Annotated in this window: 56 protein-coding genes and 1 pseudogene (1 of these 57 running past the window's edge); 32 read left to right on the top strand and 25 right to left on the bottom strand. The window is 67.9% G+C overall.

Annotation, left to right across the window (positions count from 1 at the left end; genetic code table 11):
• The 3 genes from ACP93_RS14080 to ACP93_RS14070 all read left to right on the top strand — a co-directional run.
• Nucleotides 1–364, top strand: partial view of a metallophosphoesterase family protein gene (locus ACP93_RS14080; protein WP_048491332.1) — the 3' portion only. 104 nt of this gene lie to the left of the window's left edge; only the last 364 of its 468 coding nucleotides appear in the window; its start codon lies beyond the left edge, outside the window; the stop codon is at nt 362–364.
• A gap of 139 nt (nt 365–503) precedes the next feature.
• Nucleotides 504–926, top strand: a complete 423-nt coding sequence (locus ACP93_RS14075; RefSeq protein ID WP_048491301.1) for a hypothetical protein — start codon at nt 504–506, stop codon at nt 924–926.
• A 114-nt stretch (nt 927–1,040) separates the two neighbouring features.
• Nucleotides 1,041–1,571, top strand: a complete 531-nt coding sequence (locus ACP93_RS14070) for a hypothetical protein (protein ID WP_228136049.1) — start codon at nt 1,041–1,043, stop codon at nt 1,569–1,571.
• A 96-nt stretch (nt 1,572–1,667) separates the two neighbouring features.
• On the opposite strand, the gene ACP93_RS14065 is transcribed toward ACP93_RS14070, so the two are convergent.
• The 9 genes from ACP93_RS14065 to aroE all read right to left on the bottom strand — a co-directional run bounded on the left by ACP93_RS14065 (nt 1,668) and on the right by aroE (nt 11,107).
• Nucleotides 1,668–3,239 carry an SDR family NAD(P)-dependent oxidoreductase gene (locus ACP93_RS14065; RefSeq protein ID WP_048491299.1) on the bottom strand — a complete coding sequence of 524 codons (1,572 nt, stop codon included), beginning with the start codon at nt 3,237–3,239 and terminating at the stop codon, nt 1,668–1,670.
• A 233-nt stretch (nt 3,240–3,472) separates the two neighbouring features.
• A complete protein-coding gene (locus tag ACP93_RS14060) occupies nt 3,473–4,039 on the bottom strand; it encodes an ankyrin repeat domain-containing protein (RefSeq protein ID WP_048491298.1) in 567 nt (188 codons plus the stop codon).
• A gap of 65 nt (nt 4,040–4,104) precedes the next feature.
• Nucleotides 4,105–5,628, bottom strand: a complete 1,524-nt coding sequence (gene katB, locus ACP93_RS14055; protein ID WP_048491297.1) for a catalase KatB — start codon at nt 5,626–5,628, stop codon at nt 4,105–4,107.
• Nucleotides 5,629–6,173: 545 nt separating this feature from the next.
• A complete protein-coding gene (locus ACP93_RS14050) occupies nt 6,174–6,671 on the bottom strand; it encodes a hypothetical protein (RefSeq protein WP_228136048.1) in 498 nt (165 codons plus the stop codon).
• Nucleotides 6,672–6,795: 124 nt separating this feature from the next.
• A complete protein-coding gene (dinG, locus tag ACP93_RS14045; protein ID WP_048491295.1) occupies nt 6,796–8,934 on the bottom strand; it encodes an ATP-dependent DNA helicase DinG in 2,139 nt (712 codons plus the stop codon).
• Between the two features lie 67 nt (nt 8,935–9,001).
• Complete coding sequence (locus ACP93_RS14040) at nt 9,002–9,358, bottom strand: hypothetical protein (protein ID WP_082143479.1); 357 nt, start codon at nt 9,356–9,358, stop codon at nt 9,002–9,004.
• Between the two features lie 43 nt (nt 9,359–9,401).
• A complete protein-coding gene (locus tag ACP93_RS14035) occupies nt 9,402–9,746 on the bottom strand; it encodes a hypothetical protein (protein ID WP_048491293.1) in 345 nt (114 codons plus the stop codon).
• A 127-nt stretch (nt 9,747–9,873) separates the two neighbouring features.
• Nucleotides 9,874–10,221, bottom strand: a complete 348-nt coding sequence (locus ACP93_RS14030) for a hypothetical protein (RefSeq protein WP_048491292.1) — start codon at nt 10,219–10,221, stop codon at nt 9,874–9,876.
• A 37-nt stretch (nt 10,222–10,258) separates the two neighbouring features.
• A complete protein-coding gene (aroE, locus tag ACP93_RS14025; RefSeq protein WP_048491291.1) occupies nt 10,259–11,107 on the bottom strand; it encodes a shikimate dehydrogenase in 849 nt (282 codons plus the stop codon).
• A gap of 52 nt (nt 11,108–11,159) precedes the next feature.
• Here aroE and ACP93_RS14020 point away from each other — a divergent pair.
• A pseudogene (locus ACP93_RS14020) lies at nt 11,160–12,048 on the top strand (TolB-like protein).
• A 509-nt stretch (nt 12,049–12,557) separates the two neighbouring features.
• On the opposite strand, the gene ACP93_RS14015 reads toward ACP93_RS14020, so the two are convergent.
• The gene (locus ACP93_RS14015) at nt 12,558–15,065 is read right to left on the bottom strand and encodes a PepSY domain-containing protein (RefSeq protein ID WP_048491290.1); all 2,508 of its coding nucleotides are present in this window, start codon (nt 15,063–15,065) and stop codon (nt 12,558–12,560) included.
• A gap of 198 nt (nt 15,066–15,263) precedes the next feature.
• On the opposite strand from ACP93_RS14015, the gene ACP93_RS14010 reads away from it, so the two are divergent.
• On the top strand, nt 15,264–16,019 hold the full coding sequence (locus ACP93_RS14010; RefSeq protein WP_048491289.1) for a DNA/RNA non-specific endonuclease: 756 nt from the start codon (nt 15,264–15,266) through the stop codon (nt 16,017–16,019).
• Nucleotides 16,020–16,136: 117 nt separating this feature from the next.
• Here ACP93_RS14010 and ACP93_RS14005 read toward each other — a convergent pair whose 3' ends face one another.
• Nucleotides 16,137–17,024: a LysR family transcriptional regulator gene (locus tag ACP93_RS14005; protein WP_048491288.1), complete on the bottom strand. Its 888-nt coding sequence runs from the start codon at nt 17,022–17,024 to the stop codon at nt 16,137–16,139.
• A 91-nt stretch (nt 17,025–17,115) separates the two neighbouring features.
• Here ACP93_RS14005 and ACP93_RS14000 point away from each other — a divergent pair, with 91 nt between their 5' ends.
• Entirely contained in the window at nt 17,116–18,105 is a 990-nt protein-coding gene (locus tag ACP93_RS14000) for an NAD-dependent epimerase/dehydratase family protein (RefSeq protein WP_204243693.1), read from the top strand.
• A gap of 199 nt (nt 18,106–18,304) precedes the next feature.
• On the opposite strand, the gene hemB is transcribed toward ACP93_RS14000, so the two are convergent.
• Both hemB and ACP93_RS13990 read right to left on the bottom strand, forming a co-directional pair.
• A complete protein-coding gene (gene hemB / locus ACP93_RS13995) occupies nt 18,305–19,297 on the bottom strand; it encodes a porphobilinogen synthase (protein ID WP_048491286.1) in 993 nt (330 codons plus the stop codon).
• 206 nt (nt 19,298–19,503) lie between these two features.
• Entirely contained in the window at nt 19,504–19,752 is a 249-nt protein-coding gene (locus ACP93_RS13990) for a hypothetical protein (RefSeq protein ID WP_010340624.1), read from the bottom strand.
• Nucleotides 19,753–20,030: 278 nt separating this feature from the next.
• Between ACP93_RS13990 and ACP93_RS13985 the strand changes: the two genes are divergently transcribed.
• The 3 genes from ACP93_RS13985 to ACP93_RS21210 all read left to right on the top strand — a co-directional run bounded on the left by ACP93_RS13985 (nt 20,031) and on the right by ACP93_RS21210 (nt 21,663).
• The gene (locus ACP93_RS13985; protein WP_048491285.1) at nt 20,031–20,396 is read left to right on the top strand and encodes a hypothetical protein; all 366 of its coding nucleotides are present in this window, start codon (nt 20,031–20,033) and stop codon (nt 20,394–20,396) included.
• Nucleotides 20,397–20,561: 165 nt separating this feature from the next.
• A complete protein-coding gene (locus ACP93_RS13980; RefSeq protein WP_048491284.1) occupies nt 20,562–21,020 on the top strand; it encodes a hypothetical protein in 459 nt (152 codons plus the stop codon).
• A 271-nt stretch (nt 21,021–21,291) separates the two neighbouring features.
• Complete coding sequence (locus tag ACP93_RS21210; protein ID WP_082143478.1) at nt 21,292–21,663, top strand: hypothetical protein; 372 nt, start codon at nt 21,292–21,294, stop codon at nt 21,661–21,663.
• A 61-nt stretch (nt 21,664–21,724) separates the two neighbouring features.
• Here the strand turns inward: ACP93_RS21210 and ACP93_RS13975 are convergent, their stop codons facing one another.
• The 4 genes from ACP93_RS13975 to ACP93_RS13960 all read right to left on the bottom strand — a co-directional run bounded on the left by ACP93_RS13975 (nt 21,725) and on the right by ACP93_RS13960 (nt 27,410).
• Entirely contained in the window at nt 21,725–23,530 is a 1,806-nt protein-coding gene (locus ACP93_RS13975; protein ID WP_048491283.1) for a DUF885 domain-containing protein, read from the bottom strand.
• Nucleotides 23,531–23,787: 257 nt separating this feature from the next.
• Complete coding sequence (locus ACP93_RS13970; RefSeq protein WP_048491282.1) at nt 23,788–24,366, bottom strand: cytochrome c oxidase assembly factor Coa1 family protein; 579 nt, start codon at nt 24,364–24,366, stop codon at nt 23,788–23,790.
• Between the two features lie 52 nt (nt 24,367–24,418).
• On the bottom strand, nt 24,419–26,650 hold the full coding sequence (locus tag ACP93_RS13965) for a S9 family peptidase (RefSeq protein ID WP_048491281.1): 2,232 nt from the start codon (nt 26,648–26,650) through the stop codon (nt 24,419–24,421).
• Nucleotides 26,651–26,720: 70 nt separating this feature from the next.
• The gene (locus ACP93_RS13960) at nt 26,721–27,410 is read right to left on the bottom strand and encodes a glutathione binding-like protein (protein WP_048491280.1); all 690 of its coding nucleotides are present in this window, start codon (nt 27,408–27,410) and stop codon (nt 26,721–26,723) included.
• 112 nt (nt 27,411–27,522) lie between these two features.
• Here ACP93_RS13960 and ACP93_RS13955 point away from each other — a divergent pair, with 112 nt between their 5' ends.
• Complete coding sequence (locus ACP93_RS13955; protein WP_017908501.1) at nt 27,523–28,131, top strand: TIGR00645 family protein; 609 nt, start codon at nt 27,523–27,525, stop codon at nt 28,129–28,131.
• Nucleotides 28,132–28,302: 171 nt separating this feature from the next.
• Nucleotides 28,303–29,307: an energy transducer TonB gene (locus tag ACP93_RS13950; protein ID WP_048491279.1), complete on the top strand. Its 1,005-nt coding sequence runs from the start codon at nt 28,303–28,305 to the stop codon at nt 29,305–29,307.
• A gap of 95 nt (nt 29,308–29,402) precedes the next feature.
• Here ACP93_RS13950 and ACP93_RS13945 read toward each other — a convergent pair whose 3' ends face one another.
• The 7 genes from ACP93_RS13945 to ACP93_RS13915 all read right to left on the bottom strand — a co-directional run bounded on the left by ACP93_RS13945 (nt 29,403) and on the right by ACP93_RS13915 (nt 36,350).
• Nucleotides 29,403–30,341 carry a CPBP family intramembrane glutamic endopeptidase gene (locus tag ACP93_RS13945; protein ID WP_048491278.1) on the bottom strand — a complete coding sequence of 313 codons (939 nt, stop codon included), beginning with the start codon at nt 30,339–30,341 and terminating at the stop codon, nt 29,403–29,405.
• A gap of 144 nt (nt 30,342–30,485) precedes the next feature.
• On the bottom strand, nt 30,486–31,667 hold the full coding sequence (locus ACP93_RS13940; RefSeq protein WP_048491277.1) for an ABC transporter permease: 1,182 nt from the start codon (nt 31,665–31,667) through the stop codon (nt 30,486–30,488).
• On the bottom strand, nt 31,664–32,410 hold the full coding sequence (locus ACP93_RS13935) for an ABC transporter ATP-binding protein (protein WP_017908432.1): 747 nt from the start codon (nt 32,408–32,410) through the stop codon (nt 31,664–31,666). Before ACP93_RS13935 ends, ACP93_RS13940 begins: the two co-directional genes overlap by 4 nt.
• Before the next feature lie 31 nt (nt 32,411–32,441).
• Nucleotides 32,442–33,956, bottom strand: a complete 1,515-nt coding sequence (locus tag ACP93_RS13930) for an alpha/beta hydrolase (RefSeq protein ID WP_048491276.1) — start codon at nt 33,954–33,956, stop codon at nt 32,442–32,444.
• A gap of 90 nt (nt 33,957–34,046) precedes the next feature.
• Nucleotides 34,047–34,247, bottom strand: a complete 201-nt coding sequence (locus ACP93_RS13925; RefSeq protein ID WP_048491275.1) for a helix-turn-helix transcriptional regulator — start codon at nt 34,245–34,247, stop codon at nt 34,047–34,049.
• On the bottom strand, nt 34,244–34,822 hold the full coding sequence (locus tag ACP93_RS13920; RefSeq protein WP_048491274.1) for a hypothetical protein: 579 nt from the start codon (nt 34,820–34,822) through the stop codon (nt 34,244–34,246). The genes ACP93_RS13925 and ACP93_RS13920 overlap by 4 nt, the downstream gene beginning before the upstream one ends.
• Nucleotides 34,823–35,639: 817 nt before the next feature.
• The gene (locus ACP93_RS13915; protein ID WP_048491273.1) at nt 35,640–36,350 is read right to left on the bottom strand and encodes an FAD-binding oxidoreductase; all 711 of its coding nucleotides are present in this window, start codon (nt 36,348–36,350) and stop codon (nt 35,640–35,642) included.
• A 137-nt stretch (nt 36,351–36,487) separates the two neighbouring features.
• Here ACP93_RS13915 and ACP93_RS13910 point away from each other — a divergent pair, with 137 nt between their 5' ends.
• The 20 genes from ACP93_RS13910 (at nt 36,488) to ACP93_RS13815 (ending at nt 53,903) form a co-directional block, all read left to right on the top strand.
• Nucleotides 36,488–37,489, top strand: coding sequence for an ABC transporter ATP-binding protein (locus ACP93_RS13910; protein WP_106407109.1), 1,002 nt, complete (start codon nt 36,488–36,490; stop codon nt 37,487–37,489).
• A gap of 19 nt (nt 37,490–37,508) precedes the next feature.
• The gene (locus tag ACP93_RS13905; RefSeq protein WP_048491271.1) at nt 37,509–38,324 is read left to right on the top strand and encodes an ABC transporter permease; all 816 of its coding nucleotides are present in this window, start codon (nt 37,509–37,511) and stop codon (nt 38,322–38,324) included.
• 132 nt (nt 38,325–38,456) lie between these two features.
• Nucleotides 38,457–38,792: a hypothetical protein gene (locus ACP93_RS13900; RefSeq protein ID WP_131721639.1), complete on the top strand. Its 336-nt coding sequence runs from the start codon at nt 38,457–38,459 to the stop codon at nt 38,790–38,792.
• Between the two features lie 28 nt (nt 38,793–38,820).
• Nucleotides 38,821–39,864, top strand: a complete 1,044-nt coding sequence (locus ACP93_RS13895) for an OmpA family protein (protein ID WP_048491269.1) — start codon at nt 38,821–38,823, stop codon at nt 39,862–39,864.
• A 504-nt stretch (nt 39,865–40,368) separates the two neighbouring features.
• Nucleotides 40,369–40,641: a hypothetical protein gene (locus ACP93_RS13890; protein ID WP_048491268.1), complete on the top strand. Its 273-nt coding sequence runs from the start codon at nt 40,369–40,371 to the stop codon at nt 40,639–40,641.
• 119 nt (nt 40,642–40,760) lie between these two features.
• Nucleotides 40,761–42,293: a pilus assembly protein TadG-related protein gene (locus ACP93_RS13885; protein ID WP_228136047.1), complete on the top strand. Its 1,533-nt coding sequence runs from the start codon at nt 40,761–40,763 to the stop codon at nt 42,291–42,293.
• Nucleotides 42,290–43,084: a hypothetical protein gene (locus ACP93_RS13880; RefSeq protein WP_131721638.1), complete on the top strand. Its 795-nt coding sequence runs from the start codon at nt 42,290–42,292 to the stop codon at nt 43,082–43,084. Before ACP93_RS13885 ends, ACP93_RS13880 begins: the two co-directional genes overlap by 4 nt.
• 13 nt (nt 43,085–43,097) lie before the next feature.
• The gene (locus ACP93_RS13875) at nt 43,098–43,919 is read left to right on the top strand and encodes a TadE/TadG family type IV pilus assembly protein (RefSeq protein WP_048491266.1); all 822 of its coding nucleotides are present in this window, start codon (nt 43,098–43,100) and stop codon (nt 43,917–43,919) included.
• Complete coding sequence (locus tag ACP93_RS13870; RefSeq protein WP_228136046.1) at nt 43,903–44,583, top strand: hypothetical protein; 681 nt, start codon at nt 43,903–43,905, stop codon at nt 44,581–44,583. Before ACP93_RS13875 ends, ACP93_RS13870 begins: the two co-directional genes overlap by 17 nt.
• Before the next feature lie 11 nt (nt 44,584–44,594).
• Nucleotides 44,595–44,780 (top strand): hypothetical protein, encoded by a 186-nt coding sequence (locus tag ACP93_RS13865; protein ID WP_052250845.1) that lies wholly within the window; start codon nt 44,595–44,597, stop codon nt 44,778–44,780.
• Nucleotides 44,777–45,556: a Flp pilus assembly protein CpaB gene (gene cpaB, locus ACP93_RS13860; RefSeq protein WP_048491265.1), complete on the top strand. Its 780-nt coding sequence runs from the start codon at nt 44,777–44,779 to the stop codon at nt 45,554–45,556. The genes ACP93_RS13865 and cpaB overlap by 4 nt, the downstream gene beginning before the upstream one ends.
• Nucleotides 45,557–45,619: 63 nt before the next feature.
• A complete protein-coding gene (locus ACP93_RS13855; RefSeq protein ID WP_228136045.1) occupies nt 45,620–47,047 on the top strand; it encodes a type II and III secretion system protein family protein in 1,428 nt (475 codons plus the stop codon).
• Between the two features lie 25 nt (nt 47,048–47,072).
• Nucleotides 47,073–48,800: a TadA family conjugal transfer-associated ATPase gene (locus ACP93_RS13850; RefSeq protein ID WP_082143476.1), complete on the top strand. Its 1,728-nt coding sequence runs from the start codon at nt 47,073–47,075 to the stop codon at nt 48,798–48,800.
• Entirely contained in the window at nt 48,793–49,644 is an 852-nt protein-coding gene (locus ACP93_RS13845) for a type II secretion system F family protein (RefSeq protein ID WP_048491263.1), read from the top strand. The genes ACP93_RS13850 and ACP93_RS13845 overlap by 8 nt, the downstream gene beginning before the upstream one ends.
• Nucleotides 49,641–50,531: a type II secretion system F family protein gene (locus ACP93_RS13840; RefSeq protein WP_048491262.1), complete on the top strand. Its 891-nt coding sequence runs from the start codon at nt 49,641–49,643 to the stop codon at nt 50,529–50,531. Before ACP93_RS13845 ends, ACP93_RS13840 begins: the two co-directional genes overlap by 4 nt.
• Before the next feature lie 29 nt (nt 50,532–50,560).
• The gene (locus ACP93_RS13835) at nt 50,561–50,923 is read left to right on the top strand and encodes a DUF192 domain-containing protein (protein WP_228136044.1); all 363 of its coding nucleotides are present in this window, start codon (nt 50,561–50,563) and stop codon (nt 50,921–50,923) included.
• Nucleotides 50,920–51,600: a TadE/TadG family type IV pilus assembly protein gene (locus ACP93_RS13830; RefSeq protein WP_048491260.1), complete on the top strand. Its 681-nt coding sequence runs from the start codon at nt 50,920–50,922 to the stop codon at nt 51,598–51,600. Before ACP93_RS13835 ends, ACP93_RS13830 begins: the two co-directional genes overlap by 4 nt.
• Nucleotides 51,590–52,249: a hypothetical protein gene (locus ACP93_RS13825; protein WP_228136043.1), complete on the top strand. Its 660-nt coding sequence runs from the start codon at nt 51,590–51,592 to the stop codon at nt 52,247–52,249. The genes ACP93_RS13830 and ACP93_RS13825 overlap by 11 nt, the downstream gene beginning before the upstream one ends.
• A 31-nt stretch (nt 52,250–52,280) precedes the next feature.
• Nucleotides 52,281–53,225, top strand: a complete 945-nt coding sequence (gene panE / locus ACP93_RS13820; RefSeq protein WP_048491259.1) for a 2-dehydropantoate 2-reductase — start codon at nt 52,281–52,283, stop codon at nt 53,223–53,225.
• 174 nt (nt 53,226–53,399) lie between these two features.
• Nucleotides 53,400–53,903 (top strand): hypothetical protein, encoded by a 504-nt coding sequence (locus ACP93_RS13815; RefSeq protein ID WP_048491258.1) that lies wholly within the window; start codon nt 53,400–53,402, stop codon nt 53,901–53,903.
• Between the two features lie 330 nt (nt 53,904–54,233).
• On the opposite strand, the gene ACP93_RS13810 is transcribed toward ACP93_RS13815, so the two are convergent.
• On the bottom strand, nt 54,234–55,031 hold the full coding sequence (locus tag ACP93_RS13810) for a TatD family hydrolase (RefSeq protein ID WP_048491257.1): 798 nt from the start codon (nt 55,029–55,031) through the stop codon (nt 54,234–54,236).
• Nucleotides 55,032–55,127: 96 nt separating this feature from the next.
• Here ACP93_RS13810 and ACP93_RS13805 point away from each other — a divergent pair.
• Nucleotides 55,128–55,832, top strand: a 705-nt coding sequence (locus ACP93_RS13805; protein ID WP_048491256.1) for a DEAD/DEAH box helicase, incomplete at its 3' end; no start/stop codon positions are given.

The raw sequence follows: 55,832 nt of genomic DNA, 5'->3' as shown, positions 1-55,832 counted from the left end.
TGCCGGCGACATCGGCAAACCGGACGTATTGGACGCGCTGCGGGAACTGGCGCCGCTGCACGCGATCCGCGGCAACATCGATACCGCGCCATGGGCGCAGGCGCTGCCCGACACCCTGGACCTGGACATCGACGGCGTGCGTGTGCACGTGCGCCACGACCTGAAGACCCTGGCGCGCGTCGCCGACGGCGTGGACGTGGTGATCAGCGGCCACTCGCACATGCCGTCGCTGCAGACCCGCGACGGCGTGCTCTACCTCAATCCCGGCAGCGCCGGGCCGCGCCGCTTCCGCCTGCCGATCAGCCTCGGCCATCTGTATCTGACGCCGACCGGTCCGCGCGGCGAATTGCAGACCCTGGGCTAGCGCAGGCGCCCGGTTTCCCCTGCTTGCGGCAGGCAGGCGACGAACGCGTGCGATCTTCGCTACAGTGGCCGCGGGGAGGCGTGCGGCCAGCGGAAGGCGTGGCGACGCCAGGATGCGACGATGCGAAGGGGGAGCAAGCATGCGCAAGGGATGGAACGTGTTCGGCAAGGTCGGCCTCGGCCGCATGACCAAGGACGAGTACCCGGCCAATCTCAACGGCCTGAACATGTTCTTCGGCGCCGTCCTGGGCCTGGTGCTCACCGGCACCGAACGCCTCAATGTCTGGCAGTTCGGCGTGGTCCTGGGGATGCTCGCCAGCCTGGTTACCTCGATCCTGTTCATTTCCAGCAGCCGGCACCGGCTGGCCTACGCGATCTACACGCTGCTGATGGCGCTGGCGCTGCCGAAGATGATCGACGTGATGCTCAAGGGCCACGACCTGCTGCCGGACAAGGTGCAGCCGACGCTGATCGTGTGGACGATGATGACCATCCTGGTGGAGTTCTGGGGCCGCGAACGCGACCAAGGCGAGGCGACGGCCACCTCCGATCCATCGCGTTGAGCGGCGTCGGGCAAGCCTCGAGCGCATCGTCCGATCTTTCCGCTCCGGATGCGCCTTTTACGAACCAACCATGTCGAACCGGCTGCCGGCCGATCGCATCGGATGCCATGTGCCATGAAAGCATGTAGACCCTGGGCCGTTGCGCTTGCGTTGTGTCTGCTGACGAGCGCCTGCGCCACCATCACCGCGCCGCTCTACTCGTATCGGCCACGCCCCGTCCTGGCCCACCCTAGCGATGCCAGCTTCGACTTTCAAGGCAGCTGGGAAGGCGTGCTCGACGGCTTCGACGCGCCGCACTACGTGGATAGCGCAGGCTTTCCCATGCATTTTCGCTTCGTGGTTTCGCGCTGGCACGTGCGCGTCTACAACCTGGTCAGTGGCGCGTGGCAGGAAATGAAGCCGGGCCAGTTCCGCATGCGCAATTCCGGCCCGCATGCGCTCATTTACAGCACCACCTCGGGTCGCGATGAGGATGGCGTCTGGGTCGAGTCGTCGTCGTTCACGCTCGCGCGGACCTCCAGCGACGAGATGATCGTCTACTGGCAGCGCACGGTGAACAATCTCGACGTTCCCCCGACCGATCAGTGGCATCAATTCGCCTGGGGCTACAGCGGCACCATGAAGCGTGCGGCCGCCGGCGACTGACATCCGAAAGCACGACAACGCCGCCGGCATGGCCGCGGCGATCGTCGGAACATGGACGCGGGCGCGCGGGCGCAGCCCGCCCACGCGCGCCGTCTCTCACCAATCCGTCGGCGCGTAGTCCTTGAGGAACTGGCCCCACACGTGCTCGCCGGTGTTGAAGCCGTGGATGATCGGATCGACGATACGCGCGGCGCCGTCGACGATGTCCAGCGGCGGATGGAAGCGCTCTTCCTCCACCTTGCGCGCGGCGATCTCGGCCGGATCCTCGTCGGTGACCCAACCGGTATCCACGCTGTTCATGTGGATGCCGTCGTTCTGGTAATCCGCCGCCGAGGTGCGGGTCATCATGTTCAACGCGGCCTTGGCCATGTTGGTGTGCGGATGCCGGGTGGTCTTGAAGTTGCGGTAGAACTGCCCCTCCATCGCCGACACGTTGACGATGTGCTTGTCGCGCTCGGGCGTGCGCAGCATCAGCGGCTTGAGCCGCGCGTTGAGCACGAACGGCGCGACCGCGTTGACCAGTTGCGTCTCCAGCAGTTCCACCGAGGACACTTCGTCCAGCAGCAGGCGCCAGGAGTTGCGCCCGCGCAGGTCCACCTGCTGCAGGTCCTGGTCCAGGCGCCCTTCCGGGAACAGGTGCTGCTGGGCGAGCAGGTCGTCGGCCAGCAGCGGCACCTGCGACAGCTCCGCGGCGCGCAGCAGGCCGTCGGCACCGCTGCGCGCCTGGCCCGCCCCGGCCGGCAGCGTATTGCCCCCGGCCGGCAGCAGGTCGGGACCGCGCAGGCCTTCGTACTGGCCCACCAGCCGGCGCACGTGCTCGGGCAGGTCGTGCAGCGCGGCGGTCTCGCCGGCCAGCATGTGCGCGTAGAACTGCGGCGGCCGGCGCACGGTCTGGCAGGCGTTGTTGACGATGAAATCCAGGCGTGTGCGGGTCGCCAGCAGTTCGCTGCAGAACGCCTCGACGCTGGGCGTGTGGCGCAGGTCCAGCCCGTACACCTGCAGGCGGTGGCCCCACTCGGCGAAATCCGGCTCCTCCGCGTAGCGCGCTGCCGAGTCGCGCGGGAAACGCGTGGTCACGATCAGCTCGGCACCGGCGCGCAGCAGCTTGAGTCCGGCCTGGTAGCCGATCTTGACCCGGCCGCCGGTGAGCAGCGCCACGCGCCCGCGCAGGTCCGCGGTCTCGGTGCGCTTGAAGTAGTTCAACTCGGCGCAGGGCGGGCACATCTGGTCGTAGAAGTGGTGCAGCTCGGTGTACTTCTGCTTGCACACGTAGCAGTGGCGCAGTTCGGGCGAGTGCGTCGCGGGCGTCTCGGCCACGGTTTGCGCATGCGCCAACGCGGCCGGCGTGTGCGGCGGGAAATAGTTCGGCGTGCTGAACACCGGCTTGCGCCGCAGCGCGCGGATGCCGGTCTGCGCCAGCAGTTCCTCGGCCTTGCGCACCTTCTCCTGGTGGCGCTCGCGCGCCTGCTCCTTGAGCAGCTTGCGCCGCGCCTTGGGCTCGGGGTTGAAGACCTGGGCGACCACCTGCAGCAGGCGCACCCGCTCGGACTCGGGCAGGGTATCGAGCACGCGCCGGTCGGCGGCGATGCTCTCGAGCAGGTCCAGGGCGATGCGCAGGCGCTCGGCCTGGGGCAGGTCGTCGGGCGAAACGGGGGCAGTGGCGTTCAAGACAGATCCGGGATGGGCGACGGCGAGCCGCGGCAGAGCGCCGGCACGATGCCGACAGGGCAGCACGCGGCCCGGATGCGCCACCGCCCGCCGAAGCGGGAACGGCGGCGGCACGGGCCGCGGCAGGCCGGAGGAACCGGCCATCCGCGCATTTTCGCCGATCCGGGGCCTGCGATCCACGCGCCGTGCGATGGCCGGACCCGGCACCCGTCCCGGAGGCGGGCCGGGACCACTCAGCGCACTGGTGCCGTCGCGAACTCGCCGCGCTGCAGCTTAGCCACGTCGTTGCCTTGCGCATCCTTGGCCTGCAGGTCGGCGCCCTTGGCGGCGAGTTCCTTCAGCACCTCGGTGCGCTGGAACAGCGCCGCGTACATCGCCGCGGTCTGCCCGGCGTTGTTGCGCTGGTCCGGCGCGCAATCGGCCTGCATCAGCCGCTTGGCGATGCTCAATTCTCCCTTGAAGATCGCACCCATCAGCGCGGTGTTGCCGCGCTTGTCCTGCGCGCAGGGGTCGGCCCCGGCGCGCAGCAACTGCTCCACCGCTGCCTGCTGGCCGTGGTAGGCGGCCAGGATCAGCGCGGTGTAGCCCTTGTCGTCGCGGGTATCGAGGTCGTAATGGGCGCGGATGAACTCGGCCAGCATGTCCTGGCGGCCCTGCCGCGCGGCATCGAAGAAATAGCTGCGCAATTGCGCCTGCACCGCGGCCGGATCGGGCGCCGCAGGCGCGGCCGGTGCGGCCGGTGCGGCGGCGGCCGTAGCGCTCACGGCGAGGCCGAGAACAAAAAGGACAACACGACGCATGGGGGGTCTCCGCAAGAAAGGTGCGCGGCGCGGCGCTACCGCCGCCGGGCCGCGCGTGGGACGGCTCAATCCTGCAGCTGCGCGGCCAGTTGCTTGACCCGCGCCAGGTCGCCCTTGGCCACCCGCGCCACGCCGCTGCCGTAGGCCGGGTCGGCCTTGTACAGGAACGAGAGCATGAGGTGCTTGCTCTCGTCGTCGGTGCCGGCCAACGATTCGCCGAAGCTCTGGATCAGGTCCTGCTGCTCCTTCTTGCTGTAACTACGGAACAGTTCGCCGGCCTGCTTGAAGTTCTGTTCGCGGGTGATCTTGGCCTGCTGGGTGGTGCCGGACAGCGGCAGCTGGCTGTAGCGCGCGTTCGGATCCTGCGGCCGCGGGCTGAGCCGGCTCGGCTCGTAGTTCACGCCGCTGCTGGTGCTGCCGGCATTCATCGCACCGTCCTGGTTGCCGTTGTTCACCGCCACGCGCGGCCGGTTCACCGGCAGGCTCAGGCCGTTGGTGCCGACGCGGTACAGCTGGGTGTCGGCGTAGGAAAAGATGCGCCCCTGCAGCAGGCGGTCTTCCGACGGTTCGATGCCCGGTACCAGGTTGGCCGGCGCCATCGCCACCCCTTCGGTTTCCTGGAAGAAGTTGTCCACGTTCTTGTTCAGCACCATCTGCCCGATCTTGCGCTCCGGCACGCCCGGCCAGATCTTGGTGGCATCCAGCGGATCGAAGTCGAACTTGGCCAGGTCCTCGGGCGCGAGCACCTGGATGTACAGGTCCCACTTCGGGTAGTCGCCGCGCTTGATCGCGCCGACCAGGTCGTTGGTCAGGTGGCTGTAGTCCTTGCCCTGCACCGCCACCACCTGCTGCGGATCCAGGTTCTTGAGGCCCTGCAGGCTCTTCCAGTGGAACTTCACGTAGTGCACCTGGCCCTGCGCGTTGACCAGCTTGTAGGCATGCACGCCATTGCCGTCCATGAAGCGGTAGCCGGCCGGCGTGCCTTCGTTGGAGTACAGCAGGGTGAGGGTGCGGGTGGCCTCGGGCACGTGCGAGAAGAAATCGAAGCGGCGCGCATCGTCGTCGAGGTTGGTGCGCGGGTCCGGCTTGAACGCATGCACCATGTCCGGGAACTTGATCGCATCGCGGATAAAGAAGGTCGGGAAGTTGTTGCCGACCAGGTCCCAGTTGCCTTCGCTGGTGTAGAACTTGGTGGCAAAGCCGTGCGGATCGCGCAGCGTTTCCGGCGAATGGTTGCCGTGCACCACCGAGGAGAAGCGCACGAACACCGGCGTGGTCGTGCCCGGCGCGAACACCTTGGCCTTGCTCAAGTCGGAGATGTCGGCAGTGGCGGTGAACTCGCCATGTACGCCGGTGCCGCGCGCGTGCACCACGCGCTCGGGGATGCGCTCGCGGTCGAAGCGCTGCAGCTTCTGGATCAGTTGCACGTCCTGCAGCAGGGTCGGGCCGTTGGGCCCGGCGGTCTGCGAGTTCTGGTTGTCGCCCACCGGCGCGCCGTTGTCGCGAGTGAGCGTGGACTGCGCGGCGCTGGCCGACAGGATCAGGGAGGGCGACAACAGGGCAAGCAACAACAAGGATCCAGGGCGCATGGCGTCGGCTCGTGTGAAGGGAGCTGCAGCATGGCGGCAGTGCCGCGCGCAGAACATTCGTTCCTTGCAATCGATGCCATCGACGCAACCAATCGTGCGTACGCACTGTGACCGGGAACATTGGGGGAGCGCGCAATGCGTTGCAGCTGAAGTGCCGGCGCAGCGTCAATCGACGATCGGAGCGGCGCAGATGGCCGCAAAATGTAGACGCGCGCCTGGTTATCGGCGGTAGCGGTGCGTGTTGGAATGCGCGGGCAGCGACAGCCGAGCGCCGCACGCATCGGAAGAGGCGCGCCGAAAAAGCGAAGAGGCAAGGTTGCAGCTTCTGCATGCGCAACGCGTCCGCCGATTGCAATGCCACACCGCAACGCCGCGGCAAGGGACGTTGCCGACCACGCACCGCATGCATCAGGACGCGGCCGACGCTTCGGCACACGATCGAAGTGGCGGCACCTGCGAAGCGCGCCATCCTTGGGCAAGCGCGTCGTGCGCGAGAAGGCCGGTGGAGCAGACAGCCCTCCCGGGCTTTGCCGCGATGAGGGACGCTAGCGCTTCGCGCTCAGCGCGCGGCTGCGATCGGCGAACAGCGTCTGATCGGCGTGACTGTAGGCCTCGCGCTGCACGGCCGCGTCGATGCCGCGCTGGAAGTCGGCGCGGAATCCCGGCTCGGTGATGCGCTGGGCGATCAGGAACACTGCGTGTGCCGTGTCGGCGCCGACCGCCTGCGCATCGGGAAAGCCCTGGCGCCGGATCAGATCGGTCAGGCGCTCCTGGCTTTGCTTCTGTGCCATCCGCACCTCGCGTGCGTACGCGCGCAGCGAGACGGTGTCGTGCTGCAGCCGCTGCGGCGAGTAGTCACGCTTGAGGTCGGCGCGGGCCTGCGCGTCGTCGCTGATCAATTGCAACAGTTGCGTGCGATATGCCGGATTGGCCGGCGCTGCCGCAGCAGCGTCTTCTGTCGGTGCACCGGTCGGCTGCGCCGCGGCGATGCCGGTCAGCACGCACAACGCCGCTCCGAACGCCCAACGTGTGGCGATTCGCATGATGATGTTCCCCCTGTCGCCCGCGATACTAGACCAGCGCGAACGGCCTGTCCGCGCTCATCCGGGTTCGCGGCCATGCGATACCAGCTTGGTGCACGGCGTCACATCGTCATTCCAACAGGCGTCACATCTGCTGGCCGATCACCCGCTTGAACGGCGGCAACGCATCGATGATGCGCTTGCCGTAGCGCTTGGTCAGCAGTCGCGAGTCGAGAATGATCACCCGGCCGTGGTCGTCGCCGGTGCGGATCAGGCGGCCGGCGAACTGGGTCAGGGTGCGCAGCGCGTGCGGCACTGCGATCAGGTTGAAGGCGTTGAGGCCGCGGCTCTCGAACCATTCGCCGAGCGTGGCGGTCTGCGGATCGGTCGGCACGGCGAACGGCACCTGGGTGATGACCACCGTGGTGCAGGCCTCACCGGGCAGGTCCAGGCCCTCGCCGAAGGAGTTGAGGCCGAACAGCACCGAGCCTTCGCCGGCGGCGATGCGGCGCATGTGCTCGCCGATCATCTGCGACTTGGAACCGTCGCCCTGCACCAGCACGCGGTTGCGCTGCGCGATCGGCAGCAGGTCGGCCACCTTGAGCATCTTCCAGCGCGAGGTGAACAGCACGATCGAGCCCTTGCCCCATTCCAGTTCGCGCACCAGGTAGCGCGCCACTTCGCGCGGATGGCCCTCGCGGTCGTCCGGCGCCACCGGGAACGCCGGCACGATCAGCTCGGCCTGGTTGGGCAGGTCGAACGGCGAGGACAGCGACACCATCTCGGCATGCGCGGGCAGGCCGTTGTCGATCGCCAGCGCCTGGAAATCGCCGCCGCCGGTGAGCGTGGCCGAGGTCAGCACCGCCGCGTCCACTTCGCTCCACAGCAGCGAGCGCAGCACCTGCGCGGCCGACACCGGCGAGCAATGGCAGATCAGATCGGCATCGCGCGAGGCGGTGATCCAGCGCGCCATCGGCGGCTGCCCGTCCTGGTCCTCGCGGCGCCAGCCCAGCCACAGCGCGTACTGCTGCTCGACCATCTCCAGGGCCATGCCCAGGTTGCGCTGCAGGCGCTCCTTGGCCGCATCCTCCTGCTTGGACTTGGCCGCCATCTGGTGCGCGGCCTGCACCCAGTTCAGCAGCGCGCCGGTGTCCTGCGCCTGCGCGTCGATCAGCGGCTTCCAGTCCTCGGGCAGGCGGCCGTTGGGCGCGCGCCACATCGGCTCGTCCTGGCCCGGCTCCGGCACCCACACCCGTTCGATCTCGGCGCGGAACGCCTTCAGGCCCTTGGTCACCTGCGCGGCCAGTTCGACCGCCTCGTTGGGCAGCTGATTGCCGATGCGGTCCTTGTCGGCGAGCCGGTAGGCGGCGCCGACCAGGGCCTGCAGGCGGCCGGTGCGCCGCGCCATCTCGTCCAGCGGCAGGTTCGCCGCGCCCTGGTCGATGGCGACGCCGGCGATGTGGTGGCCCTCGTCGAGCACCAGCAGCATGTCCGATGGCGGCGCGATCAGCGGCTGGCCGTTGTCGCTGTCGCCCAGCGACAGCGCCGAAAGCAGCAGCGCGTGATTGGTGACCACGATCTGCGCATCGCGCACCTCGCTGCGCGCCTTCAGCACCGGGCACTGCACCGCGAACGAACAGCGGCGCCCGGCGCAACCGGCGGCATTGGTGGTGATGCGCGCGCGCAGCGATGGCGGCACCGGTTCCGGCGCCGCATCCAGGTCGCCGTTCCAGGTCCTGTCGGCGTAAGCCTTGGCCAGCGCCCGCGCCTGCTCGGCCTCGGCCGGACTCAGCGGACGGTCGTACAACGGCGCCTCGTCCTCGAACATGCTGTCCTGCGCGGCCTCGCCGTGCAGCTCGGCGACGTTGCGCGTGCACAGGTAACGGGTGCGGCCCTTGGCCAGCGCCACCGTGGCCTCCAGCCCGGTGGCCTTGAGGAAGGCCGGGATGTCGCGCTCGACCAGCTGCGACTGCAGCGCCACCGTGCCGGTGCTGATCACCAGCTTCTTCTTGCTGGCCAGGGCGATCGGCACGCCGGCGGTCAGATAGCCCAGGCTCTTGCCGACGCCGGTGGGCGCCTCGGCCACGCCCACGCCGCCGGAGGTGCCCAGCGCGCGCGAGACCACGCCGATCATCTGGCTCTGCGCGCGGCGCACGCGAAAGCCCGGCGTGTTGGCCTGCAGCTTGGTGTAGGCATCGCGGATCGCCAGCTTGACCGGTTCGGTGAGCTGGCGCGGGGGCGAGCCGGACGCGGGCGGCGTCGACGGCGAAGGGGAATCGGTCATCCCCGCATTTTCTCACGTCCCGTCGCAAGGACTGAAACGCGAGAACTGAACGGCGTTGCGCGCCGCGTTACGGCAGCGGCGGCGCGGCCTTGCGCGGTAGCGCCAGCCACAGCGCGCGCAGCAGCAGCCCCAGCCCGACCACGTACAGCGCATCGTCCAGCAGACGCACCAGCGCATAGGCATCCGGATGCAGGGCGCGGAACCGGGGCGTCATCAGGTCCACCCAGCCCAGCACCGCGTTCAACAGCCGCGGCACGATCGCGCCCATTAGCAACACCGTCAGTCCGAACCGTGCCAGGGTGCGGGCGTGGCCCGGTGCCAGCCGTGGGAGCAGCAGCAAGGCGATCAGTGGCAGCAGCAGGCGCGCCAGCAGGCCGAGCGTGCCGGTCAACGCGCTCATGTCCAGTAGCGGGTGCACTCCCATCGCCAACATCCTCTCCTCCCCGGACGACGCACGTCCTTGTTCTTCAGTGCGACGGCGCGCCCCGCGCCGGCAGAGCGAACCACAACGCCAGCACCAGCAACAGCGCGCCCACCGCCGACAGCAACGCGACGATCGCCTGCGACACGACGATCCACAGGTTGGACTCGGTCGCGTCGGCGGCACGCGACATCAGCCACGCCGGCAACAACGACAGGCCCGTCGCCAGTACCACCACCAGCACCAGCAACCCCAATCCCCACAGGGCCAGCGTGCGCGGCCGGCCAGGGCGGCGCGTGGCCAGCAATCCCAACCCGACCGCATACATCACCAGGACCGGCAACTGGAACAGCGCGGCGGCCAACAGCTGGGTCACGAAGACAGCGTCCACGCCGCTCCTCCTCTTGATGGGCAGCGAAAGAGGCGGTCGGCACAGCCCGGAACCGCGCCGTGCGCGCGGCCCTGGCGTAACGGCAATCCTCGCAGCACGATCTCCCTGGACGCGGGTCGCCGCGACGTCATCCGTGCGGTTTTGCCACGCGCGGCGGCATGGCGAAGCGCAGCGCCATCACCACCAGCAGCATGCCCACCGCGACGATCAACCCGACGACGAAGCTCACGATGCCAAGCATGCTCGAGATCGAAGCGTAACTATGGCCTTGGGAAACCAACCACATCGGCACGAACGACAACGCCGTTCCCAGGCCCAAGGCAAACAGCAGCAGCGCCAGCCCGCAGATGCCCAGGGTGCGCGCACGGCCAGGATGGCGCGTGAACAGCAGCGCCAGCCCGACCACATAGACCAGCGCGAGCGGCAACTGCGTGAGCAGTCGCGTCAGCACTTGCAGCATCAACGAATCGTCCATGTCTCTGTACCCTGGTAGATGGTGGGAGCGACGTCTTTCAGTCGGCGCTGACCAGCACTGCGTCGCGCTCGCGCAGCGCGGCATAGACCGGATCGGTGTCCGGACGCACGCCATGCCACGTCTCGAAACTCTCGGCGGCCTGTTCCACCAGCATGCCCAGGCCATCCACGGTGTCGCGGCAGTGCGCCGCACGCGCCCAGGCCAGGAACGCGATCGCGACCTCGCCGTAATTCAGGTCCACGGCCAAGGTCATGCTGTTGATCAGCGACAGCGGCAGGGTGAAGCTGGCGGCCGGGTCGCGGCCGATGGTGGTGGCGTTGACGATCAGTTCGAAATCGCCCAACTCGCGCAGGTCTTCCCAGTAGCGCGAGATCGCCCGCGCCGGCTCGCCCAGCGCATCGACCAGCGCATCGGCGCGTTCCGGCGCCCGGTTGACCACCACCAATTGCTGCACGCCGGCCTCCAGCAGCGCCGGCGCCACGCCCCGCGCAGCGCCGCCGGCGCCCAGCAGCAGCGCGCGGCGGCCGCGCAGGTCCAGGCCGTTGCGGCCGGTCAGGTCGCGCACCAGGCCGGCACCGTCGGTGTTGTCGCCGTGCCACTGGCCGTCGCGGAAGCTGAGGGTGTTGACCGCACCGGCCGACTGCGCGCGGGCGCTGTGCACCACGCTGAGGGCGAACGCGGCTTCCTTCAGCGGCAGGGTCACGTTGGCACCGACGCCACCGGCCGCGGCGAAGGCGGCCAGCGCCGCGGCGAACCCCTCGGCCTGGACGTCGATCGCCTCGTACTGCAGGGCGATGCCGGTCTGCTTGGCGAAGGCGGCGTGGATGCGCGGCGACAGCGAATGGGCGACGGGATGGCCGAACACGGCAAAACGGGAGTTGGGCATGGAGCGCTCGTTGGTTGTTTTAGACTGGCGGCGACATTCCATGGACTCCCACATGCGGACCCCTGTCCTGCCGCTCGCGCTGGCCGCGAGTTTACTCTGCGCGCCGTGTGCGTTCGCGCTTTCCGAGTTCGGCATCGAGGGCATGGGCGTGGTCTCGACCGCCGCGGACGAGACCCGCGCCAGCGTCGCGCCCGACGGCCAGCGCATCGTCTGGGCCAGTCCCGACCGCGCCGGCGGGCCGGGTGGCGGCGACCTGTGGCAGGCGGTGCTGCGCGACGGCCGCTGGCGCGACCCGCAACCGCTGCGGGCACCTGTGAACTCGCCGAGCCTGGACAGCGACCCGTTCTTCAGCGCCGACGGCCGCTGGCTGTACTTCGCCTCCGATCGCCCCGGCGGCCACGGCGGCAGCGACCTGTACCGCGCCGGTACTGGCCGACGGCGGCTACGGCGCGCCACAGAACCTGGGCGCGGCGGTGAATTCGCCAGGCAACGAGCGCGCGCCAGCCCTGTCGCTGGACGGCACCCGGCTGCTGTTCGCCAGCGACGGCCATGGCGGCGCCGGCGGCCTGGACCTGTTCGTGGCGCGGCTGCAGGGCCAGACGTTCGCGGCACCGCAGGCGCTGGCCGCGGTCAACAGCGCCGACGACGAGACCGATGCGGCGTGGCTGGGCGACGGCCGCGCGCTGCTGTTCGCGCGTGCCCATGGCGGCACGAGCAGCCAGGTGCTGCTGGCGCAGTGCGCCGGCGGCCGCTACGCGGATCCGCAGCCGCTGGCCCTGTCGTTCAACAACAGCGACGGCCACACCGCCGGCGCCGTGCTGGATGCGTCCAAACCCGGCGAACTGCTGCTGTCCGGCAGCGCCCGCGCGCCGAAGGCCGGCAAGCGCGACCTGTACCGGATCAAGGCGCCGGTGGCGACGGGCAGCGGCGATTGCCTGTAAGCGATTCGGCGGCGACGCGAAGCACAGTGGCAGTCGCGCAGGGTTGCCGAGGCATGCGGTTGCATGAGCAGGCACGCCATCCTGCAACCGCGACCGGGCGTTTTCGAGAGACCGGCTGCTGGCATGCCGGCACACCCGGCAAACGGACCTCAGAAGACCGCTGTGGGAGGGACTTCAGTCCCGACGCGCGGCACCTGGACGCACCGCCTGTTCGCCTGTCGCGACCCAAGCTCTCCTTCCAGTAGCTTGCTCTACAGCAGTTCAGTGAGACGTGTCGTCGTGCAGGAGCACGTTTCGCCCTTCTTGCAGGAACAGCCGCGACGTGCCTTGCCGGGTACCGGTCGCGGCTGAAGCCGCTCCTACGAAGCACAGCGCATCCGGTTGATCCATGGCCGACGCAGAACGGCTGGAGGCGCCCTGAAGTCACATCTGCGGCCGGCACATGACGTGCAGCGGCGATCGACGCAAGCATGCGGGGCAGCTGATCTCGCCGCTATCCGCGCATCGCCTCAATACACGTCACGCCGATAGCGCCCCTCGGCGCTGAGCGCATCCAGCGCGTCCTCGCCGAGGATCTCGCGCAATGCCGCGTCCACGCCGCGCGCCATGCCCGCGAGGCTGCCACAGACGTACACGGTGGCGCCGCGCGCCACCCAGTCGCGGACCGCGTCGGCGGACTCGCGCAGCCCGTCCTGCACGTATCGCTTGTGCGCCTGGTCGCGCGAGAACAGCAGATCCAGGCGCTGCAGATGGCCGTCGGCCTGCCACGCCTGCAGTTCGTCGCCGAACAGCGCATCGTGCGCGGCGTTGCGTTCGCCGAACAGCAGCCAGTGCCCCTGCGCGCCGGCCTGCTCGGCCTCGCGCAGCAGGCTGCGCAGGCCGGCGATGCCGGTGCCGTTGCCGATCAGCAGCATCGGCGCATCGCCATGCCGGCGGAATCCGGGGTTGGCCCGCACCTGCGCGCGCAGCACCGCACCCAGCGGCGCGTGCCGGCACAGCCAGCCGGCGCCCAGGCCGGGACTGCCGTCGTCGCGCAGGGTCAGGCGCACCACCAGCTGCAGCAGGCCGTCGGCCGGCACCGAGGCGATCGAGTATTCGCGCAGCGGCAGGTTCGGCAGCGCATCCACCCAGGCCTGCAGGTCGTCGCCTGGCGTCGGCGGCGTCAGCGCGCGTGACGCCAGCGCCTGCCACAAGGGTTGCCGCAGGCCATCGGCCTGCACCGTCTGCTCGGCGTCCAGCGCCTGCGCGGCGAGCCAGGCGTGGACCGTCTCGTCGGCGTGGCAGGGCTGCACTTCCAGGATGTCGCCGGCATGCCAGTGCGCCTGCGGTGGCGGCGCCAGGTCGATGCGCCACACCGGCGCGCCGGCGCTGCCGGGATTGAGCAGGATGCGGCCGGCCAGGCGCCAGTCCAGCGGTTCCGGCGCCTGCAACACCGGCGCCGACGCCGCCACGCCGGTGAGCGCGGACAGTTGCCATTGCCACTGCGCCAGCGCCTGCGGATCGGCGTTGTCCACTTCCAGCGGCGGGAACATGGCCTGCGCGCCCTGCGCGTCCAGCCAGTGCTGCAGTTCCCGCGAGAAGCCGCAGTACTGCGGATACTGGCGATCGCCCAGGCCGAGCAGCGCGTAGCGCAGCTCCGGCAGGGCCTGCGCCTGGCGCAGCACGCGCCGGACGAAGCCGCGCGCCGCATCCGGCGGTTCGCCATCGCCGAAGGTGCTGACCACGAACAGCACACGCTGGGCGCCGCGCAGGTGCGCCAGATCCAGTTGCGCCAGCGGGCGCACCTCCACCGCCAGCCCGGCCGCCTGCAATTGCGCGGCGGTCTGCCAGGCCAGGCGCTCGGCCAAGCCGCTCTGGCTGGCGAAGCCCAACAGCCAGGCGCCAGCGGCATCGCCGACCAATCCCGGCAGCGCACGCCGCGCGGCGCGCAAGGCGCGCTTCTTGCGCCGGCGATCCAGGTACAGCATCCAGCCGGTGACGAAGAACAACGACATGCACAGGCTCGCCAGCAGCATCGCCACGCGCCCGGGCAGCCCGAAGAAGCTGCCGCTGTGCAGCGCGAACATGCTGGTCAGCAGGCGCCGGCCCAACGGCTGCGCGCGGTAGTCGAGGCGGCGCAGGATGCGGCCGCTGGCCGGATCGACCTCCACGCTGTCGTAGGCGCGGTCGTGCGCCGGGTCGGGCGGCAGGTAGCGGGCCACGATCGGCTGGCCGCTGCGGCCGGGCAGGCGCAGGTCCAGGTAGGCGCGCTGCGCGGCCGGCACGGTCGCCAGGGCCGCCTGCAGCCGTGCGTAGTCCACTGCCGGTGGCTTGCCGCCGCGCCCGCCCTCCTTCTCCTTGGGCGTGGCATCGCCGCCGAGCACCGCCACCAGCCCCTGCCGGTACCAGTCGTAGGACCAGTACAACCCGGTCGCGGCGATCAGCAGGTACACCAGCAGACACCAGGTGCCGATCACCGAATGCAGGCTCCACAGGAAGCTGCGTCCCTGCCGGTTCCACTCCACCGCCCACCAGGCGCGCCAGCTCCACCAGCGCCGCGGCCAGCGCAGGTAGAGCCCGGACAGACAGAAGAAGATCAGCACGAAGGCGCAAACGCCGGTGACCGCCTTGCCACGCTCGCCCGCGGCCAGGCGCCGGTGCAGGTCTTCGACGAAGGAGAAGAACCCGTCCAGCCGCGGTGCCGGCAATACCGCACCGGTGTAGGGGTCGAAGTACAGGCGGCCGCCGTCGCGGCCGGGCAGGCGCACCACGGACGGCCGTGTGCCGGTGGGATCGATCAGCAACCGGTTGCTGCGATGCGCGCCGTCCAGGTCCAGGCGCCGCGCCAGCTCGGCCAGCGACAGCGGCTGCTCGCCGGCGGTATGGCGCGCGGCGATGGCCGCCAGCGGCGGATTGGCCAGGCGCACGATCTCGTCCTCGAAGGCGAGCGTGGCCCCGCTCAGCCCCATCACCGACAGCACCAGCCCGGCGCTGATGCCGAGCAGCCAGTGCAACTGGAACAACAAGGACTTGATCACGGTGGAGACGCAGGACGGGGCGGTCGCGCATTGTAAATGAGAACGCTTATCGCATGCGATTGATTGGCCGCCGCGCGGCGTCTACCACCAAGCGTGACCAACAGCGCAGTTGCCATTTGCGACACATCCAGCGGTCACCGGACGGACATCGAATCTCGCCAGTTTCTTCACCTCCCCTGACCAGCCGAGGTTCCTGCAATGTCCGTCTCCCTGCGCGGTTGTCTTGCCCTGCTTGCGCTGTTCGCCGCCCAGGCGGCAAGCGCCGCCACCAGCTGTCCCACGCTCTACGCCGGCGGCAAGGCGCCGACGCTCGACGCGTCGATCACCAGCCGCACCACCGAGGTCTGCCATACCGAATACGTGCTGATGGCCTCCGGCGTGACCAAGGGTCCGCTGTACTCGGCCGAGCACATCACCGACCAGCAGGTCGCCGGCGCCGAATCGATCGGCCGCGTCGGCTCCTTCCACGACGAGACCGGCATCCCGGCCGCCGACCGCTCGCATACCTCGGACTACACCAACTCCGGCTTCGACCGCGGCCACATGACCCCGGCCGGCGACGCCTCGACCACCAGCTCGGAGAAGGAAACCTTCTCGATGGCCAACGTGGTCCCACAGGACCACAAGCTCAACACCGGCGAGTGGGCGCGAATCGAGGAGCAGGTGCGCCAGCTGGCCAAGCAGCGCGGCGAGGTCTACGTGGTCACCGGCCCGGCCTTCGACAGCGGCACGCGCAGCAGCATCGGCGCCGACAACGTGCAGATCCCGAACTACGTGTGGAAGGCGGTGTACGAGCCGGGCAACGGCGCGGCCGCTTACATGTGCGTCAACGACAGCACCATCAACTGCGACGTGGTGTCGATCAACGACGTCATCACCATGTCCGGCGTGGATCCGTTCCCGGCGATCAGCGCCAGCATGAAGGCCAATCCGATCGCGCTGACGCTGCCGTAAGCGGGGATTGGGGGTTCGGGATTTGGGATTCGTAGAAGCGTCCTGACTCCCTGCCCGGATTGGGGGCGGCCGGAGGCGCGTGTGCGCCAGCCGGCCGCCATCGCATGCGCGCGCCCGTCAGGCGGTGTGCGCCGTCATCGCCTCGGCCAGCGCCGCGAACACCACGCTGCAGGCGGCACTGCCGCGCACGTCCTGGTGCATCACGATCCAGCTCTCCAGGCCGACGCGCACCTGCTGCGGCAGCACCGGCACCAGCGCCGGCGTGCGCCGCGCCAACGCGACCTGGCAGAAGCCGATGCCGCAGCCGGCGCGCAACAATGCCAGTTGCGCCAAGTCGCTGTCGGCGCGCAACGCGAACGCCTCGCGCCGCCACAGCGGCAGGCCGCTGCGCGCGGCACGCAGGAACGGCGTCTCCGCATCGAAGCCGATCAGCGCGTGCTGCGGCAGTTCCTCCAGCGTCTGCGGCAGGCCGTGCCGGTCCACGTAGTCCTGGTGCGCGAACAGCGCCACCGTCACCGCACCGACGTGACGCGCGACCAGCACGTCCTGGGTGGGCCGGGTCATGCGTACCGCCACGTCGGCTTCGCGGTGCAGCAGGTCCTGTACCCGGTTGCTCAGCACCAGTTCCAGCCGCAGTTGCGGATGCGCGCGGCGCAGGGCCGCGAGCACCGGCGGCAGCACTTCCGCGCCGATCACCTCGCTGGCGGCGATGCGCACCGTGCCGCGCACCGCATCGCCGTGGCGGCCCGCCGCGCGCTGCAGCGACGCGGCCAGGCTGGCCATCGCCTGCGCATGCCCGTGCAAGGCCAGGGCGGCATCGGTGGGCAGCAGGCCGGTCTGCGAGCGCACGAACAGCGGCACCGCCAGCGCCTGTTCCAGCGCCGCCACGTGCCGGCCGACCGTGGGCTGGGTCAGCCCCAGCGCGCGTGCCGCCGCCGACAACGAGCCCTCCTCCAGCACCGCCAGGAAGGACCGATAGAGTTCCCAGCCGATCGTGTTGTCCATACAGAAATGTATAGCCGCCTGGTGGTCTTCGCCAATTTTCTTCTGCGGCACCGATATCGACACTGAGCGCCGACCCCAACGGAGCGCTGTCATGTCCCCATCTTCTTCCACCGCCCTGGTGCTGGGCGCCCGCGGCGGCATCGGCGGCGAACTGGCGCGGCAGTTGCGCGACGCCGGCTGGCAGGTGCGCGCCCTGCAGCGCGGCCTCGCCCACCCCAGCGAGGACCGCGACGGCATCCACTGGCGCCGCGGCGATGCGCTGCTGCGGGCCGACGTGCTGCAGGCGGCGCAGGGCTGCGCGGTGATCGTGCATGCGGTCAATCCGCCGGGCTACCGGCGCTGGCCGGAGCTGGTGCTGCCGATGATCGACAACACCATCGCCGCGGCCATCGCCGGGCGCGCCACCGTGGTCCTGCCGGGCACGGTCTACAACTACGGCCCGGACGCCTATCCGGCCCCGGACGAAGACGCGGCGCAGGCCCCGGTCACGCGCAAGGGCGCGATCCGGGTGGAACTGGAGCGGCGCCTGCGGGCCGCAACCACGCAGGGCGCACGCGCCATCGTGGTGCGCGCCGGCGATTTCTTCGGCCCGCGCGTGGGCAACAGCTGGTTCGCGCAGGGGCTGGTGCGGCCGGGACGGCCGGTCACGACGGTGACCCTGCCGGGCGATGCGGGCGTGGGCCACCAATGGGCCTATGTGCCGGACGTGGCGCGGACCATGCTGGCGCTGCTGCAGCGGCGCGCGCACCTGCCGGCCTTTGCCCGCCTGCACATGGACGGGCACTGGGACGCCGACGGCACGCAGATGGCCGCGGCGATCGCGCGGGTCGCGCAACGCCATGGCCTGGCGCCGCCACGCACGCGCCGCTTCCCGTGGCCGCTGCTGACCCTGGCCCTGCCGTTCTGGCCGCTGGCGCGCGAACTGCACGAGATGCGCCCGCTGTGGCGGCACCCGCTGCGCATGCGCAACACGCGATTGCTGGACCTGCTCAGCGAAGAACCGCACACGCCGCTGGATGCGGCGGTGGAAGCGACGCTGCTGGGGCTGGGCTGTCTGCCGGCGGCGACGCCATCGGCATAGCGCGGACGCGTGCGCGGGTGCGGCTTCAGCCGCGACCGGGCCGCAACGGGAAAGCCCGGTCGCGGCTTCAGCCGCTCCTACGAGATCCACGCAGATGGATATCAAGATCGCTGCCTGTGTAGGAGCGACTTCAGTCGCGACGCTTTTTCGAAGACCCCGTCGCGACTGAAATGTCTCCAACAGACAGAGAGGCGCCGGCTCAGCGTGCCTCGCGCAGCCAGCGCGCCACCTGCGGCGCGAAGTAGGTCAGCACGCCGTCGGCGCCGGCGCGCTTGAACGCCATCAGCGACTCCAGCACGCAGGCGCGCTCGTCCAGCCAGCCGTTGCCGATCGCCGCCTTGAGCATCGCGTACTCGCCGCTGACCTGGTAGGCGAAGGTGGGCACGCGGAATTCGTCCTTCACCCGCCGCACCACGTCCAGGTAGGGCATGCCGGGCTTGACCATCACCATGTCCGCGCCTTCTTCCAGGTCCAGGGCGATCTCGCGCAAAGCCTCGTCGCCGTTGGCCGGGTCCATCTGGTAGGTGGTCTTGTCGGCCTTGCCGAGGTTGCCGGCGCTGCCCACCGCCTCGCGGAAGGGACCGTAGAACGCCGAGGCGTACTTGGCCGAGTAGGCCATGATGCGCACGTGCAGGTGCGCGTCGGCATCCAGCGCGCGGCGGATCGCGCCGATGCGCCCGTCCATCATGTCCGACGGCGAAACGATGTCCACGCCGGCGTGGGCATGCGACAGCGACTGCTGCACCAGCGCCTCGACGGTGATGTCGTTGAGCACGTAGCCACGGTCATCGATGATGCCGTCCTGGCCGTGGCTGGTGTACGGATCCAGCGCCACGTCGGTCATCACCCCCAGCTCCGGGAAGCGCGTCTTCAGCGCGCGCACCGCGCGTTGCGCCAGGCCGTCCGGATTCCAGGCCTCGGCCGCGTCCAGCGACTTGCCGGCCGGGTCGATCACCGGGAACAGGTCGATCACCGGGATGCCCAGTTCCAGCGCGGCCTCGGCCTCCTTCAGCAGCTCCTCGATCGACAGCCGCTCCACGCCGGGCATGGAGGCGATCGGGGTGCGCCCGGGCACGTCGTGCACGAACACCGGCCAGATCAGATCGTCGACGGTGAGGGTGTGTTCGCGCATCAGGCGGCGCGAAAAGGCATCGCGGCGCATGCGCCGGGGACGGTAGTGGGGATGGGCCACGTGCAGGCTCCTGGATGGGCGGATTCTGGGAGGCCGCGCCGGTCGCACGGTCCGATGCCGCCAGGCACCCGGGCCGCGCCGCCGGCACCGGCGTGAACGCAAGGCGGCCCGCGTGCGGGCGCCGTCGGCTGCGCATGTTACTCCCGCCGGCGCGGCGCGCAGCGCGGGATGGTGCAACACAGCATGCCGGTCGCCCGGCACGCGGGTCAGATCACCCCGCCGCCCAGGCTCAGCCGGATCACCCCGACCACGATCACCAGCGCATTGAGCATCAGGCCGGTCTTGGCGCGGCCGCGGTTGGGCGCGGCGGTGAACAGCAGCCCGATCGCGGCAATGAGTGCGCCGACCGCGGCGAACGGAATCAGGAACCAGTTGCCCCAGCCGAGCAGCGGGATGAAGGCCAGGATCATCCACAGCAACGCCACGATGCCCCACAGCAGACTGATCAGGCCCATGCCGGCCTCCGTGCGAATGTCAGCCTGCACCATAGCGCACTGCGAAGGCCGGCGCGGCGCGTCCGCTGATCGGTCCGGCGCTGGTGCGGATCCATTCGGGGCCACGCCGGAGCTGGTCGCCGGCACCCAACGGGAAACTCCAGCGCGGCCGGTGATGACGGTCGATCCACGGTGACGGCGCAAACGGAACACCTGGGCGAAGCGGGTAGGGGATACGCGCATTGGATCGTCTTACTGCGGGACGGGAACGCTGCACCGTCTTCATCCAGGAGGAACCCATGAAGCGCTGGATATGGATTTTCGCCCTCTGTCTACTGTCGCTCCCCGCCCTCGCCGCACCCGTCTACAAGAAGCTCGTGTGCCGCGACAACGACCCCTTCGTGTTCTGCACCCAGGGCTGCAAGGGTGTCGACAAGAACTGGAGCCCCGTGGACCCAACCAGTGGCTCCTGGCAGGCAGACCCCGGGTATTGCTTGCGACCCAGTCCGGTGCGCTGCTGCAAGCACGGTTGGCACTGCGGCGCGTGGACGCCCACCGCGATCGTGGCCGTGAAGCAGTACGAAGACATCTGTCCTGCCGCCGTCAACCAAGGCGAGTGGACGGACCCGAGCCGGCGTCCGGAAAACGTGCCCTACGAGCACTGACGCTCATGCCGCTGCACGACGCAGCGGCGTGTTGCCCCCGACAGCCCGGCCCCCACGTCTTGGCATGGGGATCACGGCCGCCCTGCCAGGGTGGCCGCGCCGGGTTCGGCACGATTCACCCGGCCCGCCTATGATCGCGTGAGATCCGAACACGGGGGTAAGGCCATGAACATCCGACCGCTGTTGCCGCTGGCGCTGCTGCTGGCCCTGGCTGGCTGCGCCAGTTCCTCCAAGGTGATGGTCGGCGCGGCGCGGCCGCCGATCGATCCGGCGCTGGTGCAGATCTACTCGGCACCGCCGCCGGGGGCGGTGGATATCGCCCAGCTCGAATCCTCCAGCGCCGCCGGTTTCGGCACCCAGGGCCAGACCGATGCGGCGGTGGCCCGGCTCAAGCGCGACGCGGCCAAGCTCGGCGCCAACGGCGTGGTGCTGATGGGCGTGGGCTCGCAACGCTCCGGCGGCGGCCTGTCGGTCGGCGCGGGCAGCTACGGCGGCCATGTCGGCGGCGGCCTGGGCATCGGCATCCCCACCACGCAGAAGCGTGCCGCCGGCATGGCGATCTGGGTGCCGCCGGGAACACCGGCGCCGGCGGCGCCGCAGCCTGCGCCACCGCCCATTCGCTGAATCCAGTCAGCCTGCTGCCCTGCCTGCCCTGCCCGGCCGATACGTGCGCCGCTGGCGCACTTCCCCGCAGCGAATCGCCCCTGTCAGCCGGGATGGGCCGGATGGGCCCATGGCGCACGGCATCCCCCTCGCACGCTGAAACCCTTGCTAAGCTATTTGCGGGCAGGATTGGCGCGACCCGTCAGAGTCCCGGTCCGGGGTGCCCCCGCCATGCAACGACACGTTTGGTCCGAACGTCTGGGATGGACCGCTTTCGACAGAGGGAAGTGCGATGAAACAGTGGCTATGGATTCTGGTTGCGTTCCTGGGGTTTCAGGGCGCCGCTGGCGCACAGCAGGTCTATGAGGATCTGGCCTGTCGCGACAACGATCCCTTCGTCTTGTGCACGCAAGGCTGCAAGGGCAGGGACAAGAACTGGACGCCGGTGACTCCTCAAGCCGGCGTATGGATCGCGGTACCTGGCTATTGTCCTTGGCCGACGTCGACCGGCCCTTGCTGCGTCGGAAACGTATGCTTCAAACCGTGGACGCAGAAAGCGGTAGATGCGGTCTATCAGTACATGTATATATGCCCGATCGGCGGCGGCAAAGCCCGCGATTGGACGGGACGGCAACGGCCCGAAAAGGTTCCAAAGGATCATTGATCCGCAGCGACTGCGCCACTGCGCCCTTTGAGCGCAGTGGCGCGTCCAGTTGACCTTCCGCTCACCTGCGCTGTGACGGCACGAACACCTCGTCCACCGCCGCGGCCAGCTGGTTCGGCGGCAGCAGGCCCTGGTCCAGCAGGAAATTGTTGAACTTCAGCCGGTCGAACTTTGCGCCCAGCGCCAGTTCGGTGCGCATGCGCAGTTCCAGGATGCGGCTGTAGCCGTAGAAATAGCTGCCGGCCTGGCCGGGCGCGCGCACCATGTAGCGGTCCAGTTCCTGCCGGGCCATCGCCGGCGACAGGCCGACCTCGTTCTCCAGCACCAGGCGCGCGCGCTCGCGGTCGATCAGGCCGAGGTTGAGCATCGGGTCGAGCATCGCCCGCGCCGCGCGCAGCAGGCGGAACTGCAAGGCGACCAACTGCCCGTCCAGCGGTTCGTACGGCACCATCTCGGCCTCGGCGTACAGCGCCCAGCCTTCCACGTTGACCGAATTGAACGCGAACAGGCTGCGCGCCAGCGACACGCCGCGCTCGACCATGGCGGTGAACTGCAGTTCGTGGCCGGGCCGGCCCTCGTGCGCGCTCAGCGTCCACGCCGCCGCGCCGAAGTTGAAATCGTCGTAGTGCTCGCCCTTGCCGGCGCTGTCCGGATTGCCCAGCGGCAGCACGAAGGTGCCCTGCTCGCCGGTGTTGCCGACCAGCGGTGCCGGGCGGAAATGCGGCGCCGGTTGCGCGGCGCTTTCGGCCGGCGAGCCCAGGCGCATCTGCATCGGCCGCTGCGGCACGTCGACGATGTGCTGCTGGCGGATGATCGGATCGATGCGGTCGATGACGCTGCGGTAATGCGCCTCAAGCTTGTCGTCGGGGATGGTGTCGCGCTTGAGCGCGCGCAGCACCGCGCGATAGTCGCGCGCATCGTCGCCGCGCAGGCCCTTGGCGGCGGCCACCAGCGGCGCCAGCTGCTGCATCGTCGCGCGGGTTTCCATGAATTCCAGCTGCGCACGCTGCATCAGCACCTGCGGGGCGATGTCGATGCCCACCTGCTTGAGCTGGAACGCGTACAGCTCGGGCGGCAGGCGTGCATCCTCGCGCGCCTGCGGCAGCACCACCGTGCGCGTCCAGGTGGCGTAGTCCTGGAACTGCTTGTCCAGCGCCGCCAGCGCTGCGTCCGCGCCGGCGATCCTGTACTCGGCGAACAGCGCGCGAATGCCCTTGGCGTAGGTGTCGACATTGCTCAAGGCCTGCTCGACCTCGCGCTTGGTCGGCTGCAGAAGCTTGCCGTCGGCGCGCTTTTCCTCGTAACGCTGCCGCGCCAACTGCAGGATCGAGGTGCTGCCCGGCGCCAGGCCGACGTAGCGCTGCAGCCGCAGCAACGCCTTGCCGCGGCGCGCCGCCGGCACCTGCTCGGACAACAGGTTGTTGATGCCGCCGAACACGTGCTGCGGCGCATCGGTCCATGGCAGCAACAGGCGCTCGTTGAGCGTGCTGCCTTCGATGGACTGGTCAGCGGCGTGGATCAGGATCGCCAGATCCTGGCGCACGTTGGGATCGCGCTCCACCTGCAGTTTTTCCTGCAGCGTGCGGCGCGCGGCAGCGGTCGCTTCGCGGAAACGCCGCGCGTTGTCGGGACCGAAGTCGGAGACCTGGTCATCGAATCCAGGCACGCCGAAGAAGCTGACTTCCTCGGCCTGGAACGGCGCCTGCGCCTGCAGCAGGATCTGCGCGAACGCATTGCTGCGCTCCACCCAGGCCGGTGTGCGCGTGGCGGAAGCGGCCGCCGGTGCGGCCGCTGCGGCCAGCGCCGGGAACGGCGAAGGCGCTGCCAGCGCCAGGGTCAGGGCGATGGCGAGGACACGTGGCTTCATGGCGCAGCTCCGGCAGAATGATGTCAGGACCGTACGCGGCACGTGCCGGATCGGCCATCTGCCGGAGGTCATGGCTGCCACCACGCGGCGGGTGCAGCATGCGAACAGGCCCGCGTCGCGGCCGAAGCAAGGCGCATACCGTGACGGCAACGCGGAACGCATCACTGCAGATGGGCGGTGCGCTGGTCGCACGCCCATGGAAGCCCCCCACCCACGCACCACGCGACGAGGTGGGCGGCAGCACGTTCGCCGCCCGCTTACTTCGTCGCGTCGGCCTCGGCCGGCATGGCGTCGTCTGCGTCCATTGCGGGCACCGGCGGCGCCTCGACCGCCATCCCGTCCGCCTCCTCCTCGTCGTCGGCGTCCTGCCCGAGCGCGTCGAGCAGCGGGATCGCCTCGCCCGCATCCGGCAGCACCTGCAAGGTGGTGTAGTGCCACTCGCCCGCGTGGCGCTCGGCTTCGATGTACAGGGTGCCGTTGGCGCGGCTGCCGTGCAGCGACACGCTCAGCTCGGCGTTGCCACTGCCACCGCCGCTGGTGCTGCTGTTGCCGCTGGGCATGATGCCGTCCTTGATCGGCGCGCCCAGCGCGGCCGCCACGCGTGGATCGTGTTGTGCGGCCATCACGCCGACACGATACGGCTCGGACGACTTGGTGACGCGCGCGAGGCCAAGCACGAACACCGCGATCGACGCCAGCAGCAGGGCGCCGAGCACCAGCACGATCAGCGGCACCGCCCACTTCCAGTGCCGCGCCCACCAGCCGCGCCTGGCCGGTCGCGGTGCCGTGGCAGTGGTCGGGCCGGGCGTCCCGGGTAGCGGCGGCGGACTCGACATTGCGTCACTCCTTGTCATGCGGAAACGGGCAGGTGGAAGCGGACCGGCGCGCTCAGGGCTTGAGGCAGCGCGCCAGGAAGGCTTCGGTGGTGCGGTAGCGATGCAGCGCGTTGCTGCCGGACAGGCCGTGCTTGGCGCCCGGATAGGTCATCAACTCGAACAGCTTGCCGCGCTTCTGCAGTTCGCTCATCAGCGAGGTGGAATTGGTGAACAGCACGTTGTCGTCGGCCATGCCGTGCAGCAACAGCAACTGCGAGGTCAGCCCGTCCAGGTGCGCGGCCACGCGGCTGTCGCGGTAGCCGTCGGGATTGGCCTTGGGCAGGTTCATGTAGCGCTCGGTGTAGTGGCTGTCGTACAGGCCCCAATCGGTGACCGGCGCGCCGGCGGCGCCGCAGGCATAGGCCTCGCTGTGCTTGGCCAGCAGCATCAGGGTCATGTAGCCGCCGTTGGACCAGCCGTACACGCCGATGCGCGCCGCATCCACCCACGGCTGCGCCTTCAGCCAGGCCACCCCGCGCAACTGGTCGTCCACTTCCACGGTGCCCTGGTGCTGGTACAGCGCGCCGCCGAAATCGCGGCCGCGGCGCGGCGTGCCGCGATTATCCAGCGAGAACACCACATAGCCGTGCTGGGCCAGGTACTGGTCGAACAGCGCATCACCACGGCCGGGCCAGCCGTCGAGCACGGTCTGCGCGGCCGGGCCGCCGTACACGTAGACCACCACCGGGTAGCGCTTGCCGGGATCGAACCCGTCCGGCTTCATCAGCCGGTAGTGCAACTGGGTCTTGCCGTCGGCGGCGGTCATGGTGCCGAACTCGACCGGCCGCTGCGCGGCGCGGTAGGCGGCATACGGGTGTTGCGGATCGGCCAGGTCGTTGACCAGCAGGGTGGCGATCTTCTCGCCATTGGCGCGGAACAACTCGATCTGCGGCGGCGTGGTGGTGTTGGACCAGCTGTCGACATAGACGCTGGCGTTCTTGGCGAAGCTGGCGGCATGCGTGCCGTTGGGCTTGGACAGCGTCTCGATGGCACCGCCGGCCAGCGGCACCGCGTAAATCTGGGTCTGCGTCGGCGACGCCTTGGTCGCGGAGAAATAGACCTTGCCGGCGGCCTCGTCCACCGCCAGCAACTCGTCCACCACCCACTCGCCCTGGGTCAGCGGGCGCAGCGTGCGGCCGTCTTCCGAGGCCAGGTACAGGTGTTCGTAGCCGCTGCGCTCCGAGCCCCAGACGAAGCGCCCGTCCTTGAGGAAGTGCAGGTCGTAGGTGAGCGGCACCCAGGTCGGGCTGGTCTCGGTGATCAGCACGCGTTGCTTGCCGGTGGCCAGGGTCGCCTCGATCAGCTCCAGGCGCTTCTGGTCGCGCGACTGGCGCTGGAAGGTCAGCCGCTGCGGATCGCGCCAGTCCACGCGCGCCAGGTAGATGTCCGGGTTCTTGCCCAGGTCGATCCATTGCGGCTGCGCGCCGGCGCGCGGCGCGATCGTGCCGAGTTGCACCTTCACGTTGGGCTGGCCGGCCTGCGGGTAGCGCTGCTCCACCACCTCGGTGTGGTCGGCGTAGACCTCCGGGCGCTTCTGTACCGGCACCTCGGTTTCGTCGATGCGCGCGAAGGCGATCGCCGAGTCGTCCGGCGCCCACCAGTAGCCGGTGTGGCGATCCATTTCCTCGTCGGCGACGAATTCGGCCACGCCGTTGCCGATGGTCTCGCTGCCGTCGTGGGTGAGCTGATGCTGCTGGCCGCTGGCCAGGTCGATCACCCACAGGTTGCGCCCGCGTACGAAGCTGACGTAGCCGCCCTTGGGCGAGATCTTCGGATCGGTGACGAAGCCTTCGCCATGGGTGAGCTTGCGTACCGCCGCGCTGCCGCTCTTGCGCAGGTCGTACAGGTACAGCTCGCCGCCGAGCGGGAACAGCAACGCCTGCGCGTCCGGCGCCCACTGGTACTCGACGATGCCGGTGTAGGCGGCGATGCGCTGGCGCTCGCGGCGCGCCTTCTCCTCGTCGCTCAGGGTCTCGGTACCGGGCAGCACCAGCTTGGAATCCACCAGCATGCGGGTCTGGCCGCTGGCGATGTCGTATTCCCACAGGTCCAGCTGGTTGCGATCGCTGTCCTTGCCGCGCAGGAAGGTCACCCGCGAGCCGTCCGGCGCCACCTTGGGCTTCATCAGGGTTGGCCCGGACAACGGCTTGCTGCCGGTGATGGCCTCCAGGGTCAGTTTCTCGGCATGGGCGGGAACGATGGGCGTGGCGAGCATGAGGGCGAGAGCGGCGAACAGAGAGCGCATGAAGGTTCCTGATGGAGCACCGAGCGCACGGATGATGCGCGTGCGCCCGGGATTTGAGAAGCGCGCCGGCTCAGCGCTGCCCGAACAGGTGCTTGCGCTCGGCGTCGCTAAGCGGCTTGCCCGCGTTCGGGTTCACCTGCTCCTTCAAGGCGTAGGCGCGCTGGGTGGCCGGACGCGCGGCGATGGCGTCGTGCCAGCGCTTGAGATGCGGGAACGCGGCGTAGTCGGGGGTCAGGCCGTTGTACACCTCGATCCACGGATAGCTGGCCATGTCGGCGATGCCGTAGGCGTCGCCGGCCAGATAGGCGCTGTGCGCCAGGCGCTTGTCCAGCACGCCGTGCAGGCGCCGCACCTCGTTGCCGTAGCGCTCGATCGCATAGCCGATCTTCTCCGGCGCATAGACGTTGAAGTGGCCCATCTGCCCGGTCATCGGGCCGAGCCCGGCCATCTGCCAGAACAGCCATTCCAGTGCGAGCACGCGCCCGCGCGGATCGGCCGGCAGGAAGCGGCCGGTCTTCTCGGCCAGGTACAGCAGGATCGCGCCGGACTCGAACACGCTCTGCGGCGCGCCGCCGTCGGCCGCGGCATGGTCGACGATGGCCGGCATCTTGTTGTTCGGCGAGATCGCCAGGAATTCAGGCGCGAATTGCTCGCCGGCACCGATGTCGACCGGCTTGAGCGTGTAGTCCAGTCCGGCTTCCTCGAGGAACAGGGTGACCTTGTGCCCGTTGGGGGTGGGCCAGTAATACAGATCGATCATGGCAGCGCTCCTGGAAGGGGACCCCGAGTGTAGCGGCGCCCCCCGGCTTGGCAGCGTCATCGCCGGCCGAGTACCCTGGCCGCTCCCGCAACGCAGCATTCCAGACCACGCCATGACTCCAGAGCGGCCCCGCCTGCACCCCCTGTCCAACCTGATCTTCGCCTCGCGCTGGCTGCAGTTGCCGCTGTACCTGGGACTGATCGTGGCCCAGGGCGTGTACGTCTTCCTGTTCGGCAAGGAGTTGTGGCACCTGATCCACGAGGCGCCGAGCCTGGGCGAACAGCAGATCATGCTGATCGTGCTCGGCCTGATCGACGTGGTGATGATCTCCAATCTGCTGGTGATGGTGATCGTCGGCGGCTACGAGACCTTCGTGTCGCGGCTGGGCCTGGAAGGCCACCCGGACCAGCCGGAATGGCTGAGCCACGTCAACGCCAGCGTGCTCAAGGTCAAGCTGGCGCTGTCGATCATCGGCATCTCCTCGATCCACCTGCTCAAGACCTTCATCGCGGTCGGCGCGCTCGGCGGCATGCCGATGTGCTCGCCGGAACAACTGGCCAGCGCCGTGGGCACGGTGGACCTGAAGAGCTGCGCGACGCTGACCGCCACCGGCGTGCTGTGGCAGACCATCATCCATGGCATCTTCATCCTGTCGGCGATCGGCATCGCCTGGACCGACCGGATCATGTCCGCGTCCGCGCCGGCGCGGCCGGCGCACTGACCAACGCGCGCAGCGTCACGCTTTTTGCCGCATGGCAGCGGCTGCCACGCACACGGCGGCCGCGGATGCTAGATTGACCGATGGGGTGCGCTGGCGGCATGGGGGCCGCAGCACCGCGAACGCACCGCCGTCGCATCGTTGATTGCCAACACCGGGGACTCAGGGGGACGCATGCCGCAACTCACCACATTCGCCAAGGCGCGCCGTGTCGCGCCCGTCCTGTTGCTGGCCGCGCTGGCGGCCTGCTCCAAGCAGGAAGAGACCGCACCACCTAGCGCTGCACCGGCCACCGCCGCGGCCAACGCACCGGCACCGCCGGCGGTCTCGGCCAAGGTGCAGTCGATGGGTACCGAACAGTTGCACGACTCGGCCAGCCAGGCGCTGCGCGAGAACCGCATGTACGCGCCGGCCGGCAACAACGCGGTCGAGTACTACCTGGCGCTGCGCGACAAGCAGCCGGACGACGCCGGGGTCAAGAGTGCGCTGACCGACCTGATGCCGTACACGCTGATCGCTGCCGAACAGAGCATCAACCGCGAGGATTTCCCGGAAGCCCAGCGCCTGATCGGCCTGATCGAAAAGATGGACCCGCAGGCGCCGGCGCTGCCGCGGCTCAAGCAGGGCGTGAGCAAGGGCATGGAGGCCGTGGCCCAGCGCAGCCAGGACGAGACCGACAAGGCCAAGAAGGACGCAGAGCAGAAGGCCAAGCTGGCCGCAGAGCAGCAGAAGCAGGCGCAGCAGCAGGCCAGCGAAGCGCAGGCCGCGCAGCAGATCGCCGCGCAGCAGGAGGCCGCGCGCCGCGAGAGCGCACGTCAGGAAGCCGAACGCCAGGCCGCCGCGCGCCCCGCCACGCCCACCGCCACGGCGCAACCGACGCCCACACCGGCGGCGGCTCCCGCGGCCGCGCCGGCCGCCACCGCACAGACCCTGCGCCCGATCAGCACCCCGGCCCCGCGCTACCCGCCCGAAGCGCTGCGCTCGGGCACCGCTGGCGAAGTGCTGGTGGAGATCACCGTCGGCACCGACGGCGCGGTCACCAATGCCCGCGTGCTGCGCTCCACGCCGCCGCGGGTGTTCGACCGCGAAGCGCTGAACGCCACCAAGCGCTGGCGCTTCGAGCCGGTCGGGGCACCGGTGACCACCCGCCGCACGCTGGCCTTCAATCCCGGCGGCTGAGCCGCGCAACATCATGCGCGCGCCCGGCAGCCGCCGGGCGCGCAGCGAACGCAAGGCGCGACACCGCGCCGACGGAAACACGTCGACCAGAACGATCAGGGCGTCGGTGTCATGCCCGCGCTGCGAGCGGTCGCGCCGAAGCGCCCCTTGCGCCAGGCCACCCAGGTCGCGATCGCGCCCACCACCGTGCACACCAGCAGGCCGGGCAGGGAGGCCTCCGGCCCGAACGCGCCGCCGCTCAGCCACTCGGGCATCCCCGCCTGCGCGGCGCTGCGCGCGAGCGCGGGCCCCATGTCGGTCCCCGACACCGCCGCGCCGAACAGATAGCCCTGGGTGAAGTTCCAGGCCGCATGCACGCCGATGGAGATCCAGAGCCGGCCGGTGAGCACGTAGAAGGCGCCCAGCATGACGCCCGCCTCCACCGCGATGCAGAGCGCGGCGAACACGCTCGCGTTCGGATTGCCGAGATGGGCCAGGCCGAACAGCGCCGCCGACAGTGCGAACGCCAACCACGGCCCGAACGCACGCCACAGCAGGCGCAGCAGGATCGCGCGCAGCATCAGTTCTTCGACCACGCCGGCCTGCAGCGCCTTGCCGAGCGCACCCCATGCCGGCGCCGGCCCGGCCCAGCGGATCGTGTACACGCCGAACGCCGCCATGAGCGCCATCACCGCCGCGAACATCGCCGCGCCTAGCAATAGCCCAAGGGCCAACTGCGACGGCGCAGTGCGCCAGGCGAGTTCCGCCGGCCAGCGCCGCTCGCCGAGGCGGACCGCGACGGCGTAGAGGATGGCGGCCGTCAATGCCGTGGCATACGGCGCGACGCGCTCCGCGCCCGGCGGCAGCAGCCTGGCGCACAGCAGCGGCACCGCCGTCGCCACGACCACCATCAGCGCCAGCAACGCGATCGCCCAGGCCACCGCCCGCAGCCAGCGCACCCTTCCCGGCTGCAGGATGCGCGCCTCGCCCAGCACCAGCAGGCGCCCAGCGCCGGCAGCCGTCACTGCTGGGGCATCGTGTGGATACGGAGACATGCAAAGGCTCGCTGCGGAGGAGGAGTCGGCAAGACGGAACGCTTCCGCCGCGCACAGGGAGTGTGCATCACGATCGCATTCGCGGCGCGGCCCCGCGACGACGGGCGTGCAGCGCGCGGATCCCGCCCGCGCGCTGCCGCCTGCTCAGCTGGAGATCGCCAACTGCTCCTGCCGGTAGCGGCGCACCGCCGCCAGCCACAGCACCGCGGCCAGGCCGAAGCCGGTGAGCAGGTACACCGCCCAGATCTGCGGATCGATCGTTTCGCGGCGGATGATCTTCATCAGCATCTGGTTCTGCGCCAGGAACGGCACCGCGAACTGCCACAGCGTGGTCTTCAGCGGATACACCATCAACGCGTAGCCAGGCAGCATCGGCAGCAGCATCAGCCAGGTCATGTGGCTCTGCGCCTCCTTCATGCTCTTGGCCGAGGCCGCCAGGTAGGTCAGCAGCGAGGTGCCGATGAACAGCATCGGCAACAGCACGAACAGCATCTGCAGCATCGCCACGAAGCTGACGTTGAGCTGGCGGCCGATGCCGCTGGCCACCTGCGCGCTGAGCTTGAACGCGAGCAGGGTCAGCAGCAGCGAGACCAGCCCGACCACGCAGGCCGCGGCGATCTTGCCGCTGACGATGGCGCTGCGCGAGGCGGGGGTGGCCAGCAGCGGCTCCAGCGATTGCCGCTCGCGTTCGCCGGCGGTGGCGTCGAGGATCAGGTAGGCGCCGCCGATGAACGAGGTGATGGTCAGCAGCACCGGCAGCAGCATCGCCAGCAATGCGCCGCGCTTGGCCTCGGGCGTGGCCAGGTCCTGCAACGCCACGTCCAGCGGCCGCGACACTTGCGAATCGATGCCACGCGCCAACAAGCGCAAGGCACCGACCTGCTGACCGTACATGCTCAGCGCGGCCTGCACTCGCTGGGTCGGGATGTCGGCATCACGACGGGTGCTGTCCTTGATGATCTCCACCAGCGCCGGGCGCCCTTCGTGCCAGGCGTTGGCGTAGTCCTCGTCGATCTTCAGCGCCAGGTCCACGTCCTGACTGCGGATCGCCCCGGTGAGGTCCTTCGGCGGTGCGACCGCGTTCAAGCCCTGTGCGGCGAGGAAGGCCACCAGGTTCGGCGCGCGTTCGCGGCCGATCACCGGAATGTCCAGCGGCTTGTCGATCTGGGTGCGTACGCGGCTCTCGGCCAGCGCGCCCATGCCCAGGATCAGCGCCGGGTACAGCAGCGGACCCAGCAGCAAGGCCAGCGCCAGGGTGCGGCGATCGCGCGAGAGGTCGCGCAATTCCTTGCGCATCACGGTGAATACGGTACGGAGCAGGCTCATGCGTGCAGTCCCTCGTCGCTGCCGATCGCCTTGACGAAGGCGTCTTCCAGATTGGGTTCGCCGGTGAGGGCGCGCAGTTCGTCGGCGGTGCCGGCGGCCACCACCGTGCCCTTGGCGATGATGACGATGCGATCGCACAGCGCCGCCACCTCCTGCATGATGTGGCTGGAGAAGATCACGCAGCGCCCTTCCTCGCGCAGCTCGCGCAGGAACCCGCGCAGTGCCCGCGTGGTCATCACGTCCAGGCCGTTGGTGGGTTCGTCCAGGATCACGTTGCGCGGGTCGTGGACCAGCGCGCGGGCGATCGCGGTCTTGGTGCGCTGGCCCTGGCTGAAGCCTTCGGTCTGCCGGTCGAGGATGTCGTCCATGTCCAGCGCCTTCGACAGCAACCGGGTGCGCTCGGCGATGCGCGCCGCCGACAGCCCGTGCAGCTCGCCGAAGTAGGCGATGTTCTCGCGTGCGGTCAACCGCTTGTACACGCCGCGTGCGTCCGGCAACACGCCCAGCGCGCGCCGCACCGCCATCGGATCCTGGCCCACGTCGACGCCGTCCACGCGCACCTGGCCCTGGTCCGGTGCCATCAGCGTGTACAGCATGCGCAAGGTGGTGGTCTTGCCGGCGCCGTTGGGACCGAGCAGGCCGGTGATCTGGCCGTCGGCGGCCTGGAAGCTGACCCCTTGCACCGCCTGCACGGCGCCGGCGCGGGTCTTGAATGCCTTGTGCAGATTGTCGGCGACGATCATGCGTGCCCCTCCCTGTCGAACGCTGCGCAGCTCATGGTTCCCATCCGTTGAATGAAGTGAAGGCCGGTACGCCGCTCATCGCGTCCAGGCAGGTGGCATCGAGGTGCTTGGCATCGGCGGTCTCGAAGAACTGGCCGAGCAGCTTGGGCATGCAGCCCAGGGTCATGGTGCCGTGACCCTGGCCGCGCACCACCAGGTGGCGGCCGTTGGGCAGGCCCTTCAGCACGCGCTCGGCGTAACGCGGCGGGGTCACCGGATCCAGCTGGCCGGAGGTCAGCAGCACCGGCAGCGTGGAGGTGAACGGCGCGGTGAAGTCGGCCGGTCGGGTGCCGGTGGGCCACACCGGGCAGGGCGCGAAGAACATCTGCGCGACTTCCGGACCAAGCAGCGTGTCGTGCGTCTGCGGCGCGCGATAGCGGTCGGCATCCTCGGCGCAGATCACCGACCACTGCATGCCGCGGTTCATCTGCCCATCCAACTGCCGGCCCATCATCCGCGCCAGCGACATCAGTGGTCCGTAGCGGCCGTTGGCGGCTTCGTCCAGCACCAGCGGCAGCAGCGACGCGGTCTGCGGCGCGTAGGAGAACGAGAACGCCAGGCTGGTGACGGTGTCGGCGGTGACCCGGTCGTGGCGGCTCTCGCCGCTGGCCGGATCGCGGTAGTCCACCTCCACCGGCGCCTGCCGCAGGCGCTCCACCACCGCCCGCAGCTGCGTGCGGGTGTCGGTGGGGAAGCGCTTGGCACAGGCCGGGTCGGCCTTGCATTGCTCGGCCTGCAGGGCGATCGCATCCTCGAACGTGTTGGCGAACTCGCCACCGACCACCAGGTCGTTCGGCGCCACGCCATCAATGACCACGCTGCGCACGTGCGGCGCATAGCGGCGCGCGTACTGTTGGGCGACGCGGGTGCCGTAGGAACCGCCGATCAGGTTGACCTTGTCCACGCCCAGCGCGGCGCGCACCGCATCCAGATCGCCGATCGCCTGGGTGGTGGTGTAGTAGCGCGGGTCGGCACGGCCCTGCAGCGACTGCGCGCAGCGCCGGGCGTAGTCGACCAGTTCGGCGGCGGTGGGCGCACGCGCCGGATCGGCCAGCGGCATGTCCTTGCCGTCCGGCCCCAGGCAGCTCAGCGGATTGGACTGGCCGGTGCCGCGCTGGTCGATCAGGAACACGTCGCGGCGCTTGCGGGTTTCGCGCAGCGCCATGTCGACGATGCTGGCGACCTGGGTGGCGGCCTGGCCGGGACCGCCGGCCAGGAAGAACACCGGATCCGGATCGCTACCGCCCTCGCCGGTGATCGGCAGCCAGGCGATGTTGAGTTCGATCTTGCGGCCGTTCGGCGCCGCCGGATTCTCCGCCACCGCCATGCGCGTGCATTGCGCGGCGACGTTGTTGGAGGCCACCGGATTGGTCAGCGTGCACGGGTGGAAGCGCAGCGTGCCGTAGCTGCGCTCGGACGTCTGCGGCGCCGGCGCCTGGGCCGCCTGGCAGGCGGCGAGCAACAGGGTGGCCGCCGCAATGGCGAACGGCCGGGAAGGGTGTCGCATGGTTCGCATCCTTGAGGTCATGACTTGCAGAATGCCATGCCGGAACATGGCGTCGTCGGTGCCCGGTAGGGCATGGAACGGAGTACGCGGTTACTCGGCCTCATCGAACAGGAACACCTGCTCGATGCTGTGCGCGAACAGCCGCGCGATACGGAACGCCAGCGGCAGGCTCGGATCGTACTTGCCGGTCTCCAGCGCATTGATGGTCTGCCGCGATACGCCCAGCCGCTCGCCCAGTTCGCCTTGCGACCAGCCGTGCGCCTCACGCAGCTCGCGGACTCGGCTGTTCATTGGTAGCGGCGCGCGTTCGCGACCTTGACCACGCCGTAGGTCATGCACAGTGCGGGGAACACCCACAACATCGCGCTTGAGGCCGACACCACGATCACCTGCGCCGCCTGCAGGAATCCCGCGGCCATGTAGACGCCGCAGATCAGCCCGGCGGCGATGGCGATGGACTCCAGTTCGATGCGCCGCTGCAACTCGTCGGAGTCGCGCACGAAGCGCGCTACCGCGCGGATCACCAGCGCCAGCATCACGGCCGGCAGCAGCGCGACCAGCGCGCGCAGCCAGAGCACATCGACGCTGTCGAGCAAGCGCTTCCAGAACAGCATCACCACCACGTAGGCGCCCATCGGCGGAAAGAACTCGCGGTAGTAACGTCGCGCCAGCGCCCGCGGCGCGTTGTCGGCCAGGCTGCCCCGCGACCACCACAGCAGCACCGCCACGAACAGGCCGCTGACGCCGACGCCCATGCACAGCCCACGCAGATAGTCGCTGCCGCCGAACGGCAGCCAGGCCGCTGCCGCCAGCAGCGCCAGACTCGCGCACAGCACCACGATCGCGTTGCGCCTGCAGTTCCCCATGCCCGTCCCCAATCTCAGCCCACCCCGTTCCGGCGCCCGTTCCGGCTGCGCCCCATGGCGTGCCGACCTTTCCCCTGTCAAGCACGCTTGACAGCAGAATGCGCGTCGCGGGAACGCCTGTCAAGCGTCCTTTACAGTCGAGATAGGAGCACCGCCGCGCCCGTGCGGAAGCCCTCATCCACCCTTCCGGGCACCTTTCCCAAAAATGGAGCCAAGGTCCCGAGGGCAGAAGGGAAGTCATAGCCCCTCTCCCGTCGGGAGAGGGGTTGGGGTGAGGGTAAAGGGCGCGCAGCGCCTGCAAGGATATGGCCTTGCGAGGCTTCGGCCCTGCCCTCATCCGCCCCTTCGGGGCACCTTCTCCCAAGGGGAGAAGGGAGACGCTACAGCCCCTCTCCCGCCGGGAGAGGGGTTGGGGTGAGGGTACGGGCGCGCAGCGCCTGCAAGGATATGGCCCTGCGAGGCTTCGCCCTGCCCTCATCCGCCCCTTCGGGGCACCTTTTCCCAAAGGGAGAAGGGAGACGCTAAAGCCCCACTCCCGCCGGGAGAGGGGTTGGGGTGAGGGTACGGACGCGCAGCGCCTGCAAGGATATGGCCCTGCGAGGCTTCGCCCTGCCCTCATCCGCCCCTTCGGGGCACCTTCTCCCAAGGGGAGAAGGGAGACGCCACAGCCCCACTCCCGCCGGGAGAGGGGTTGGGGTGAGGGTACGGGCGCGCAGCGCACTTGGCATTTCCGGAGCGCACGGCTTCGCACCCGACAGACCTTCCCGGTGTGCGGTCGCGGCTGAAGCCGCTCCTACAATAGGCGTAGGCTTCGCCCCTACTTGCTGCTGACGTACTTCTCGCGACGGATGTGCTGCACCGGCAGGCCAGCCTCCTTCAGCGCATCGAAGCAGGCATCGACCATGTTCGGATTGCCACACAGGTAGGCGATGTCGCCTTCGGCCTGCGGCGCGAATTCGCCCAGGAACTGCTGCACGTAGCCGTGCCGCACGTCCGGATGCGGCGCTTCCGGCAGCTCGCGCGAGAAACACGGCACGAAGCGGAAACCGGGATGCGCATCGGCGAAGGCGCGGAACTCATCGCCGTACAGCAGTTCGGCCGGCGTCCGCGCGCCCAGCAACAGCACCACCTCCACGCCGCGCTCGGCCATCGCCGCTTCCAGCAGCGGCAGCATCGAGCGGTACGGGGTGACGCCGGTGCCGGTGGCGATCAGCAGATAGCGACGGTTGGCGTCGCCGGGCTGCAGGCAGAAGCGCCCGTACGGACCGCTGGCGCAGACCTGGCCACCGATCTCCAGCGCCTCGAACAGCGCCGTGGCCGCGCCGCCGGCGACGAAGCTGACCGCGATCTCCACGGTGGCATCGGCCGGCTGCGCCGGATCGTGACGCGTGGCCAGCGAGTAGCTGCGCTTGGTCGCCGTGCCATCGGCATAGTGGAAGTGCACCTGCACGAACTGGCCGGGCGCGAACGGCAGGGGTTGGCCGTCGTCGCGGACGAAGCGGTAGTGGCCGACGGCCGGGGCCAGCATGTGGCGATCGACCAGTTTCAGCGGGAATTGGGCAGGCACGGAGATGCAACAGTCTGTGGCCGGGGGCGACCCCACGAGGTCTCCTATAATAGCGGCTGCACTTCTCCTGCGCCGTCGATGCGGCGCGAAGGCCCGCCTTGACTCCCGCATCCGCTCTTCCCCCGCAGACGCCGGCGCCCGCCCTGCGCGTGCGCGACCTGCGCAAGACCTACGACAACGGCGTGCAGGCCCTGCACGGCGTGTCGCTGGACGTGTTGCCCGGCGACTTCTTCGCCCTGCTCGGCCCCAACGGCGCCGGCAAGTCCACCCTGATCGGCATCATCAGCTCGCTGGTCAACCTCAGCGCCGGCCAGGTCGAGGTGTTCGGCACCGACCTGAGCAGCCAGCGCAGCGCGGCGATGCGCCTGATCGGCCTGGTGCCGCAGGAAATCAACTTCAACCTGTTCGAGAAGCCCTTCGACATCCTGGTCAACTACGCCGGCTTCTACGGCATGCCGCGCGCCGAGGCCGAGCGCCTAGCCGAAGTGGAACTCAAGCGCGCGCACCTGTGGGAGAAGGCGCAGGTGATGAGCCGCACCCTGTCCGGCGGCATGAAGCGGCGGCTGATGATCGCCCGCGCGATGATGACCCGCCCGCGCCTGCTGATCCTGGACGAACCCACCGCCGGCGTGGACATCGAGATCCGCCGCGACATGTGGCGCGTGCTGCGCGAGATCAACGGCGCCGGCACCACCATCATCCTCACCACGCACTACCTGGAGGAAGCGGAGAGCCTGTGCCGCAACCTGGCGATCATCGACCGCGGCCGCATCGTCGAACAGGGTCCGATGCGTGCCCTGCTGGCCAAGCTGGACGTGGAAGGCTTCCTGCTGGACATCGACGGCGAACTGCCGGCGCAGTTGCCGGCGATCGAGGGCACCACGCTGCTGGCGCAGGACGCGCACACCCTGGACCTGGATATGCCGCGGGCGATGGACCTCAACCGCGTGTTCGCCGCGCTGGGCGACGCCGGCATCCGCGTACGCTCCATGCGCACCAAGAGCAATCGCCTGGAGGAACTGTTCGTGCGCCTCACCGGCGAGCACCGCGATGCCGCTGCGGCCACGACCGGCGCGGCCACGCCGTCCGCCACTCCCTGATGCCCCCACGGCCACGACCATGACTCCCCAGACCGATTCCACCCTCCCCGTTTCCGACGCCACCCCGGCCCAGCGCAACTGGGTCGCGCTGGGCACCATCGTGCGCCGCGAGGTCAAGCGCATCCTGCGCATCTGGGGCCAGACCCTGGTGCCGCCGGCGATCACCATGACCCTGTATTTCCTGATCTTCGGCGGCCTGATCGGCTCGCGCGTGGGCGACATGGGCGGCTACAGCTACATGCAGTTCATCGTCCCCGGCCTGGTGATGATGAGCGTGATCCAGAACAGCTACGGCAACATCAGCTCCAGCTTCTTCGGCGCCAAGTTCGGTCGCCACGTCGAGGAACTGCTGGTCAGCCCCATGCCCAACTGGGTGATCCTGTGGGGCTACGTCGCCGGCGCGGTGCTGCGCGGGTTGATGGTCGGGGTGCTCGTGCTGATCATCGCCATGTTCTTCACCCCTGTGCGCATACCGCACCCGCTGGTGACCCTGACCACGGTGCTGCTGGGCGCGACCATCTTCTCCCTGGCCGGCTTCATCAACGCGGTCTATGCGAAGAAGTTCGACGACGTGGCGATCGTGCCGACCTTCATCCTGACCCCGCTGACCTACCTGGGCGGCGTGTTCTACTCGGTCAAGCTGCTGCCCGGCTGGGCCGAGGCCGCCACCCACGCCAACCCGATCTTCTACATGGTCAACGCCTTCCGCTACGGCCTGCTCGGCAGCAGTGACGTGCCGGTATGGGTGGCCTACAGCCTGATGCTGGGCTTCGTCGCGGTACTGGCGGCGCTGGCGCTGTGGCTGCTGCGGCGTGGGGTGGGGCTGCGGAGCTGATCCTGTTCGCTCCTTGAACGCATGCCGTTCGCGCGCACCGGACGGGGTTGGGCGTTACGCACGGCATTGCTATCCTCCGCGCCACAGGGGTTTCACTGGCCCGCTCGCCGCGGGCCGCACGAGGAGCAAGGAATGAACCGATACACGGCAGTCATCGCGGTAGCAGTGCTGGCATGTGCCAGCGGCGGGGTTCACGCTCAAGACGACGGAATCGTCAATTTCGGCAAGATCGTCGGCGGCAACGCCGAGAACGGCAAGGCCTGCGGCGCCAGCCAGGCCCAGATCGATGGCTACAAGGCCAAGCAGAAGCAGTTGATGCAGGGCATGTATGCCCAGGTCAAGAATTTCGGCAGCGACTTCGACAACGGCTACAAGCAAGGCCAACAGACGATGCAGAAGGCCCACGCCGCAGGCACCTATAAGCCTGACGCAGCGATCTGCAAGCAGTTGTTGAGCGATATGCGCTAAGCGCTCCCCTCCGCACCCGAGATTTCCGATGACCGCGATGACCCCCACGGCGCGCCGCGCTGTGCTCAGCGTTTGCCTGCTCCTGATCACCGCCGCTGCCGGCTGCAAACGCTCCGAGCCGCAGCAGGCAACAGACGCTCCCGCCCCGGCTGCGAACACCACAACGCCCACCGCATCCGCACCAGCAGCAGCTCCTGCCGCTGAAACGGCGCATCGCTTCGATGCCGCCAATATGCCGGTTTCCGATGCCCCGCTTGGCAGCTTTCCTTACCTTGGCCTGCCCGAGGGCTACGTCACCAAGAATGCGCCTGTCCGTAACGACTTCGATCGCGTGCCGTTCTGGACAGGCGACCGCATCGAGTGGGTCGAAGGCAAGGTCTACGCGGCCACGCTCGGAACCGCCGAGGGCAAACCATTCTCGGGCGTGGAACTGAGCCGCAATATCCAGACGCTGGTGGAATCGCTGGGCGGCCAACGCATCGCTAGCGGCCCGATCCCCGCCGACGCGGCAAAGGCCATCGGCGACAGCAAGGCGGCGGTCACCTATGTTGACGGCATCGGCGACATCTATAACGAGTCCGCCGATACGTTCGTCATCCATCGCGGCGATCGCGACATCTGGATTCATGTCTGCAGCGGCCCTAGCAGCGGCGGCCTGCTAATCGCAGAGACCAAGCCCTTCCAGGCCACCGCCAAGGTACTTCCAGCCGATGCGTTGCAGCAGCAACTGGCCAGTGCAGGCAAAGTCGCCATCCAGGTGAACTTTGCCTCGGATGCCGCCCAGATTCTCCCGGACTCCCGGCCGCAGCTGGAACAAGTGCTGCAGTTGCTGAAATCCGATAGCGCCTTGCGCCTGGCGGTCAACGGACACACGGACAACAGCGGCGATGCAGCGCACAACAAGTCACTGTCCGAAGCGCGCGCCAACGCCGTCGTGGCCTACCTCACCGTCGCCGGCATCGCCGCCGATCGCCTGCGCGCAGCCGGATTCGGCCAGGAACAGCCGATCGCGCCGAATTCCACCGAGGAAGGCAAGGCGCGTAACCGGCGGGTAGAACTGGTCAAGCTCTGAGCCACGCGTCGGTGTGCGCACGCGTCCTTCTTCACTGCATTTGACTCGTCGCACTACACCAGCAGACTGTCTTTTCAATGCGCGTGGCCAAGGCGCTGGCGGCCAAAAGGCTGCGCCGGACGGTGTCCCGTTCGGGCAAACTTGGCCGGGATGACAAAAATTTGACTTGAACCACAAAAATTACCGGCTCAGCAAGCAAACAGCGCTGCACTGCACCTCGTGGCTGGACCTACGTATCGCTAGCCCCGTGCCTAAGATTTGACAAGTTATGTGATGCGCACTCCATTTAGCGTCAATTTATTAACGCCATTTTTCTTGTAACGGCAATATCTTGACGCTACATTGGCGCCGTCCGCATCCGTTCTCGTTCGATGCATCCGCGGGCCAGAGATCAGCTTCATCTCTGTGAATGATTTCACTTAAATAACCCACTCGCCACACGTTACCGCGCGGGACGTAGGTGTGCTGCCGGTGATTGGGCGAAGAGCCAAGGAGAGGATTCAGATGAAGAACCATCGTCGTCACATCGGGTTTGGCCGCAAGCAGCTGGGCCAAGGCATGACCGAGTACATCATCATCACCGCCCTGATCGCCATCGCCGCGATCGCCGCCGTCACCTTCTTCGGCGGTACCGTCCGCAGCCAGGTTGCCGGCATGTCGAAGGAACTGTCGGGCCAGAGCGCCACGCAGTCCATCAACCGCGCCAAGAACCAGTCCAACAGCGCGCAGCAGGAAGCTGACAAGACCAAGGGCATGGACGCGTACAACAACAAGTAATTCGCTTGTTGCCTTGATGTCCTAGGTACCTGGGCAGTCACGCTGCCCAGGCCCTTCTCCTATTTTCCGACATGCCGGTGACGCCGCTGTAGGAAGTGCATTCGGCAAAGGAACTGCAGATGCGTGCAGCGATCGCGATTGCCAAGTCACGTGTGCCGCCCCGCCTGGACGGGAAGCGCGGCATGGCCGGCCAAGCCATGGTACTGGGGTTGGTTCTGATCCTCGTGCTGTGCGTCGGCGCCATCGTCCTGTTCGACAGCGGTCAGTCGGTCAACAAGAAAGTGGAGCTCACCAACGCCGCCGACGCCGCCGCGTACAGCGTCGCGGTGCAGCAGGCGCGCGCGCTCAACTTTGCCGCCTATATGAATCGCGCGCGGGTCGCCAATGAAGTAGCGATCGCGCAGACGATCAGTCTGTACTCATGGATGAACCAGCTGCAGATGACCACCATCACGATGCGCATCACGATGGATGTGTTGTCAGCGATTCCTTATGTGGGCCCTATCTTCAGAGCGATCGGGACCGCTTTCAAAGCGGCGGAAAACATATTGAAAGGCGTCCGAAGAGCCTTTCAACCAGCCGCACAGGTCATTGTTACCACGCTCGACGAGCTCAATGGCATCTTTGCCACGGCTGCAACCGCTGTAATAGAAGGCGTATCGCGTGTCGATGGCATGTTGATCGCAAGAGATGTGGTCCAGCGAAACTCACCCAGTGCCAGATTGGGTGCTGTGGGAACAGGCGTACTGGGTGAACAGCTGCTCACAGCCGAAAGCAAGTTTCTGGACTTCAACAGGATTCCGCGTTCTGCCGGTACAGGCAGCGCCGCGCAACGCAGTGGTGCCGATCGCTTCCGTAATGTGGTGATGCAATCGCGCGATGGCTTCAGCAAGGACCGCGGCGATCGGGTCGGCCTCGGGCTGATCAACTTCGAGAGCACCGGCGGCACCGACATGGTCGACTACAACCGCTGGGCGGCACTGGACACCATGTCGCTGGACATCAACCTTCCCTGGCCTCTGCCCGACATCGATCTGCCATTGGGCTGGGGCGGCGCTCAAGCAGTCGACCGCTACCGTAACCAGCGTTTCCTCAATGGCTTCGGCAATGGTCAGGGCTGGTATTCCGACTGGGACAAGCGCCGCTATCGCCCCTACGGCGACAGCCTGCGCAGAAATGGCTTGGTCGCCCGCTTGGTCGAGCGCGACGCAAACGTTAGAGCTGCCAGCGGACAACACAAGAATGCGTTCTTCACCAGCTACAACGGTTTGCGTGACTACCACGATGTGAAGAAGAACATGGCCATGCGCCCGTATTCCAGCAATGGCAATCAGATCTTCGACGAAAACGCCGGCCCGGTCTTCACCGTCTATGCCGTGACCGACATGCGCAATGCGCGCACCAGCGAAACGGTCGGCATCGGCAATGCGGCGGGATCACGCATGGCCATGCAGAGCAAGGCGCAAAAGGGTGAGTTGGGTGCGTTGTCCTCGGCCCAGGTGTATTTCAATCGGCCGCCCAACTATGCGCTGTTCCGTCGTGGCGACAACAAGGTCGAGTCTGGCAACCTGTTCAGCCCTTACTGGCAGGCACGTCTGGTCGATACGCCGACAGCGATCAAAGCCGTGGTCGCAGGAGCCGGTGGACTATGAAGCCTGCACTCCTGAGCGGCCGAAACAGTCTGTGTGCCGCCCTGTTTCTGTCATTGTGCAGTTGCAGCGCCACCGCCGTGGATGCGGGCGGTGCCGAGGACACGCGCAGCTCCATGCCACCGATCCACGTTCGCCAAACCGTGGAAATGACCCGCAACGGCGTCAACGAAGCGCGAGAGAACTACCTGGCGACGCTGCGCGACTGCCAGGCGGGCGGACTGCAGAGCCGTGCGCTGCCAGATAAGGACGTCGCATTGCTCGGGACGACCCGCTACGAACTCTGGTTCGATCGCGAGACCGAGGTCGTCCGCGAGACCAGCTGGAACGTCGCCAACGACGGCGCAGGTGGCACCTGCCTGTTTCGACTGGAGACGACCGGCACCCAGGAAACCACCACTGCCAGCCGCTACCAACAGGTGGATCTGGCAACCGGCGAAAAAACCGACGAAGCGGCGCCGCAGGATGCACTGACCCGCACGCAGGTGGAGAAGAGCGCGCCTGCCGCGCTGTCCGATTTCCGAGGCCCGACCCAACGCAGCGTCGCCGGTCAGCCCTGCAACGAGTGGGTCAAGCCGAACGGGCTGCGTCAATGCGTCTGGTCGGCCGGAACAAAATGGGGATTCACCTCCGAGCCGGCGAACGACCATCGCCCCAACCGTGGCTTCATTGTCCTGGAACAAACCCCCGGCGCCGATGCGGACTACAAGGTCACCACCCAGGTGATCAGCGTCGGCAAGGCGTTCGACTCCGCCGCGCTCGAAGCACCGCGCGCACCGGCGAAGATCAACTAGGAGGACCGCAAGCATGCGCCAGCGTCGACAACCGCAATTGCGCGGACGCCAGGACGGCCAGAGCCTCACCGAGGCGGCGGTGCTGTGCGCCGTCCTGGTCCCGCTGTTCCTGTTGATTCCCATCATGGGGAAGTACATTCATTTGCGTCAGGCTACCCAGCAGGCAGCGCGTGCCGCCGCCTGGGAGGCAACCGTGGCGAAGGACTACACCCTGCCGTCCGCCACGCGCATGCGCGACCTGACTGTTGACCGGCATTTCGGCAAGGCGGATGCGCCGATCGTCAGCCGCGCCAGCACCGGCAGTGCGCGCGACCGCGTGGACAATCCACTGCTGAATACCTTCTCGAACCAACCGTTGCTGGAACGCGGCGATATCCGTGTCAACGCTTACAAGAACGAACGGTCCTCCGGCATCCTGGATCGCCTCGGCAATCTGATCAGCAAGATTCCCGGCAACTTCCCCCCCAATGACAAAGGCCTGGTGACGTCCAACCTGAGCGTCAGCGTGCAGGACCTCAAGCTTGCCAACGGCGGGTCCGCATCGTTCCTGGAACCGTTCGACCAACTCGGGCTGCGTATGCAAGGCAGCAACAGTCTGCTGACCGACCCATGGAATGCTGCCGGACCAGGCACCGCGAAGAATCCCGCCAAACGTTCCGTCATCGGCCAGGTGCGCACGCTAGTGCCCAGTTCCTACCTGAGCGACTCGGCAAAGATGTTCGATGCGCTCAGGATCATCCCGATCGTCGGCACCATCAGTCGATTCGAGCCGGGCTACATCGCCCCGGACGTGGTTCCGGTGGACAAGCTGGAACCTTATGCTCGCCCGCGCTGACACCATGCGCCGCCTGACCCTGGCATTGCTTATCCTGCTGGTGCCGGCGGCTGCCTGCGCGGCAGAGTGGCCCGACGTGCCCGAGCCCGACGACGCGAAGAGCGAGTGGGTGTCCAAGCACATGATCTACAACGGCCTGCACATGCGCTCGGCGCGCTACACCAGTGCGCAGTCGCCGCAGCAGCTAATCGCGTTCTATTCGAAGCAATGGCCCGGCCAGGTCACGGTCAACGACGTCGGCAGCAAGACCATTGTCGGTCACGCCCAAGGCGAGCATTACATCACCATCGAAATCAATGGGGCCGGCATGGGCAGCGAAGCGCAGGTCGGGATCGTGCGCCTGCTCAAGGAGAAGCCGCGGACTGCACCTGGCGCCGACTTCATGAAGCCGTCCGGCACCACGGTCGTGAACGACATCCAGTACCTGGACAACCCGGGACGTACGCTTGCGATGGAAAGCACCCTGTCGCCGTATCAGAGCGAGGCGTTCTATCGCAACCGGCTGCCGGCCGAAGGCTGGACGGCGCAATCCTCCGCCACGGCGTGTTCGATGATTTCCAACAGCTGCGTCAGCAGCTACAGCAAGGGCAAGCAGCAGATGACCCTGACCTTCAACCGCCGCGAGAAGGGCACCTCGATCGTGGTCAATCAGCTCCAGCAATGAGGACGAACGCCGTGAGATCCGCCTTCCCGCCCTCCGCCCGGCACCAACGCGGCGCGGCCCTGATCGAATACAGCATCGTCACCATGCTGGCGGTCATTGTGCTCGTGGCGCAGCCCAACATCATCCTGGAGCTGATCGATTCGCTGCGCAAGGCATATGCGAGCTTCACCTACGCGCTGTCGTTGGGGTGGCTATGAAGGCCGCTGCATTCAAGCCGAACCGCAACCTGCTCTTCATCGTGGTCGCCCTCGGCCTCGGCGCCCTGGCGGCCTTTGTCGCGGTGCGCTACGTCCAGAGCGCGGTGGCCGCGCGCACCAAGGATGTTGGTCAGACCGTCGCGGTGGCTGTGCCCAAATCCGATATGGCGCCGGGCACGGTGGTCACCACGTCCGATCTGGCCGTCCGCGAAGTGCCGGCGGACCTGCAGCCCGCCGATGCGGTGACACCGGAGAACGTTGACCAGTTCAGCGGGCGGATGCTGCGCGCGCCCGTCCGCCAGGGCGCACCCCTGGGCGCTAGCGCGCTGGTCCCCCTGTACGACCAGTTTTCGCGCGTGATCCGGCCCGGCAATGTCGGCTACACACTGCCCGTGGACGAGACCAACTCGATCTCCGGAATGATCGCCCCCGGCGACCATGTCGACATCCTGCTGACAGTGGAACAGGAAAACGCCGGCTCCCGGGTCATCCCTCTGCTGGAGAACATCAACGTGCTTGCCACCGGCAACCGCGTCGGCGATACCCCCGCGCAGGAAGATCAGCAAGGCTTCTCCAACATCACCCTCGAACTGAGTCCGCAACAGGCAGAGCGCCTGACGGTAGCGGCCAAGGCTGGTGCGATGCGGGTGATGCTACGCCAGGTCGAGGATCGAAATTCGTTCGGCCTCAATGGCATGACCCAGAAAGAGTTGCTCGGCACAGCCAAGCCTGGCGGTAGCAGCGGCGTGGAATTCATCATCGGAGGCAAAGGCTGACGCATGCGTAGGACTACATGGAGTGTTTCTTTCCTTCCCATGCTCGCCGCAGCGACCATGACCATGAACGGCGACGTCCAGGCGCAGCAGCAATCGGGACTGGTGCCGGTGCCGGTCAGGGTCGCGCCCGATACCAGGACCCAGCCACAACCCCAGGCCACGGGCAATCAGTCGCCGGTACCGATGAGCGGCAGTTTTCCCGCGCCTGTCCCCAACCCTGCCTATCAGCGTGCCGCCGGCAATGCCGAGGTCACGCCGCTGCCCGAACGCGCGCGCATCTATGCGGGTCAGGCCGCCGTGCACAGCCTGCCACAGGCCCTGAAGCGCGTGGCCGTGGGCAACGGCGAACTGGTCCAGGTGACCAACATCGGCAAGCGCGAGCTGGTCATCATCGGTCAGAAGCCGGGCGCGACCAGCGTGCATCTGTGGCTGCAGGACGGGCGCCAGATCGATGTGCCAGTCGAGGTCATGGACGGCAACGCCAATGCCACGGTGGAGACCATCCGTACCCTGCTCGCTGACGTGCCCAACCTTGGCGTACACGCTGTCGCGGATCGGGTGGTGATCACCGGCCAGGACATCAACCCTGGCGTGGCCAAGCGCATCGAGGCGCTGATGAAGCTGTACCCGACTGTGCTCGACTTCACCTCCGCCGACCCGGTCGGGATGCGTCCGATGGTGTTGATGGACGTGAAGATCATGGAGTTCGACAGCAATGCCCTCGAAGAACTGGGCATTCAGTGGGACAACGTGATTCAAGGGCCGGTCGGTGGCCTGCTGAAGGACTTCACCACGAACGACTACTACCGGATCAATCCGCCGGGTACCCCGGCTGCGGGCGTGGTCCTGCCCAATCGCGTGCCCGGCACCCAGGCCTTTTTCGGCATCGCCACCCAGATCGGCTCGGCGATCAACCTGCTGATGAACAAGGGTAAAGCCTTCCTTCTGGCGTCGCCGCAGCTCAGCGCGCGCAGCGGCGGCCAGGCCAAGTTCCTGGTCGGCGGCGAGGTGCCGATTCCGATCCCGCAGGGATTCGGTCAGGTGACGGTGGACTTCAAGGAGTACGGCATCAAACTGGACATCGAGCCCTTGGTCAACGGCAACCAGGAGATCTCCACCCGTCTGCTCGCGGAAGTCAGCCGGATCGATCCCACCGTGACCGTGCAGGGCGTGCCCGGCTTCACCACGCGTCGCACCGAATCGGAACTCAACGTCAAGGCGGGCGAGACCATCGTGATTTCCGGCCTGATCGATTCCAGCGCGCAACAGGACGCCAAGAAGCTCCCCTTGCTGGGCGAGATTCCGATCCTGGGCAAGCTGTTCCGCTCCGATGGCTTCCGCGGCAATCGGACCGAACTGGTGATGTTCGTGACGCCGCGCATCCTCACTCCCGATTCGGCCGAAAACCAGGAAGGCCTGGAACGTGGACGTCGCATCCAGGAGCGCGGCAAGGAAGCGATGCCCAAGCGCAGCAAGGACTACGTCCAGTAATCGCCACGACTCGTAGACAGACGCCATGTTCAACATCTTGATCGACACTCCCAACCGCGACCGGCGCCACGTCCGCTGTCTGCATCGCGAATGCGGCATCGGCCGCGGCGATGGCAATCTGGTGGTCCTGCAAGGCTGGAGCATCGCGCAGCAGCACGCGGCGTTGAAGCGAGAGGACAACGGTATCTTCATCGAGACGCTCGGCGGCCGGGCGTCCGTCCTGGTCAATGGCGAGAAGGTTACTGGCAGTCGCGGCCCGCTGAGCAGCCGCGACCTGGTGCAGATCGGCGACTATCGTCTGCAGGTCGTTGGCGACGAACCTGAGTCGGCACCGACGCCGAGGCAGGACGCCAGCGCCTTCAATGCGCCGGCGGCGCCGATCGGTGAGCACGTGGCTGCGGCGGCCAATCAGTCGATCGCCGAGCCTGAGCAGCAGCGGCAGCTGGCGCGACCACAGGATCTGCCACCGGACATCGCGGTCTACCGCGCAAAGGTGCATGCCGCGCTGGTCAAGCAGATGGATCTGCGCCGCCTGGATGTGCGCAGCATGGGCGACGACACCTTGCGCGCCACCACCATCAGTCTGATCGACGACGTACTGGAGCGGGAATTCGCCGATCTGCCCAAGACCATCAACCGCCGCCGTTTGGCCAAGGAAGTGCTGGACGAAGCGATCGGACTGGGGCCTCTGGAGGACCTGATCGAAGACAATACGGTGACCGAAATCATGGTCAACGCCTACGATCAGATCTTCATCGAACGCGCTGGCCGCATCGAGCAGTCCGCGGTCTGCTTCACCAGCGATCGTGCCGTGCTGTCGGCAATCGAACGCATCGTCACGCCGCTCGGTCGGCGTATCGACGAAAGCTCACCGATGGTCGACGCGCGCCTGAAGGACGGCTCCCGTGTCAATGCGATCATTCCTCCGATCGCCCTGCGCGGACCCAGCATCAGCATCCGAAAGTTCGCCAAGCGCAAGCTGGAAGGCAAGGATCTGATCGACTTCGGCTCGCTCAACGCGCCGATGCTGGAATTCCTGACCATGGCCGTACGCGAACGGCGCAATATCGTGGTCACCGGCGGCACCGGCTCCGGCAAGACCACCCTGCTCAACATCCTGTCGAACTTCATTCCCGACACCGACCGCATCGTGACCATCGAGGATGCGGCGGAACTGAAACTGGTTCAGCCCAACCTGGTCGCGCTGGAAGCGCGGCCGCCGAACATGGAGGGCAAAGGGCATATCTCTATTCGCGACCTGGTGCGCAATGCGCTGCGCATGCGCCCTGACCGGATCGTGGTCGGCGAATGCCGCGGCGGCGAAGCGCTGGACATGCTGCAGGCGATGAATACCGGTCACGAGGGCTCTCTGACCACTGCGCATGCCAACAATCCGCGCGAGGCGCTGTCGCGCCTGGAAGTCATGGTGATGATGGCGGGCATGGAACTTCCGATGACCGTGGTCCGCGAGCAGATTTCCTCTGCTGTCGACCTGATCGTGCATCAGAAACGTTTCCCCTGTGGTTCACGCAAAGTCAGCCACATCACCGAAATCACCGGCGTGGAGAGCGGTACGATCCAGTTGCAGGATGTTTTCCTGTTCAAGGCCAGGTCCAACAGCGGCCGCGATGGCAAGGTCAGCGGCGAGTTCATCGCAACCGGCGCAGTGCCGGAGTTCTACGAGGAGCTGGCAGAGCGCGGCGTGTCGGTCGACCTGTCGATCTTCCGCAACGGCGGCCAGGGCAATGGATAACATCTGGCTGGTCGCGCTGCTGGCTTTCAGTTGCGTCACGGTCTCCGGACTGCTGCTGGTTCGGGCCAGCGCGAACTTCATGCAGCGCTACCACGAGCGCTTCGTCGACCAGGCGCGCCTGAACCTCGCGGACATGTTCCTGTTCGTCGATCCGCAGATGCTCTTCGTCGCCAACGGCGTCGTGCTGCTGCTGATTCCACTGTTGTTGTGGCTGCTCAGCGGCAACTTGCTGCTGCCGGTCGTGGCCGTGATCGTGTTGGCGATCGCTCCGCGCAAGGTGTATCTGTGGCTCAAGCAGCGGCGCCTCGATCAGATCCAGCAACAATTGCCGGACAGCCTGCTGATGATGTCCGGTAGCCTGCGCGCCGGTGTCGGCTTCAACCCTGCGCTGGAAGCGCTGGCACACGACGGACAGCCGCCACTCGCGCAAGAGCTGGCGCTGGTACTGCGTGAACAGCACATGGGCGTGCGGACCGACGAGGCGTTGGAAAACTTCGCCAACCGCGTTCCCATTCCAGACGTGAAACTGTTCGTGGCCGCCGTCAGCATCTCGCGCGAGGTGGGCGGCAATCTCGCCGAAAGTCTGTCCACGCTGGCGGAAACCCTGCGCCGCAAGCTGATCATGGAAGGCAAGGTCAAGGCACTCACCGCGCAAGGCCGGTTGCAGGGCATCGTGATGGCGATGCTGCCGGCGGGTCTGGTTGGCTTTTTGGTGCTGTTCTACCCGGAAACCATGAACCCGATGTTCCATACCCTCCTCGGCTGGTGCGTCATTGCCCTGATGTGCGTGCTGGAGTATCTGGGCTATCGCATGTGCCGCAAGATCATGACGATCGACATATGAACTGGATGCTCGTACTGGTCGCCCTGTTGGCCTTGGCCGCCGTCGGCCTGGTACTGTTCGCGCTGCGCGGCATGTTGCAGGCGGTGCCGCAGGACGACCGCAACTATCAGGATCCGCTGCCGTCGGTCCTGCGCATGCTGTGGCCGCTGGTCACGGCCGCCACGCATGTGGTCGGACCGCGCCTCAAGTCCTCGCAACTGGAGCGTGCCCATCGCAGCCTGCAGTCGGCTGGCCAGGATTTCGTATTGACTCCAGAAGAGCTCTACGGGACACGCATCGTCGCTGCCGGCACGGTCAGCGTCGTCTTCATCGTGGTGGTGATGCTGCTCGGCAAGCTCAGCGTCGGCGCGCTCTGCATGTGCTTGCTGTTCGGCATTCCGCTGGGGTGGATGTACCCAACGCTGTGGTTGGGCGAACGGCGCAAGCAGCGCAGCAAACATGTGGTACGCGACCTGCCCACATTCCTGGATTTCATCACCATGGCAGTGGAAGCCGGCCTCAACATCACCGGTGCGATCGAGCAATCGGTGCAGAAGGGGCCGCCCGGTCCGTTGGCACAGGAGTTTTCGCGCATGCTGCGCGATCTGCGAGCCGGACTGCCACGCGCCGAAGCCCTGCGACGCATGGCTGATCGCATGGATATCTCGCAGATCTCCAACTTCACCAGCGCCCTGATCCAGGCCGACCGGGTCGGCGCCAGTCTTAGCGAAACCCTGCGCTCGCAGGCCATGCAACGCCGGGAAGAGCGCTTCCTGCGTGCCGAGAAGCTAGCACTGGAAGCGCCCGTCAAGATGATGCTGCCGCTGGTGCTGTTCTTCTTTCCGTTGATTTTCGTGGTGCTCGCGTACTTCATCTACCTGCAGATGAAACAACAGGGGATCCTGTGAAGTGCGGCACGCTCCGACGCGAAGGACAGGTGCTGCTGCACAGCGTGTGGCGCGCTGACACGTGGTGGTTGCGGCTGCGCGGCCTGCTTGGGCGCGCAGCGCTGCAGCCAGGCGAAGGCCTGCTGATCGAGCCCTGCAACAGCGTGCATACCTTGGCCATGACGTACCCGCTCGATCTTCTGTTCTTCGATCGCGATGGCAACGTCCTGGACTGGCGCGAGCGCTTGCGCCCCTGGCGTGGTGCCTTGTGCCTGCGCGCCCACGCCACCCTGGAGCTTGCGCCGGGTACGCTGCAGACGCTGCGGCCTGTTCGTGGTGAGCATCTAACGTGGTGGCCGGCGGAATCCTCCATCGCGCCCGATATCGTCGCTCCTGCAGGAGAACGCTCGTGACCGCACTCCGACATTCGCCGCGGCAGCAGCGCGGCCAATCCCTGATCGAGTTCTGCGTCGTCGTACCGACCTTCCTCTTTCTGGTACTGGTGATCTTCCAGTTCGTACTGATCTACCGCACCAAGACCGTGCTTGACTACGCCGCTTTTCAGGCGGCACGGGCAGGCGCAGTCAACGGTGTCCGAAAGAACGACATGGCAGATGCGTTGGCTGGCGGATTGACGCCACTATTCGCACAATCGCCGGACGCTGCCAACGTCATGCTGACGAAGCAGAAGATCCGTTACACGGAAGTGCAGTTGTTTTCCAAGATCGAGGTCATTGCGCCGACCCGGGCCGCCTACAACGAGTTCCGCGAACGCCAGTACGACGGCCGCTATGCGCTGCCCAATGACAGCCTTGCGTTCCGCAACGCCAATGTTGGCGGAAGCCAGGTCAATGTGCAGGATGCCAATATCCTCAAGATCAAGGTCACCTACAACATGCCGCTGATCGTGCCTTTCGTCGACCGCGTCATCGTCGGCCTGTCGGATCTGGTCAGCGGCGGTGAAAGCTATACTCCTGCCTCGATGCTGTTCGAGGAGCCGATCAGCGGTCACCGCCGCTTGCCTATCGAATCCTATGCTGTGGTACGCATGCAGTCGCCCATCTACGAAGCCGGCAATCTTGATCATTGAACGGACGATCTTGGGCCTGCTGGCCAGCGTGCTGATCGCTGCTACAGCCACTCGTGGGGAGACGGCGGACGCGTCCGCGCAGGAACAGGACGCCGCACCGGAGCCGCTGCAGGCGCGCTTGCAGGCGCGCGCCTATGGCGTCGGCCCGCTGGGTCCGAGACAAGCAGGTGAAGCCGTCCAGATCGAAGTACGCCTGCGTGGCGATGCCATCCGTATCGACTTCGTCGGCGCACAAGCACCCGATGCCTATCTGATCAACCCAGGGACCCGTGGCCGCGGCTGGCTCGTCAGCCAAACCGGCGACTATCGCCTGCCGATCGCCGACGCCAGCGGCCCCTATTGGTACGATCCTACTGATCCTTGTGCCAGGATCGGCGGACGCTGCGCGCCAGCGCCCGGCGAGTTCATTGCCGGGCGTTTGGCGGCGGGGTGGCGCTACGACGCCGCGCAAGGACCTGACGGCACAACCTCCGGTACGCTTTGGCTCGACCGCAGCGGCCTGCTGCTCGGCTATCGCGGCAAGGTCGGCAACCGTCGCGAAGAACGCAGCTTGCGTGTGGATGCGGTAAGTTTCGAAGCTGTTCCCTCCGAGGTGGTCACCCCGCCGGAGGGCTTGCGTACACCGGAAGCCTCCAGGCCGGTGCACTGAGCCGCCTGTTCCCCCTTTCTAGCCACGTCTCATGCGTATCCTGATTCTCGGTGCCGGCGCGACCGGCGGTTACTTCGGTGGACGCCTGGCCCAGGCCGGCGTCGATGTCAGCTTCCTGGTGCGGCCGGCGCGTGCCGCGCGCCTGCAACGCGACGGGTTGCGCATCCGCAGTCCGCGCGGCGATGCCGCAATCGCGGTGAGCACGCTCTCCGCCGAGACCCTGCCCGGCGCCGCGCAGGCGCGGCCGTTCGATCTGGTGCTGCTGAGCTGCAAGGCCTACGACCTGGACAGCGCACTGGAGGCAGTGGCGCCGGCCGTGCACGACGGCACCAGCGTGTTGCCGATCCTCAACGGCCTGCGCCACTACCGGGCACTGGATGCACGCTTCGGTGCGGAACGGGTGATCGGCGGGCTGTGCTTCATCAGCGCCGTGCTGGATGCCGATGGCGCAATCCAGCACCTGGCCAAGCCGGCCTCGCTGACCTTCGGCGAACGCGACGGGCACGGTGTCGACAGCGCGCGCGTGCGTGCCCTGGCCGAGGCCTGCACGCAGGCCGAGGTGGATCATCTGGCTGCGCCGCGGATCGCGCAGGAACAATGGATCAAGTACACCTTCCTCACCGCGCTGGCGGCGGCCACCTGCCTGATGCGCGCGCCGATCGGGCGCATCGTCGCCAGCGACGATGGCGTGGCACTGGTGCGTGGCCTGTATGCCGAATGCACGGCGGTGGCGACGGCCGCAGGCGAACCGGTCCCCGAGGCCGCGCAAGCCAGCGCGCTGCAATTGCTGACCCAGCCCGGCTCGCCGATGAAGGCGTCGATGCTGCGCGACCTGGAAGCCGGGCAGCAGGTGGAAGCGCAGCAGATCGTCGGCGACATGCTCGCCCGCGCGCGCACTGCCGGGCACGCCGCGCCGCTGCTGATGGCCGCGTACTGCCACCTGCAGGCGTACCAGGCCGGCCTGCCCGCGCGCTGACACCTGCCGCACCGGCGGCGCCGTGTGCTCCCGTCCCACGCACCTGACAGGGACCGGTGCGCGCCACAGACATTGGTGCCTCCCTGCCCCAAGCGCCTGCGCATCTTCGCGCGCCGCTGACGCGCCTGGCGCCTATGCTCGCCCACCACACAGGGGGCAGCGACGGGCACGCGCATGGAAAAACTGTTCCGCGGCGGGCATTTCCTCATCATCGTGCTGTTCCTGCTGTGCGCAGCCGGGCTGGTCTGCATGGCGGTGCTGGAGCTGTGGCACGGCCTGACGCCGGGTGGCGAACTGGTGGTGCGCGACCGCTTCAACGTGGTACTGGAAGCAATCGGGCTGCTCACCGTGGCGCTGGTGACCCTGGAACTGGGCCAGACCATCTACGAGGAAGAGGTGCAGCGCGATGTCAAGGTCAGCGGACCGACCCGCGTGCGCCGCTACCTGTCGCGGTTCTTCGTGGTCATCGTCATCGCCCTGGCGATCGAGACCCTGGTGTCGATCTTCGAACTGATGCACGACGACCCGGCCAAGCTGCCCTACGCGGCCGCGGTCGGCCTGTGCGCAGCGATGCTGCTGATCGCCTGGGGCGTGTTCGTCAAGCTCAACCGCAGCGCCGAGGAACTGGAACCGGAGGCCCTGGCCGAGGCCAAGCGCGAGGATGCGCAGGTCGATTGAGGCGGTGGGTGCCGCCCGGGCAGGCCGACGCACGTTGCCCACGTAGGAGCGGCTCAGCCGCGACGAATGAAGCCAAACGCCGACTGACACCGTCATGCGTCGGGACTGAAGTCCCTCCCACAAGAAAATGCCGACCCACTCCGTCCAGGATCTCCAACGGCGCATCGGCCAGCAGGGTCGCGATAAGGTATCGGCATGGTCGCCGGGCCATCAGACCGGTCGCGGCTGAAGCCGCTCCTACAAAAAAAGCGTACAGCCAAGCATGCTTTTACGAATCCCCAATCCCCAATCACGAATCCCCCAATCACGAAACCCGCCGCATCGACGCACTCAGGCCGGCATCGGCAAGCGGAAAAATGTCCGCGCGGCAGCGGTGCTGGCGGCGGCGACCGTCGCCACGTCCTCGCCACGGTCGCGCGCCAGCTCCTCGACGATGTGCGCCAGGAACGCCGGCTCGTTGCGGCGGTCCTTCGGCGTCGGCTTGAGCGTGCGCGGCAGCAGGTACGGCGCATCGGTCTCGATCATCAACCGCTGGGCGGGAATATGCTTCACCAGCTCGCGCAGGTGCGCGCCGCGGCGTTCGTCGCACAGCCAGCCGGTGATGCCGATGTACCAGTCGCGGTCCAGGTAGTCGAACAGTTCCTCGCGGCTGCCGGTGAAGCAGTGCACGACCGCCGGTCCGAGCTTGCCGTCGAACTGGCGCATCAGCGCCATGAAGTCGGCATGAGCGTCGCGCTGGTGCAGGAACAGCGGCTTGCCGGTGTCCACCGCCAGTTGCAGTTGCCGCTCGAAGGCGCGGTGCTGCGCAGGCCGCGGCGAGAAGTCGCGGAAGTAGTCCAGGCCACACTCGCCCACCGCCACCACTTCGGCATGCGCCTGCAGCGCGCGCAGTTCGGCGTCGCATTCGGCGGTGTACTCCAGCGCGTGGTGCGGATGCACGCCGGCGGTGGCGTACAGCAGGCCCGGGTGCTGCTGCGCCAGCTGCAGCGCCAATGGCGAGTGCTCGCGGCTGGCGCCGGTGACCACCAGTTGCGCGACGCCGGCGGCGCGGGCGCGCTGCAGCACCGCGTCGCGGTCGCGATCGAAAGACTCGTGGGTGAGGTTGGCGCCGATGTCGATCAGAGTCATGCGGTTGCGCGGGAATCAGCCGGAAAGCGGCCAATTGTACGGGCCGCGCGCCTGCCGCCGCTCCACGGCGGCGCGGCGGCCCCGTATCCTTGGCCGATGACGTCCGCCGTGTTTCCGATCGATCCGCTGCTGCCGCAACTCCGCGACAGCCTCGCCGCCCATCCGCGCCTGGTGCTGGAAGCCCCGCCCGGGGCCGGCAAGACCACCCAGGTGCCGCCGGCGCTGCTCGACGCGCCCTGGCTGCAGGGCCGGCGCATCGTGATGCTGGAGCCGCGCCGGGTCGCCGCGCGCAGCGCCGCCACGTTCATGGCACGGCAGCGCGGCGAAGCACCGGGCGAGACCGTGGGCTACCGGATCCGCTTCGAGAACAAGGTGTCCGCGCGCACCCGCATCGAGGTCGTCACCGAAGGCATCCTGACCCGCATGCTGCAGGACGACCCGATGCTCGACGGCGTCGGCGCGCTGCTGTTCGACGAGTTCCACGAGCGCCACCTGGCCGCGGACCTGGGCCTGGCGCTGGCCCTGGACGTGCAGGCGCAGGTGCGCGAGGACCTGCGCATCGTGGTGATGTCGGCGACGCTGGACGGCGAGCGCCTGGCCCAGTTCCTCGACGCGCCGCGGCTGTCCAGCGCCGGGCGCAGCTTCCCGGTGGAGATCGCGCACTTCCCCGCACGGCGCGAGGAGTCGCTGGAAGCGCAGGCACGGCGCGCGGTCGAACACGCGCTGCAGCAGCATCCGGGCGACGTACTGGTGTTCCTGCCCGGGCAGCGCGAGATCGGGCGGGTGCAGGCGGCGCTGGAG

This window comes from Xanthomonas sp. NCPPB 1128, assembly GCF_001043115.1.
Lineage (GTDB): Bacteria > Pseudomonadota > Gammaproteobacteria > Xanthomonadales > Xanthomonadaceae > Xanthomonas_A.
This window is presented reverse-complemented; position numbering and strand designations above follow the sequence as displayed.

Bases quoted from the DNA above. Each gene is read 5' to 3' on its own strand.
- ACP93_RS14075 (WP_048491301.1), top strand. From the start codon at position 504: ATGCGCAAGGGATGGAACGTGTTCGGCAAGGTCGGCCTCGGCCGCATG.
- ACP93_RS14070 (WP_228136049.1), top strand. From the start codon at position 1,041: ATGAAAGCATGTAGACCCTGGGCCGTTGCGCTTGCGTTGTGTCTGCTG.
- ACP93_RS14060 (WP_048491298.1), bottom strand. From the start codon at position 4,039: ATGCGTCGTGTTGTCCTTTTTGTTCTCGGCCTCGCCGTGAGCGCTACG.
- katB (WP_048491297.1), bottom strand. From the start codon at position 5,628: ATGCGCCCTGGATCCTTGTTGTTGCTTGCCCTGTTGTCGCCCTCCCTG.
- ACP93_RS14050 (WP_228136048.1), bottom strand. From the start codon at position 6,671: ATGCGAATCGCCACACGTTGGGCGTTCGGAGCGGCGTTGTGCGTGCTG.
- dinG (WP_048491295.1), bottom strand. From the start codon at position 8,934: ATGACCGATTCCCCTTCGCCGTCGACGCCGCCCGCGTCCGGCTCGCCC.
- ACP93_RS14040 (WP_082143479.1), bottom strand. From the start codon at position 9,358: ATGGGAGTGCACCCGCTACTGGACATGAGCGCGTTGACCGGCACGCTC.
- ACP93_RS14030 (WP_048491292.1), bottom strand. From the start codon at position 10,221: ATGGACGATTCGTTGATGCTGCAAGTGCTGACGCGACTGCTCACGCAG.
- aroE (WP_048491291.1), bottom strand. From the start codon at position 11,107: ATGCCCAACTCCCGTTTTGCCGTGTTCGGCCATCCCGTCGCCCATTCG.
- ACP93_RS14010 (WP_048491289.1), top strand. From the start codon at position 15,264: ATGTCCGTCTCCCTGCGCGGTTGTCTTGCCCTGCTTGCGCTGTTCGCC.
- ACP93_RS14005 (WP_048491288.1), bottom strand. From the start codon at position 17,024: ATGGACAACACGATCGGCTGGGAACTCTATCGGTCCTTCCTGGCGGTG.
- ACP93_RS14000 (WP_204243693.1), top strand. From the start codon at position 17,116: ATGTCCCCATCTTCTTCCACCGCCCTGGTGCTGGGCGCCCGCGGCGGC.
- ACP93_RS13990 (WP_010340624.1), bottom strand. From the start codon at position 19,752: ATGGGCCTGATCAGTCTGCTGTGGGGCATCGTGGCGTTGCTGTGGATG.
- ACP93_RS13985 (WP_048491285.1), top strand. From the start codon at position 20,031: ATGAAGCGCTGGATATGGATTTTCGCCCTCTGTCTACTGTCGCTCCCC.
- ACP93_RS13980 (WP_048491284.1), top strand. From the start codon at position 20,562: ATGAACATCCGACCGCTGTTGCCGCTGGCGCTGCTGCTGGCCCTGGCT.
- ACP93_RS21210 (WP_082143478.1), top strand. From the start codon at position 21,292: ATGAAACAGTGGCTATGGATTCTGGTTGCGTTCCTGGGGTTTCAGGGC.
- ACP93_RS13975 (WP_048491283.1), bottom strand. From the start codon at position 23,530: ATGAAGCCACGTGTCCTCGCCATCGCCCTGACCCTGGCGCTGGCAGCG.
- ACP93_RS13970 (WP_048491282.1), bottom strand. From the start codon at position 24,366: ATGTCGAGTCCGCCGCCGCTACCCGGGACGCCCGGCCCGACCACTGCC.
- ACP93_RS13965 (WP_048491281.1), bottom strand. From the start codon at position 26,650: ATGCGCTCTCTGTTCGCCGCTCTCGCCCTCATGCTCGCCACGCCCATC.
- ACP93_RS13960 (WP_048491280.1), bottom strand. From the start codon at position 27,410: ATGATCGATCTGTATTACTGGCCCACCCCCAACGGGCACAAGGTCACC.
- ACP93_RS13955 (WP_017908501.1), top strand. From the start codon at position 27,523: ATGACTCCAGAGCGGCCCCGCCTGCACCCCCTGTCCAACCTGATCTTC.
- ACP93_RS13950 (WP_048491279.1), top strand. From the start codon at position 28,303: ATGCCGCAACTCACCACATTCGCCAAGGCGCGCCGTGTCGCGCCCGTC.
- ACP93_RS13945 (WP_048491278.1), bottom strand. From the start codon at position 30,341: ATGTCTCCGTATCCACACGATGCCCCAGCAGTGACGGCTGCCGGCGCT.
- ACP93_RS13940 (WP_048491277.1), bottom strand. From the start codon at position 31,667: ATGAGCCTGCTCCGTACCGTATTCACCGTGATGCGCAAGGAATTGCGC.
- ACP93_RS13935 (WP_017908432.1), bottom strand. From the start codon at position 32,410: ATGATCGTCGCCGACAATCTGCACAAGGCATTCAAGACCCGCGCCGGC.
- ACP93_RS13930 (WP_048491276.1), bottom strand. From the start codon at position 33,956: ATGCGACACCCTTCCCGGCCGTTCGCCATTGCGGCGGCCACCCTGTTG.
- ACP93_RS13925 (WP_048491275.1), bottom strand. From the start codon at position 34,247: ATGAACAGCCGAGTCCGCGAGCTGCGTGAGGCGCACGGCTGGTCGCAA.
- ACP93_RS13920 (WP_048491274.1), bottom strand. From the start codon at position 34,822: ATGGGGAACTGCAGGCGCAACGCGATCGTGGTGCTGTGCGCGAGTCTG.
- ACP93_RS13915 (WP_048491273.1), bottom strand. From the start codon at position 36,350: ATGCTGGCCCCGGCCGTCGGCCACTACCGCTTCGTCCGCGACGACGGC.
- ACP93_RS13905 (WP_048491271.1), top strand. From the start codon at position 37,509: ATGACTCCCCAGACCGATTCCACCCTCCCCGTTTCCGACGCCACCCCG.
- ACP93_RS13900 (WP_131721639.1), top strand. From the start codon at position 38,457: ATGAACCGATACACGGCAGTCATCGCGGTAGCAGTGCTGGCATGTGCC.
- ACP93_RS13895 (WP_048491269.1), top strand. From the start codon at position 38,821: ATGACCGCGATGACCCCCACGGCGCGCCGCGCTGTGCTCAGCGTTTGC.
- ACP93_RS13890 (WP_048491268.1), top strand. From the start codon at position 40,369: ATGAAGAACCATCGTCGTCACATCGGGTTTGGCCGCAAGCAGCTGGGC.
- ACP93_RS13885 (WP_228136047.1), top strand. From the start codon at position 40,761: ATGCGTGCAGCGATCGCGATTGCCAAGTCACGTGTGCCGCCCCGCCTG.
- ACP93_RS13880 (WP_131721638.1), top strand. From the start codon at position 42,290: ATGAAGCCTGCACTCCTGAGCGGCCGAAACAGTCTGTGTGCCGCCCTG.
- ACP93_RS13875 (WP_048491266.1), top strand. From the start codon at position 43,098: ATGCGCCAGCGTCGACAACCGCAATTGCGCGGACGCCAGGACGGCCAG.
- ACP93_RS13870 (WP_228136046.1), top strand. From the start codon at position 43,903: ATGCTCGCCCGCGCTGACACCATGCGCCGCCTGACCCTGGCATTGCTT.
- cpaB (WP_048491265.1), top strand. From the start codon at position 44,777: ATGAAGGCCGCTGCATTCAAGCCGAACCGCAACCTGCTCTTCATCGTG.
- ACP93_RS13855 (WP_228136045.1), top strand. From the start codon at position 45,620: ATGAACGGCGACGTCCAGGCGCAGCAGCAATCGGGACTGGTGCCGGTG.
- ACP93_RS13850 (WP_082143476.1), top strand. From the start codon at position 47,073: ATGTTCAACATCTTGATCGACACTCCCAACCGCGACCGGCGCCACGTC.
- ACP93_RS13845 (WP_048491263.1), top strand. From the start codon at position 48,793: ATGGATAACATCTGGCTGGTCGCGCTGCTGGCTTTCAGTTGCGTCACG.
- ACP93_RS13840 (WP_048491262.1), top strand. From the start codon at position 49,641: ATGAACTGGATGCTCGTACTGGTCGCCCTGTTGGCCTTGGCCGCCGTC.
- panE (WP_048491259.1), top strand. From the start codon at position 52,281: ATGCGTATCCTGATTCTCGGTGCCGGCGCGACCGGCGGTTACTTCGGT.
- ACP93_RS13815 (WP_048491258.1), top strand. From the start codon at position 53,400: ATGGAAAAACTGTTCCGCGGCGGGCATTTCCTCATCATCGTGCTGTTC.
- ACP93_RS13810 (WP_048491257.1), bottom strand. From the start codon at position 55,031: ATGACTCTGATCGACATCGGCGCCAACCTCACCCACGAGTCTTTCGAT.